Raw genomic sequence first — 57,671 nt, forward strand, 5'->3', positions numbered from 1 at the left:
CCCCGAGCGGAATCTGCAGGAAGGAGAATCCGATCCTGACCCCGTCCACCGTGGTGGGGACGTTCAGCACACCGCCCAGGCCGACCGCGTTGGTGGCCCAGTTGAACAGCGCGCCCGCCGTGGCGACATAGCGGTTCAGCAGCGGCGCCACATTCGCGGCCTCGGCGGCCGCGTACGCGGCCCCGGCCTCGCCCAGCGCCCGCTCGAACTGGCTCTGGAACTGTGTCGTCTGCGCGGTCAGCGCCTGCAGTTCTTGGCCGTAGCTGCCGAAGAAGCGTGCGATCGCATCCGAGACCTCATCGGCGGCAGCCGAGACGATCCCCGTCGTGGACGGCGCGGCTGCCGCTGCTGCCTCGTTGATCGCCGTCCTGATCTCGGTCAGTTCGGCCGCCGCCGCCGCGATAGCCTCAGGTGCTGCGATCACATACGACGACATCGGCGGCTCCCATCTCGGTACGCCGATGGTAGACGGGGCAGCACCCGCTTGGTTGCGGATAGGGCGGCTTTATCAGGTCACCGCGCTGAAACGGGCACGGTGAGGCCGAGGCGCAGTGCCTGCGCAGCTTCCGCGGCGGCTTCGGCGAATCGGCCGCCGAGCCCGACGAAATTCAGGTAGCCGTGCGGCAGGTCGGCCTGCCGGGACAGGGTCACCGGAACCGCTGCGGCACGGAGCTTTTCGGCGTATTCCTCGCCCTCGTCGCGCAATGGGTCGAAGCCGGCGGTGGCGACGTATGCCGGCGGCAGCCCGGTGACGTCGCCGTGCAGCGGGGACAGCCGCGGATCGCGCAGGTCGGTGCCCGGCGGCAGGTAGTGGGCCAGCGTCCACTGCAGGTTCTCCTCGGTGAAGGTGAAGCCGTGGGCGAACAGGTCGCGCGACGGGCGGCGGCTGCTGAGGTCCGTCGGCGGATACACCAGCAGCTGAAACGCCGGTACCGCACCGCCGTTGCGCACCGCCTGCTGCGCTGTCACCGCGGCCAGGTTGCCGCCCGCGCTGTCGCCGCCGACGGCGATGCGCTGGGGATCGGCGCCGAGCTGCTCGGCGTGACCGGCGGCGTATTCGAACGCGCACAGCGCATCCTGCGCCGCGGTGGGGAAGCGGTGCTCGGGCGCGCGCCGGTACTCGACCGACAGCACCAGCATTCCGGCGCGGTCGGCCAGGAAGCGGGCGACCGGGTCGTGGCTGGCCCGCGAACCGACCGTGAATCCGCCGCCGTGGAAGTACACCAGCAGCCCGGACGGATCGGGCAGGCCGGCGGGGGTGTACAGGCTGGCGGGTATGTCGGCGTCCCCGGCCGGAATGTTCACCTCCCGGACCGTCACCGGCACCCTCGAGCGGTACCCGACGAGCTGCGGCAGCTCCTCGTAGACCGCGCGGGCTGTTGCCACCGAGTCGGCGAAGACGTCCGAACCGGACAAGTTCTTCAGCCGGAGGGCCAACTGCGCGTCGAGCGCCTGCTGTTGGCCGTCGATGCGCACGGGCGGACCGGCCAGCAAGCGGCGTGCCGGCCGGGGTAGAGCGAACAGGGCGTGCACGATCGCGGATTTCGCGCGGACCGCTGGCGGTGTGGCAGGCATGGCAGACATCTCCTCAGTCGGTGATCGGTGATGCCTTCCAGCGTCATTCGGTCGCGGCGTGCGCGCTTGGACGGATCCGTCAGATCGCGGCCCGGATCGCCTGCGCGAAGTCGCGGGGAGCCGCCCCGGTCATCTCCCGGCACACCCGGGTGGCGTGCGATCCGTCGGCGAACCCGGCCCGGTGGGCGGCGTCGGTGACCGATACGCCGTCGGCCAACTGGGTCACTGCGGTGACGAGCCGCTGCCAGCGGATCGCCGCGGACAGCGACACACCGGCCTGTTGTCGGCACAACCGGCCGAGGTAGTCGGGCGACAACGCGACCGCACCCGCGACCGAGGCGACGTCGACGTGGTCGGGCACCCGATTCGCGACGACTTCGATCGCCTGCCGGAGTTGCGGATGCACCGACGGCATCCGCCCGTCCGGTTCCGCGCGGCGGCACAACTCCGCGACCAGGAAGTCCGTCGCTGCCCGCGGATCGGCGTGCGTCGCCAAACCGATTGTCGCCGTGGCGAGTTCGACCCCGTCCGGGACCAGCCAGATGCCGCGCGGCCGGCCGAGGGTGCGGCTCAACTCGTTCAACTCAGCGCCCTGCGGGGTCTGCAGTCCGAAGTACACCGTCACCGCCCCGGACCCTGCCTCCGAGCGCACCGCGTGCCGCGCGCCGCTGCCGACCACGGCCAACCGGCACCGGTGTGACGCGACGCCGTCCGTTGTGATGGTCAGCGGCCCGGTGCGGCCGAGGGTGACCTGAACCGCGGGGTGGTGGTGCACGGCGAGATCGGAGAACTCGCCGGAAACCATGAGCCGTCCGGTGCCCAGGTCCCTCACCTGCACTCCGACACCCTAACTCCCGGGGTCAGCCCCAGGGCACCCGGCAGGAGTCTCCGGAGCTGAAGCCCTGCTCGGTGATGCCCAGCGCCGAGTACATCCGGGCGCGCATGTTCTCGATGCCGATCTGGTAGGTCAGCTCGATCACACCGGCCTCGCCGAACCGGGCGCGCAGATCGTCGACCTGTTCGTCGGTCACCGAGTGCGGGTCGGTGGTCATGGCGTCGGCGTACGCGATGGCGGCGCGCTCGTCTGCGCTGAACAGGGACGACGTCGCGTAGTCGTCGATGTCTCGGAGTCGATCCACGTCCAGGCCGTCCAGGCGTTGCAACATCGATCCGAAATCCACACACCACGAGCAGCCGATGGTGCGTGCGGTCCAGAACACCGCCAGCTCCCGGACGCTGGGGGGGCAGTGTGCGCGACGCGCTCTGCAACAGGGTCTCGTGCACGGCGTTGGCGACCAGCAGCCGCGGGTGGTGCGCGGCCACCGTGAACGGTTCGGGGACCTCGCCGAAGCGTCGTTTGGCGATCCGGTACATGGTGCGCGCCAGCAGTCCGGCACGCTTGGGGGGCAGGGCCTCGATACGGGGTTTCTCAGTCATGACCATCAGACGAGACGGGCCGCCGGTTCGTGACAGCCGGGTAGACATTCAGGACCCCAAGAATTCGCCAAGAATCCTTACAGGAGCGCCCCGGACTCTGGATGGGTGGCACAGCCGACGTCGTCTTACTGGACTTACACCGCGATTCCGATGGTCAACGACCTCGAGGAGCAAGCGCACGAGGAGGTGCTGGTCGCCGACGCGCGGCTCGACCAGCCCGGCATCTGCGCCGCGGTGGAGGCGGTCTTCGAGGCCAACCCCACCCTGGGCGCGGTGTTCGAACCGAGCCACGACCACTGGCTGTCCAGGCCGGGCGGCGCCTGGAGCTGGGCAGTCGAGCCGCCGGGCACCACGGTGACCGAGGTGATCGCGCGCCAGCGCGCCGGCTACGACAAGCGCACCGGCCGGCTGTTCGCGGTGTCATTGCTGCCCGGCGCTCGCGACCGGTTGGTGCTGACCGCCAGCCGCCTGTGCGTGGACGACATCGTGTGGCGTGCCGTGGTCGACGGGTTGATGACGGCCTACCGCGGCGGAGCCCTGGCTCCCGACGCCACGTACCGGGCTAGAAATCGAGGCGGATGCTCATGGGCGTGGTGGCGGGCAGGTCGCCGCCGCCGATCACCTGTCGCGCCAGCGGTGTCAGCGCACTGAACAACACCTGCAGTTCGTCGTCGTCCAAACCGTCGAACACGTGCAAAGCCAAAGTGTCGGTGAGGTTTTCGATCTGGTCCTTGAAGCGGCGGCCGTCGGCTGTCAGGGTGCCGTCGTCGCCGAGCAGGCCGCGGGCCGCCAGGCTGCGCCGGCACGCTTCCCACTCTTCGTCGTCGTAGTGGCGGGCGCGTTTCATGTACTCCACCGGCACCGGACCGGCCGCGGTGTGCAGCACATTCGATTCGCGCCCCGAGATGCCGGCGGCCGCCAGCGCCGCGATGTGTCCGTCGCCGCGATGCTCCCGCAACAGCGTCGCCGCGTGCCACAATGCTGCGACCGGACCGGTGGGCACCCGCAGTGCCATGTTCGCCGCGAACAGCGGCCGGGCGCCCAATGGGGTGTGCCGCGCCGCGCGGATCGCCAATTGTGCGGCAGTGCGGACATTTTCGTTGTCGTCGGCCAGCCCGCAGCGGCGCAATGCCGCCACCGCGGAGTCCTGCCGGGCGCGCAGCACGACCTCCGGCGCGGCGAGCTCCCACGCCGCGGGCAGCGCCTTGGCGACCCGCGCGTGGGCGAAGTTGTAAAACACCGCGGTCACCACCTCCGGCGGTACCTGCCCCAGCGGAGCCGAGCGGGCGGCGAAGTAGCCGGAGAAGAAGCCGCGGAAGCCCAGGCCGTCCAGCGCTTCGCGCGCCTCGGGCGCGAAGTACGTCACGGCGTGGATGGGCTCGAATCTGTCGTAGAACTGCCGGGCGAGTTCCGGTGTGCGTTGCATGCTTGCAGCTAAGCACTTTCGAGGTTCACGCCGCTGCGGGTTGACCGCATCGAGGGACCGCCGCCTCGACATTGCGTGCACCATGGGTCGTCGAGCTGACGCCGCTAGGCGCACAGTCGGTTTCGGCTTTACGATAACTACTGAATAGGGTCACAAGATATACGGTGAGGACCATTGATATCTGTAGCCGCGCCATGCCGAGCAGGGATGGACGTGCGAGATGTTTGATTTCGAAACCACCGACCTACGATGTGCCGAAGCGTTTCTCAGCCGTGCCTACACGCGCGTTCGTCTCGAATGTCCCGGCAAACCGGCACCCACTCGTGCGCAGCGCCGTTGGTTGGGCGCCTTGAGTTTCAGCGACCTCGACATTCACACCGAGCTGCATTACGAGCTCGATCCGCTGAACAAGGTCTGTATAACTCGCGCGCATGCCGGTTTTATCGAGACACACACCACCGGCGACGCGACTACGTTCTTGACAGCCAAGGACTCAATCTGTATTTCCAGCGGGGAATTGCCGTCCTCGGGACGTATGTATGCCACCTTTGACGTGACCATGTTCGACACAGCCGAGTTGAGCAAGGTGGCCGCGACCGACCCCGTCAGTTCCGACGCCACCGTGCGGCTGACGGGACGACAGCTGGTATCTCGGCGCCGCGGGACGACGACTGAGTTCGCTGATCGATTATCTGCGAGGTGTGCTTATCGATGCCGAGGCCCGCGAATCAGAATTGGTCGCCGCCACCGCGATCTCGCATCTGGCCGCCACTGTGCTTGCCGCGTTCCCCAACAACGCTGTCGCCGAACCGAATTGCGCAGATCGCATCGACGCAGCCAAATCAACCCGGCTGCGTCGCGCGATGGCCTTTGTCGAGGAGAATGCTCAGCTCGATATCACGGTCAATGACATTGCGGCTGCCCTCTATGTCTCTCCGCGGTCTGTGCAATATATGTTTCGGCGGCACATGGACTGCACTCCGATGGACTACCTGCGCCGTGTGCGACTGCACCGTGCCCACCAGGATTTGCAGGACAGCGACCCCACGACTTCGTCCGTCGGGCAGATCGCTCACCGCTGGGGCTTTGCTCACGTGGGCAGGTTCGCTTCTCATTACCGAGCGCAATACGGCCAGGAGCCGCATCGCACGCTGCGCGGTTAGGCAGACTCGCGGGTCACGGCGAACCGTCTTGCCCGCTCAGGCCGTGGACGCCGAGCAGTGTGCCCGCCGTTCCGCCAGTGCCGCCGGAGCCACCGTTATAACCCAACAGGCCGTCTCCGCCGTTGCCGCCGTTGCCGCCGTTGCCGATCAGCTTGGCGTTGCCGCCCGGCCCGCCGTCGCCGCCGGAGGGGAGATTCAACCCGCCGCCGCCGCCGTTGCCGCCGTTGCCGATCAGGCCGGCATCGCCGCCGGCACCACCGTGGGCAGCCCCGCCGCCTGACCCGCCCGTGCCGCCGTCGCCGATCAACCACCCTCCGTTGCCGCCATTGCCGCCGTTACCACCGAGCCCCGGGCCGTATACGGCGCCGGCGCCTCCGGCCCCGCCGGTGCCCATCAGCCAGCCGCCGTTGCCGCCGTTGCCGCCGTTGTTAAGCGCGAACGAGCCGCCGGACCCGCCGGCCCCACCGGTGCCGAACATGCCGCCGTTGCCGCCTGCCCCACCGATACTGACGGCGGAGCCGAAGGGACTATCGCCGGCGCCGCCCCCGGCGCCGCCGGTCGCGCCGGAGAGCAGCCCGGCGTTGCCACCGGCGCCGCCATCGCCCCCGCCGCCGGTGCCACCACCGGCGTACGTGAACGCGCCGCCCGCGCCACCTGCGCCGCCATCGCCGGCAAGCAATCCGCCGGTGCCCCCATGTCCGCCGGCCCCACCGGAGCCGCTGCCATCAACCAAATTGTCTGCACCGTTGCCGCCGGCGCCGGCGCCGAAAAGCCCACCGTTACCACCGTTACCGCCGGCACCCGCGGCGAAACCGCCCGGGTTGGTACCGCCGTTGCCGCCGTGACCACCGGGGCCGAAGATCCCGCCGGCGCCGCCGACCCCGCCGGCTCCGCCACCGAAGCCGCCGGGGTCGGGCGCACCGTTGCCGCCGGCACCACCGGCGCCGAACACGCCGCCGGCGCCGCCAGTTCCGCCAGTTCCGCCGCCGGTGCCGCCGTAGGGATTTATCGCGCCGTTGCCGCCGGTTCCGCCGTTGCCGAACAGGCCGCCCGCGCCGCCGGTTCCGCCGTTGCCGGTCACGGTGAAGCCGGCCCCGCCGTCGCCGCCGGTGCCGCCGGTTCCCCAGATGAGCCCGCCGGCCCCGCCGGTTCCGCCGTTGCCGCCGGTTCCGCCCGCCCCGCCCGCCCCACCCGCCCCACCCGCGCCGAAAAGCCCTGCGGCGCCGCCGGCTCCGCCATTTTGGCCCGCGCCACCGGAGCCGCCGTTGCCGCCGTTGCCGAGCAGGATCCCACCGGCTTGCCCGGCTTGCCCGGTGCCGGGGGTACCGTTGGCGCCGTTGCCGATCAACGGCCGGTATAGCAATGCCTCGGTGGGGGCGTTGATCACGTTGAGCAAGCCTTGCACCGGATCGGCCGCGAAACTCTGCAGCGCTACCACCCCGGTCGCTTCGGCCGTGGCGTAGGACGCCGAGGCGGCCTGCAGCGCCGCGACGAACTGATCGTTGAAGGCCGCCACCTGCGAGCTGAGGGTCTGAAATTGCTGCCCATGGCCGGAGAAGAACGATGCGATCAACGCCGACACCTCGTCTTCGGCTGCGGCCAACACCCCTGTCGTGGGGTTGGCGGCCGCGGCACTGGCCGAACCGAGCGCATTGCCGATCGCGGCTACATCGCTGGTCGCGGTGTCCAACGCGGCCGCCGCCACTGTCACAAAAGCCATCTGTGCTTCCCGCCATCCCGACTATTGAGTGCGCAGCGCTAACCGCAGCTTCGCTACCGGCAACTAATCAGGCCGATTCCCAACACGATTGGCGACGACTCGCTTCGTTCGCTATCCGAACTATTGCTTTCGCTGGGCGGCTCAAACGAGGTCGCCGCGCCCGGCTAACGGGAGAACATCGTCGCGCGCTTGACCTCTTGGATCGCCTTGGTCACCTCGATGCCGCGCGGACAGGCGTCGGTGCAGTTGAACGTGGTGCGGCAGCGCCACACCCCGTCGACCTCGTTGAGAATGTCGAGGCGTTCGGCGGCCGCCTCATCGCGGCTGTCGAAGATGAAGCGGTGCGCGTTGACGATCGCCGCCGGGCCGAAGTAGCTGCCCTGGTTCCAGAACACCGGGCAGCTGGTGGTGCAGCACGCGCACAGGATGCACTTGGTGGTGTCGTCGTAGCGGGCACGATCGGTCGGGCTCTGAATCCGTTCGCGCGTCGGCGGGTTGCCGCTGGTGATCAGGTACGGCTTGATGGCCCGGTATGCGTCGAAGAACGGTTCCATGTCGACCACCAGGTCCTTCTCCACCGGCAGCCCGCGGATCGGTTCGACCGTGACGGTGAGTTTCTTGCCCGGCTTGTGGGGCAGCAGGTCGCGCATCAGCACCTTGCAGGCCAGCCGGTTTACCCCGTTGATCCGCATCGCGTCGGAGCCGCACACGCCGTGGGCGCAGGAGCGGCGGAAGGTCAGCGTCCCGTCCAGGTAGCCCTTCACGTAGAGCAGCAGGTTCAGCAGCCGGTCGCTCGGCAGGCACGGCACCCGGAAGCTCTGCCAGCCGCCGGTGGCCGCGAACTTGTCCGGGTCGTCGGGGTTGAAGCGGGCGATCTTCAGGGTCACCATCACCGCGCCGTCGGGAACCGGGGGCAGCGGCGGCTCGAGTGTCTGAACCTCGGTTTCGGCGGTGGTTTCCGAACTCATCAGTACTTCCGCTCTTTGGGCTCGTAGCGAGTCTGCACGACGGGTTTGAAGTCCAGCCGGATGTCACTGAGCAAATCGGTGCCCTCCTTGTCGACCCCAATTTCCTTATAGGCCATCGTGTGGCGCATGAAGTTGACGTCGTCGCGGTTGGGGTAGTCCTCGCGGGCGTGACCGCCGCGGGACTCCTTACGATTGAGCGCACCCACCACGGTGACCTCGGCCAGCTCCAGCAGGAAGCCCAGCTCGATGGCCTCCAGCAGATCGCTGTTGAAACGTTTCCCCTTGTCGTGCACGGTGATTCGGGAGTAGCGCTGTTTGAGGGCGTGGATGTCGGTGAGCGCCTGCTTGAGGGTCTCCTCGGTGCGGAACACCGCGGCGTTGTTGTCCATCGTCTGCTGCAGCGCGGTGCGGATGTCGGCGACGCGTTCGTTGCCGTGCTCGGAGAGGATGTCGGCGACCCAGCGCTGCACCATCGCCGCCGGCTCCGGTGGCATGTCGGAGAAGTCGTTGCCGCGCGCATAGGCGGCCGCGGCCAGGCCGGCGCGGCGGCCGAAGACGTTGATGTCCAGCAGCGAGTTGGTGCCCAACCGGTTGGCGCCGTGCACCGACACGCACGCGCACTCACCGGCCGCGAACAGGCCGGGCACGGTATTGGTGTTGTCCCGCAACACTTGTCCGGTGACCGTGGTCGGGATGCCGCCCATCACGTAGTGACAAGTCGGGTACACCGGGACCAGCTCGTGCACCGGATCCACGCCCAGGTAGGTGCGGGCGAACTCGGTGATGTCGGGCAGCTTGGCCTCCAGCACGTCCTCGCCGAGGTGCCGCACGTCGATGTAGACGTAGTCCTTGTTGGGGCCCGCGCCGCGGCCCTCCAATACCTCGAGAACCATCGAGCGCGCGACGATGTCGCGGGGTGCCAGGTCCACGATGGTCGGCGCGTAGCGCTCCATGAACCGTTCCCCGTCGGCGTTGAGCAACCGGCCGCCCTCGCCGCGCACCGCCTCGGAGATCAGGATGCCCAGGCCGGCCAACCCGGTCGGGTGGAACTGATGAAACTCCATGTCCTCCAACGGAAGTCCCTTACGAAACACGATGCCGATGCCGTCGCCGGTCAACGTGTGCGCGTTGGAGGTGGTCTTGTACATGCGGCCGGAGCCGCCGGTGGCCAGCACGATCGCCTTGGCGTGGAAGACGTGGATCACCCCGGTGGCCAACTCGTAGGCCACCACCCCGGTGGCTACCGGGCCGGTCGGGGTCTCGGTCAGCACCAGGTCCAGGGCATAGAACTCGTTGAAGAACTGCACGTCGTGCTTGACGCAGTTCTGGTAGAGCGTCTGCAGGATCATGTGGCCGGTGCGGTCGGCGGCGTAGCAGGCCCGGCGCACCGGGGCCTTGCCGTGATCGCGGGTGTGCCCGCCGAAGCGGCGCTGGTCGATGCGGCCCTCGGGGGGTGCGGTTGAACGGCATCCCCATCTTCTCCACAGATCGAGCACGGCGTCGATGGCCTCTTTGCACATGATCTCCACCGCGTCCTGGTCGGCGAGGTAGTCGCCGCCCTTGACGGTGTCGAAGGTGTGCCATTCCCAGTTGTCGTCCTCGACGTTGGCCAGCGCGGCGCACATGCCGCCCTGGGCCGCGCCGGTGTGGCTGCGCGTCGGGTACAGCTTGGTCAACACCGCGGTGCGGACGCGGGGACCCGCCTCGACCGCGGCGCGCATGCCGGCGCCGCCGGCGCCGACGATCACCACGTCGTATCGGTGTTGTTCGATCACGGATTCGCGCCTCTCACGAGATGTTCGGGTTGAAGGTCATCAACACGTACGTCCCGAGCATCAAGGTGAACACCATCGACGCCGTCAGCAGCGTGTTGAGCCAGAACCGGGTGATGTTCTTGCGGCTGTAGTCATCGATGATGTTGCGGATTCCGTTGCCGCCGTGCAGTTGTGCCAGCCACAGCAGCAACAGGTCCCAGACTTGCCAGAACGGTGAGGCCCAGCGTTGCGCGACGAAGTTGAAGTCGAGGCGGAAGACGCCGCCGTCCCACATCAGCATGATGAACAGGTGTCCGATCGCCAGGAACACCAGCACGATGCCGGAGAACCGCATGAACAGCCAGGCGAACTTCTCGAAGTTCGGGATGCCGGCGCGGCGGCGCGGGGAGCGGGGGTTGTCCAGGCTGGCCGGCCGGTCGTAGCTGCGTTGCCGGACCGGAGCTATCTGACCGGGGCCGAGCTGAAGGTCCGGAGCGCTCATCGCAGCTGCTCCGAAACGTGGATGCCGATCACCACTCCGGCCATCACCAGGGGTATCAGGAACGCCACCGCGACCACCCACAGCATCGTCCGCTGATGGCGCGGGCCTTCGGACCAGAAGTCGATCAGGATGATGCGGATCCCGTTGAGCGCGTGGAACAGCACGGCGGCCACCAGGCCGTACTCCATAAGGCTGACGATCGGAGTCTTGTACGTCGCCAGGACTTGGTTGTAGGCCTGCGGGCTGACCCGTAGCACCGCCGCATCCAGCACGTGGACGAACAGGAAGAAGAAGATCGTGGCCCCGCTGATGCGGTGCAGCAGCCACGCCCACATGCCGGGGTCGCCCCGGTACAGGGTGCGCGGCGGCCGCCGTTTGCGCGGGGATCCGGGGGTGACCGGTTCCGCGGCCTCGGTTTGCGTACTCACCTGGGTTCTCCCCCTTCTGCCGGGCACCCGAGCTTAGCTCGGCCGACGTTGCCGGCGGTAGGAAAGCGATGCGATGCAGCTGACGTGTTGCGGCGGAGGTTAGGGTGATTCCGGTTGATTCGGCGCGTGCGCGATCGGGGTGACAAGTTGGCAGAGCTTGATTGGAATGTGCTGCGGGACAATGCAATCAAAGCTTCTGCGCGGGCCTATGCGCCGTATTCCGGGTTTCGGGTAGGGGCTGCCGCGCTGGTGGACGACGGCCGCGTCGTGGCCGGATGCAATGTGGAGAATGTCTCATATGGCCTTGGTCTCTGCGCCGAATGCGCGGTGGTGTGTGCCCTGCACGCAGGCGGTGGCGGTCGGTTGCTGGCGCTGGCTTGTGTCGACGGCGACGGTGCGCCGCTGATGCCGTGCGGGCGCTGCCGCCAGGTGCTGTTCGAACACGGCGGACCCGAGATGCTGGTCGACCACGCCGACGGCCCGCGGCGACTGGGCGACCTGCTGCCCGAAGCGTTCCAACCCGACCTGCGCCGGAACTTGTCGTGAGCGGCAACGCGCTGGCAGCCGTTCTCGTCGTAACCGTCCTCGGTCTGGCCGGATGCGGCTCACCTTCGGCGACGGCACCGACCGCGTCGCCGGCGTGGTCGGAGGAGTCCGTCACATTCCAGGTGGGTGCGATGACGGTGTACGGCACCTTCCGTCACCCCGCCGGGCAGCAACCGGCGGCGCCGGCGGCGCTGCTGATCGCCGGCAGCGGGCCGACCGACCGGGACGGCAACTCCGCGGTCATACCCGGCCAGATCGACACGTTGCGAAACCTGGCTCGGGCACTCTCCGACAACGGCGTGGCCAGCCTGCGCTACGACAAACTCGGCACCGGCCAGACCGGCGTCGGCCCGTACGCGGCGGACCCCGGCAAACTCGACATGGCGGTGTTCCAGGATGAGGTGGCCGCCGCCCTGAGCTTTCTGGCCGGCCGGTCCGGCGTCGACAAGAACCGGCTCATGGTGATCGGCCACAGCGAAGGCGCCCTGTACGCCCTGTTGGCAGCGGCCGCGCCGGGCACGGTCACCCCGGTGCGGGCCGTGGGGCTGCTGGAGCCGCAGAGTCGTCGCGTCCTGGACCACGTACTCGAGCAACTGCATGCCCAGGCGGACGCGGCCGTCACGGCCGGAAAGCTGACCGCCCCCCAAGCCGCCGAGTACACCGCGGCTTTCGACAAGGCCATCCGGGATTTCCGGGCCACCGGTCAGGTCCCGCCGGACGAACCGGCGGCGCTGAAGCCGATCATCAACGCCGCCAACGCGCGGGTACTGCAGCAGGAAGATGCCGTCGATCCCGCCCAGGCCGCCGCCAAGCTGCCCCGCGGGATGCCGGTGCTGGTCAGTTGCAGCGACGCAGACACCCAAAGTGACCTGCGACGACGTCGACCGCCTGGTCGCCGGCCTGACCAGCGCCGGCACCAAAACCGACTTCGTGCACCTGACCGGGGTGAACCACGTCCTCAAGGAGGACGCCAGCAGATCACCGGAAAACTACATCCGACCGCTGCCGTTCTCCGCCCAGCTCACCGCCGCGCTGGCGTCCTTCGTCAAAGGCAACCTGTGACCGGCCCGGCTCTCGACGCTTTCGACGCGCCCACGGTGATCCGGACCAAGCGGGACGGCGGCCGGCTGTCCGACGCGGCGATCGACTGGGTGATCGCCGCCTACACCGACGGCCGGGTGGCCCCCCCGAGCAGATGTCGGCGTTGCTGATGGCGATCCTGCTGCGCGGCATGGACCGCGGCGAGATCGCCCGCTGGACGGCGGCGATGCTGGCGTCGGGGCCCCGGATGGACTTCACCGACCTGGGTCTGCCGACGGTGGACAAGCATTCCACCGGCGGGGTCGGCGACAAGATCACCCTGCCGCTGGTGCCAGTCGTGATGGCATGTGGGGGGTGTGGTGCCCCAGGCCTCCGGGCGCGGGCTGGGCCACACCGGCGGCACCCTGGACAAACTGGAATCGATCCCCGGATTCACTGCCGAGCTGTCCAACACGCGCGTACGTGAGCAGCTCCGGGACATCGGGGCCGCCATCTTCGCCGCCGGCGAACTCGCCCCCGCCGACGCCAAGCTCTACGCGCTGCGTGACGTCACCGGCACGGTCGAATCGCTGCCGCTGATCGCCAGTTCGATCATGAGCAAGAAGCTGGCCGAAGGGGCGGGCGCGCTGGTGCTGGACGTGAAGGTGGGGTCGGGGCCTTCCTGAAAACCGAAGACCAGGCCCGTTCGCTGGCCCACACCATGGTCGACCTGGGCACCGCGCACGGGGTGCCCACCCGCGCCCTGCTCACCGACATGGACTGCCCACTGGGGCGGGCCGTCGGCAACTCGCTGGAGGTGGCGGAGTCGCTGGAGGTGCTGGCCGGCGGCGGGCCGCCGGACGTGGTGGAACTGACGGTGCGGCTGGCCGCCGAGATGCTCGAGCTGGCCGGGCTCGCCGGCCGTGATCCCCGGCAGACGTTGCGGGACGGCACCGCGATGGACCGGTTCCGGCGGCTGGTCGCCGCCCAGGGCGGCGATTTGGCGAAACCTTTGCCAATTGGTGAGTGTTCGGAAACCGTGACGGCCACTTCAAGCGGCACAATGAGCGACATCGACGCGATGGCAGTGGGGCTGACGGCGTGGCGGCTCGGTGCGGGCAGATCCCGACCGGGTGCGCGGGTGCAGCACGGCGCCGGCGTGCGGATCCATCGCCGACCCGGCGAGCCGGTGGCCGCCGGTGAGACGCTGTTCACGCTCTACACCGACACCCCGGAACGCTTCGGCCCGGCACTGGCCGAGCTGGACGGTGCCTACCGGCTGGCCCCGGCCGACCAGCCGCCCGCGCCCCGGCCGCTGATCATCGATCGGATCACGCCATGACTCTGAGCCTGGAACAGATCAAGCAAGCGCCCAAGGCGTTGCTGCACGACCACCTCGACGGCGGGCTGCGCCCGGCCACGGTGCTCGAAATCGCCGCGGAAGTCGGCTACGACGAGCTGCCGGCCACCGACGTCGAGGCGCTGGCGACCTGGTTTCGCACCCGGTCGCACAGCGGGTCGCTGGAGCGCTATCTCGAACCGTTCTCGCACACCGTGGCCGTGATGCAGACGCCCGACGCGCTGTACCGGGTGGCGCACGAGTGTGTGGAGGACCTGGCCGCCGATTCGGTGGTGTACGCCGAAGTCCGGTTCGCCCCCGAGCTGCACATCAACCGCGGGCTGTCGTTCGACGAGGTGGTGGACGCGGTGCTCGCGGGGTTCGCCGCCGGTGAAAAGGCTTGTGCGGCAGACGGTCACGCGATCAAAGTGCGCTGCCTGGTGACCGCGATGCGACATGCCGCCATGTCGCGCGAGATCGCCGAACTGGCGATCCGGTTCCGGGACAAAGGCGTGGTCGGGTTCGACATCGCCGGCGCCGAGGCCGGCTACCCGCCGACCCGGCATCTCGACGCGTTCGAATACATGCGAGAGAACAACGCGCGCTTCACCATTCACGCCGGCGAGGCGTTCGGGTTGCCGTCCATCCACGAGGCGATCGCGTTCTGCGGCGCCGACCGGCTGGGTCACGGGGTGCGCATCGTCGACGATATCGAGGTCGCCGACGATGGGCGGGTCAAACTTGGCCGGCTGGCATCGCTGTTGCGGGACAAGCGAATTCCGTTCGAAATGTGCCCGAGCTCCAACGTGCAGACTGGCGCGGTGTCCAGCATCGCCGAGCACCCGTTCGATCTGTTGGCGCGCACGCGCTTCCGGGTCACCGTCAACACCGACAACCGGCTGATGAGCGACACCACGATGAGCATGGAGATGTACCGGCTGGTCGAGGCGTTCGGCTACGGGTGGAGCGACCTGGAGCGGTTCACCATCAACGCGATGAAGTCGGCGTTCATCGCGTTCGACGAGCGGCTGGCCATCATCGACGAGGTGATCAAGCCGCGGTACGCGGTGTTGATCGGGTAGCGCGTCTGCGCGTGTCGCCGCGATTGCTGGAGGCCTCCACAACGGAATTGGCGGCTATCGCGTCGGCGCTCGACGCGGCACATCTGGATGCAGCTATCCCCAGCTGCGCGATAGCACCCGCGGGGCCGTCCATCGCCGACGTGCTCGGTGGCCCGCTCACTGGCCCCTTCGGCAGCGTCTTTCGGGATCTTGTTCGACGCGTTTTTCCTGCTCTGGCTTGGCGGTACTTTTATTCTGGCTCCCGTGGCTTTGTCTGCATTGGCCTGCGTCACGGGCGGAGGTCCTGCTACTAGCGTGGACCCATGCAGCTGCCGGAGTGTGTTCGGGACGACGACGCCGGACTCTTCCAACTGCCCGACGGCCGCACGCTGGCTTACCAAGAATGGGGTGACCCCGGCGGCTATCCGGCCTTCTACTTCCACGGCACCCCGAGCTGCCGGTTGGAGGGTGTGTTCGCCGACGGGGCGGCGCGACGGCACGGGTTCCGGCTGATTGCGGTCGACCGGCCCGGGTTCGGACGCTCTACGTTTCAGCCGCGGCGCCGGTTCCTGGACTGGCCTGCCGATGTGTGTGCACTGGCCGACGCGCTGGGACTGACGGAGTTCGGCGCGGTCGGGCACTCGGGGGCCGGGCCGCATCTGTTCGCCTGCGGCGCACTTATCGCGGGGTTGCGGCTGAAATTCATTGGCGCACTCGGACCGTGGGGTCCATTGGTGACGCCGCAGATCATGCGTGGCCTCAGCGCCACCGACCGGCTCTACGAGCGGCTGGCGCGGCTCGGGTCGTGGCCGTTCCACGCGGCCTACGTTCCGCTGGGCTGGGGTGCCCGATTTGCGCCCGGGTGCTTCAGCCGCGCTGTGACGACGTCGTTGCCCGAAACCGACCCGCACCATGTAGGTGGCGAGGTTTTCCTGCGGCACTTCCGCGCCATCCAGCTCGAGGCGTTCCGGCAGGGCGGTCGCGGCGGTGCGCACGAAACATTCCTCGAATACCGCCCGTGGGGATTCGGGGTCGAGCAGGTCGCGGTGCCCACTCATATCTTTCAGGGCGACCGTGACACGTTCATCCCGCGCGTCATCGGCGAATACCTGGCGCGCAGCATTCCCGGCGTTGACTTCCAATGGGGAATTGGCAAGGGGCACTTTGCCATTGAAGCCTGGGACGACATCCTGGCGGCATGTAAGGGGATCCAGGCCGATAACATTTAAAGTTGGACGCAAGTCGGGAATCTACCCCCTGGCGGTTGTCTACCCTCCCGTCTTCGGCAGATCTAGAGCAGAGTGATCGCGACTGGTATACCGAGTTGATCAGTGGCACTGGCCAAGCGGCTGTCGACGGTGATCACGGCGGCGGAGCGTTCGGCGGCGACAGCGACGTACAGGGCGTCGTAGATCGAGATGTTGTGCCGCCAGGCCCAGGCGGTGCGCAGGAGCAGTGCATCAGGAAGCACGTATTCGATGGCGAGTGCGGTGATGGCGTCGGCGGCGGCCTCGGCGTCCTCGGGTTGCAATTGTTTGCGCAATACGGCTTTGTGCAGAGTGCGTAGTACCTCGCCCGGCATGTGGGCGGGCGCGAGCCAGCCGTCGTCGTCGTTCAAAGCTGTGCGTGCCGTGTCGCCTTGGGGAGCGCCGCTCGTGAGCGCCAACACCAGCACGCCTGCGTCCACCACGATCACAGGATCAAATTCACCCGTCGCGGTCGGCGCGGATGACGGTCGCCACTTCTTCGGCGGTCATCGTGAGGCTGCGATGACCAGCCAACGCCTCCAAGAGCTGCCGGTTGCGTTGAGCTTGGTACTCCCGCTCCAACAGTGATCGCAGATACGTTTGGGTGGATTGGCCGCGCGCTTCGGCACGGGCCGCCAGCGCGTCGCGAACTTCTTCGGGGACGTCTTTGATCTGAATCGCTACGGCCATGGCCCAACCTAACACATGTGCATGTCATGCGCATGCAGTGGCCTTCTCACCGGACCTTCTCCCCAGGCGATTGGCCGCGTCGGCCGCTGGCATGGCTGAGAATGGGCGGCGTGGGCCCAGCTGTGGACGTGCGGATACGGTAGCGCCCCCGCGGTGCGAGCTACTCCCGGCGCAGGCGGCTCTCGACGAACGCCTCCAGCTTCTCCCACGCCCGCACCGCGGCGGAATACGGACCGTTGGGCTTGCTGACGGAGTCGGGTTCCAGCACGTAGGCGATCAGCTTGCCCAGCGGCTTATTGGTTTCCAGTGCCTTGTCGACGGTGCTTTCCTCGGAGTAGTCGCCGATGTCGCGGAGTAGTTCGACGGCCAGGTCGAGCTGATCACGGTCCACCGCCTCGGGGCCGTCGGCGAAGTCGTCGGCCAGCCCGCTGAGCACATAGACGTTCTCGTCGGTGATGTCGACCTTCAGCGAGCCGTCGGTAGCGGCGGTGCGGATGTCGTCATAGGTGCTCAAATCCGACAGGTCGTGGTCGTGCTCGTCGGCGAGGTAACGGGCCAGCGCCCGCTCGGAGCTGAACACGCTGATCCGGCCGTTGCGGCCCAAGAAGATCGGACGATCATCGAAATAGCAGCGCAGCGTATAGAAGGTGCCCGAACTGGTCATGATCCGGATCGGATCGATGCCCACCTGCGCCCAGAAGTCCTCGTCGCTGCCCAACACCACCGTGTCGCCCTCGGCGCGGCCCTCGTCTTCCTCGTCTTCCTCGTCGTCCGAGTCGTCCGTGTCGTCCGTGTCTTCCGAGGCGTCCGTGTCGTCGGCTTCGTCGGCCTGTTCGTCCTCCTCGGCAGCCTCGCCCGCCGTCTCGTCGGCCGCCTCCTCCTCGGGTTCCTCGGGTTCCTCGATCTCCTCCTCGAGTTCCTCGGCGGCCTTCGCCGACAGCTCCTCGTCGACCTCGGGGGTGCTGACGACGTCGTCGAGGGCCTTGAGCACGTCGTCCCAGCTGCGCGCGATCACCTCGGCGATCGCCTCCCAGCGCTTGCGGCCCGCCTTGCCGGTGAAGTTGTCGATCCCGCCGGACACCGTGCCCAGCGTCGGGTTGCCGTTGAAGAATTTCGAGATCGCCGGCAGCTCACACACCGAGCCGATCGACGAGACGATCGCCAGCGCCCCGGCCAACGCCGCCACCGACTCCTCGGTCGGCTTGTCGGCAACCAACTCCTCGACGGCAACCAAGTCGAACCGCTTGTCCTCGGCCGGCTCGAACTTGCGGGCGTGCGCCTCGGTGATGCCCCGCCACGCCGGGTGATCGGTCAGGTCGTTGTCGTCGTTGCTGCGTACGAACGCAACCAGGTCCGCAACGTTCTCGAACGCATACAGGTCTTCGTCCTTGCCCAGGAACGCCTCCCACTCGTCCCCGGAGTCGCGCCAGCGCGGCGCCCACAGCGTGTAGAGGTCGCCCTCGGACAGGCTCAGGCGGATGGGCACGAGGTCAGCAGCCATGCGGCACAGAATAGCGACCCGCCCCGTCCGCGCTTATCCGCCCCAAATAGTTGCGATGGGCGGCGCGTTGGCCGCCAAACCGGTTTTGGGCAGCCCGTACATCTCCTCCAGCGTGGCCAGCACGTTGTAGTGGCTGATGGTCTCGTTGTAGCTGCCGGGCTGGATATGCGCGCCGTAGAACACCGTCGGGATCTGGTTGCGCTGGCCGCCGTCGTCCTCGTCCCACGTCAGGATCAGCAAACTGTTGTTGGCCTTGGCCCAGTTGGCGTACGCCGACATCCGGCTGTTCAGCCAGGCGTCGCCCTGGGCGATCGAGCCGTCGTGCATGTTGTTGTCGTTGTTCGGGATGACGAACGACACGGTCGGCAGCGACGCATAATTCGCCGGCTGCGGGAACGCCGAGAACGGCACCGACACCCCCGGCGGCACGTTGCTGAAGTTGACCCACGGCACATGCTTGCGCGCATATTTGCCCGCGCTGCATACCGTCGAACCGACCGCCGGCAGGTCCTCCGAGTAGCCGCCGAAGGTGTGGCCGGCGGTCAGCAGTTCGGAGGCCAGGTTCGGTTGGGCGCCGACCTCGACCGGGCAGCTGTCCTTCTTCAATCCGAACGTGCTGCCGGCGAACAGCGCCAGATAGTTGGGCTCACTCGGATGGGTCTCGGCGAATGATTGCGCCATCATCGCTCCGCCGGCGGCCAGCGCGTTGATGAACGGCGCCGCCTGATTGCCGATGATGTTGGCCTGCGAGCGGTTCTCCTCGATCACGATGACCACGTGGGCGTAGGTGGGCAAAGCGGCCGCCGCCAAGGCCGGCCGGGGGGTGGGCAACAGGACCGCGCCCACCGCGGCGATGGCACAAAATGCCCTGCTCAGAGGCCATTTCAGTCGCCGCATGCCGGGAGTATATGGCTCGGCCGGAGCGGCCGACGGGAAGCGATCACGCGTGTCAGCAGGCCTGAACCGGATTGTTATATAAGGTCACTGTCCGTGGAGGTGCATGTCGTTGACCACCCGCTGGCGGCGGTCCGGCTGACCGTATTGCGCGACGAACGCACCGACAACGCCACCTTCCGTGCCGCGCTGCGCGAGCTGACGCTGATGCTGGTCTACGAGGCCACCCGGGACGCGCCCACCGAGCCGATGTCGATCCGGACGCCCCTGGCCGAGACGACGGGTGCGCGGCTGGCCGAGCTGCCGCTGTTGGTTCCGGTGCTGCGCGCCGGGCTGGGCATGGTCGACGCGGCGCTGGCGGCATTGCCCGGGGCTGCGGTCGGTTTCGTCGGGGTGGCCCGCAACGAACAGACCCACCGGCCCAACCCGTATCTGGCGTCGCTGCCCGAGGACTTGTCCACGCAGCCGGTGCTGATCCTGGACCCGATGCTGGCGACCGGGGGATCGATGACGCACACCGTGCGCCTGCTGCAGGAGCGCGGCGCCACGCGCATCACCGCGGTGTGCGTGGTGTCGGCACCGGAAGGCATCGCGGCGTTGGGGGAGGCGGCGCCCGGCGCACGATTGTTCACCGCGGTCGTCGACGACGGGCTCAACGAGATCGCCTACATCGTGCCCGGACTCGGTGACGCCGGCGACCGCCAGTTCGGGCCGCGCTGACCCGTCACCACTGCTGGACCTCGCTTTTCAGCTGGTCGCGCAGCTGCCGGGCGCGCCGCCGGGCGGTATCCAGGTCCTCGGACGGTTGGCAGCGAATCTCCAAGTAGCACTTGAGTTTCGGTTCGGTACCCGACGGCCGCACCACGACCCGGACCCAGGTGTGCTGATCGCCGCCGGTGTAGATCAGGGCGTCGTCGGTGTCGGTGACGGTGGCATCGAAGCCGGCCAGCCGGGCCGGCGGCGCCTGCCGCAGCCGGCGCATCACCGCCGCGGCCTCCTCGGTGTCGGTGACTCGCCGCGACACCGCGGCGACCTCGTGCATGCCGAAACGACGGGCCAGGTCGTCGAGCGCGTCGCTCATGGTGCGGCCCCGCTGGCGTAGCGACGCCGCCAGGTCGCAGCACAACACCGCCGCGCTGATGCCGTCCTTGTCGCGCACCGAGGCCGGGTCGACGCAGTGCCCGATCGCCTCCTCGTAGGCGTAGACCAGGCTGCCCGGGTGCTGGGCGTCGGCGCGGGCCAGCCACTTGAACCCGGTCGGGGTCTCGACGTGCGTCGCGCCGTGCTGGCCGGCGATCGCGGCGAGCATGCGGGAGGACACCACGGTGCTGGCGACCGTGCGCTTGCCCGATGACGGCTGCGACAGGATGTAATCGCCCAGCAGCCAACCGGTTTCGTCGCCGGACAACATCCGCCAGCCAGTGCGGTCGGGGATGCCGACGGCGCACCGGTCGGCGTCGGGGTCCAGCGCGATCGCGATGTCGGCGCCGACGTCGGCCGCCAAACTGAGCAGCGCGTCGGTGGCCCCCGGTTCCTCCGGGTTCGGGAAGTCGACAGTCGGGAAGTCGGGGTCCGGCGCGAATTGCGTTGGGACCGTGCGCACGTCGCCGAATCCGGCCCGGCGCAGCGTCTGCACCGCCACCGTGCCACCAACCCCGTGCATCGGCGTCAACGCCACCCTTAGCGCGCCGGTGCCGCGGCGCACTGCGGCCGCGCGCTGGATGTAACGCTGCACCAGGTCTGTGTCGGCGGGTTGGACTGGGCTGCGCGGGATTTCGTCGGCCGCAGGAGCGGATTTCATCGCGGCCTCGATCTGTCGGTCGGTGGGGGAGACGATCTGCAGGCCGCCGTCCAGATACACCTTGTAACCGTTGTCGGTCGCCGGATTGTGCGACGCCGTGATCTGAATCCCGGCGGCCGCCCCGGTGGCGCGCACCGCGAAGGCGACCACCGGCGTCGGCACCGGATCGGGGAACATGGACACCGAAAACCCATGGGCAGCAAGCACTTCTGCTGCCGCGACGGCAAACGCCGCCGAACCGTGCCGGGCATCGCGGCCCACGATCACCGTCTTGGATCCTTCGGCGCCCGCACCGACCACCTGCGCCAGCGCCCAGGTGGCCCGCAACACCACCGCGATGTTCATCGCATCCGGGCCGCCACGCACCGGACCGCGCAGCCCCGCGGTACCAAAGGTCAGCGGCCGGGCGAACCGGGCGGCAAGCTCGTCGGGACCCAGCGCGGCCAACTCCGCGGCCGTTGCGGGGTCGGGGTCGTGGGCGATCCAGTCTTCGGGCGTCACTGGAACCGGGCGATCACGTCAGCCAGCAGCGAGCCCATCGCGGCGGCCGACGCGGCGCCGGCGGCCAGCACCTCGGCGTGGCTCAGCGGCTGCCCGGTGATACCGGCGGCCAGGTTCGTCACCAGCGACACCGCCAGCACCTCCGCACCGGCCGCGCGGGCGGCGATGGTCTCGTGCACCGTCGACATGCCGACCAGGTCGGCGCCCAGCGTCCGCAGCATCCGGATCTCGGCCGGCGTCTCGTAATGCGGCCCCGGCAGCGCGGCGTACACGCCCTCGACCAGCTCCGGGTCGATCTCGCGGGCCAGCGCACGCAGCCGCGGCGCGTACGCGTCGGTCAGATCGACGAACTGCGCGCCGACCAGCGGCGAGCGCGCGGTCAGGTTCAAGTGGTCGCTGATCAGCACCGGCTGACCCACCCGCAAGTCCGCCCGCAGCCCGCCGGCGGCGTTGGTCAGCACCACGATCCGCGCCCCCGCCGCGCACGCCGCCCGGACCGGGTGCACCACATGCTGCAAGTCGTGCCCCTCGTAGGCGTGGATACGGCCGGCCAGCACCAGGACGCGGTGCGCGCCGATCGGCACCGACAGCAGCTCACCGGAGTGCCCGGCCGCAGCGGGCGGCGCGAACCCGGGGACGTCGGCCTGCGCCAACACGGCGGTCGGGGACCCCAGCGCGACCACGGCAGGTGCCCATCCCGACCCCAGCACCACGGCGACGTCGTGCCTACCGGTGCTGGTGCGTTCGGCGATCACGCGGGCCGCGCGCGCCGCCATCGCGTCGGGGTCGGGCGCCACGCTGGTCACATCGCGCGAGCCTAGCTCGTCGCGCCCCCGAAACCGGGGGTGTGTGATGATCGGCCCTGTGAGACTTCGCAAATCGCCTCGTCCCGCGGTGTCCGCCGCGGTTTCAGCTGTTGTTTTCGCCGCCCTGGCCGCTTTCGTGGTCGTTCCGCTGCCCAGAGCGTCCGCCGACGATTGCCCCGCCGTCGAGCTCGTCTTCGCCCGCGGAACTGCCGAGCCCCCCGGGCTGGGACGAGTCGGCGACGCGCTGGTGGCTGCGCTGGGGCCCGCCCTGGGCTCCCGCAGCCTGGGCGTCTACCCGGTGAACTACGCGGCCAGCTACAACTTTCTGACCACCGGCGACGCGGCCAACGACGCCAGCGACCACATCGCCTGGATGGCCGAGCAATGCCCCAACACCCATATCGCGCTCGGCGGCTTCTCCCAAGGCGCCGCCGCCATATCGATGATGGCCGGCGTGCCCCCGCTGGGCGAGCGGATCGGCAACTTCGGCTCGGCGCCACCCCTGGACCCCGCGCTGGTCGGCCGCGTCACCGCCGTCGCGGTGTTCGGCAATCCCGGCAACCGGTTCGGCACCCCGCTGTCCACGGCCGGAGCGTTCGCCGGCCGCGCCATCGACCTGTGCAGCGAGGGTGATCCGGTCTGCGTCGTCGGTGGGCGCGACCGCGAGGCGCATCACGCCTACGAGGATCCGCCGTGGCCCGTACAGGCCGCGCAATTCATCGCCGCACGGGTGTAACCGGCCGCCCGACCGGCGGTGAGATACTGCGAAGATGCCCGTAGCACCCGACCGCGTCGAAGATCTGGTGCGGCAGCGCGGCAGTGACCTGATCGAGCTGTCCCACGCCATCCACGCCGAGCCAGAACTGGCGTTCGCCGAGCACCGCAGCTGCGCCAAGGCCAAAGAGCTGGTCGCCCAGCGCGGTTTCGCGATCGGCCCGGTCGCGGGGCTGGACACGGCGTTTCGCGCCGACTTCGGTAGCGGCCCGCTGGTCGTCGGGGTGTGCGCGGAGTACGACGCGCTGCCCGAGATCGGCCACGCCTGCGGGCACAACATCATCGCGTCCGCCGGGGTGGGGGCCGCGCTGGCGCTGGCCGAAGTCGCCGACGACCTCGGCCTGACGGTGGCCCTGCTGGGCACCCCCGCCGAAGAGTCCGGCGGCGGCAAGGCGCTGATGCTGCAGGCCGGGGCGTTCGACGACGTCGCGGTGTCGGTGATGGTGCACCCGGGTCCCACCGACATCGCCGGTACGCGGTCGCTGGCCCTGTCCGAGTGCACCGTCCACTATCGAGGCAAGGAATCGCACGCAGCCGTCGCACCGCATCTCGGGATCAACGCCGCCGACGCGGTGACCGTTGCGCAGGTGGCGATCGGGGTGCTGCGCCAGCAGCTGGCGCCCGGGCAGCTGTTGCACGGCATCGTCACCGACGGTGGCCAGGCGGTCAATGTGATACCCGGGCAGGCGGCGCTGCAGTACGCGATGCGGGCGACCGAATCCGATTCGCTGCGCCAGCTGGAGGGTCGGGCGTACGCCTGCTTCGCGGCCGGGGCGCTGGCCGCCGGATGCGAATACGAGATCGAACCGGCCGGACCCGGATATGCGGAGCTGAAGCCTGACCAGTGGATGGTCGACGTTTTCCGCGAGGAAATGCGCCGGCTGGGCCGCGAGCCGGTGCCCGCCGCCGTGGAAGTGGGGCTGCCAATGGGCAGCACCGACATGGGCAACGTGACGCACGTGATGCCGGGCATACATCCGGTGATCGGCGTCGACGCCGGCGGGGCCACGGTGCACCAGCGTGCTTTCGCGGCCGCTGCCGTCGGACCCAGCGCCGACCAGGCGGTGGTGGACGGCGCGATCATGCTGGCGCGTACGGTTGTCGCGCTGGCGTCGGACCCCGGCCAACGGGATCGGGTACTGGCTGCGCTGGAGCGTCGAAGGGCCGCCGGATGAGCCTCGTCGACAGCGCCGAATCCTGGCTGGCCGCCCACTTCGACGACCTGGTCGCCTGGCGCCGGCACATCCACCGCTACCCGGAGCTGGGCCGCCAGGAGTTCGCCACCACGCAGTTCGTCGCCGAGCGGTTGGCCGACGCCGGGCTCAACCCCAAAGTGCTGCCCGGGGGAACCGGCCTGACCTGTGACTTCGGGCCCGAGCACCAGCCGCGGATCGCGCTGCGCGCCGATATGGACGCCCTGCCGATGAGCGAGCGCACCGGTGCCCCGTACGCCTCGACGATGCCCAACATCGCGCACGCCTGCGGGCACGACGCGCACACCGCGATATTGCTGGGCACCGCGCTGGCGCTGGCGTCGGTGCCTGAACTGCCGGTCGGGGTGCGGCTAATCTTCCAGGCCGCCGAGGAGCTGATGCCCGGCGGCGCGATCGACGCCATCGCCGCCGGCGCGCTGACCGGGGTGTCGCGCATCTTCGCGCTGCACTGCGATCCGCGGCTGGAGGTCGGCAAGGTGGCGGTGCGGCTGGGCCCCATCACCTCGGCTGCCGACCAGGTCGAGATCACTTTGCATTCCCCTGGCGGGCACACCTCGCGCCCGCACCTGACCGCCGACCTGGTCTACGGGCTGGGCACGCTCATCACCGGGCTGCCCGGGGTGCTGTCACGCCGCATCGACCCGCGCAACAGCACCGTGCTGGTGTGGGGTGCGGTCAATGCCGGTAATGCGCCCAACGCGATTCCCCAGTCCGGCGTGCTGGCCGGCACCGTGCGCACCGCGAGCCGCCAGACCTGGGTCGACCTGGAGGGAATCATCCGGGAAAGCGTCACCGGCCTGCTGTCGCCGCTGGCCATCGAACACACGCTGCAGTATCGCCGCGGCGTTCCGCCGGTGGTCAACGAGGACGTCTCCACCCGCATTCTCTCCCACGCGATCGAGGCCGTCGGCCCCGACGTGCTGGCCGACACCCGGCAGTCCGGCGGCGGCGAGGACTTCTCCTGGTACCTCGAAGAAATTCCCGGCGCGATGGCCCGACTTGGGGTCTGGTCGGGGGTGGGCCCGCAACTGGACCTGCACCAGCCGACGTTCGATCTCGACGAGCGGGCGCTGGCCATCGGTGTGCGGGTGATGGTGAACATCATCGAGCAGTCGGCCGCGTTCTAGCGTCGGTCCTTGATCTCTTCTCCCGAGCGCCCCCCATATGTACGGCAAAATCCGCTTTTGAACGGCATTTTGGGGCCGCTCAGCGGGTGAATTGTGGGCGCGTTGCGTGTTTTCGAAGATGGGCCGCGTGCACGCCGAACTGTGTCAGCTGCTCAACCTGCAGGGTGGCGTGATCACCGCCGCCCAGGCTTTCGAATTCCTGAGCCGCCGCAACTTGGAGACCTGCATACAACGCGGCGAGCTGCGCAGGATCTGGCACGGCGTATACGGCAGCGGCCGAGACACTGTCGTACTGCGACTACGTGGCCTCGACCTATTGGCCGGCACGACGGTCGCCAGTTGCCTGCACACCGCGGCGGCCATTTACGGATTCGACACCGAACACGACACCAACCTGCACGTGCTCAATCCCGATAACGGCCGCCTGCACTCGACGCAGGGGTTGGTGGTGCATCGGCGGGAGGGTGCGCCGCTGTCGTCGGTGCGCGGCCGGCCGGCCACGACGCCCGCTTGGACAGCGATCGAGGTGGCGCGCGGCCTGCGGCGGCCGCGGGCGCTGGCCACGCTGGATGCGGCCCTGGGCAGCGGTTCCTGCGGCCGCGACGAGCTAGCCGAGGCTGTCGGGCTGCAGGCCGGGCGTCGAGGCATCTGCGCGTCGCGGGAGCTGCTCGCGCTGGCCTCGCCGCTGGCCGAGTCGCCGATGGAGAGTGAGGCCCGGCTGGTCATGATCGACGGCGGACTGCCGCAACCAACGCTGCAGTACAAGATCGTCGACCTGACCGGACGCCTATGGCGAGTCGACTTCGCCTGGCCCGAGTGTCGCGTTGTCGCTGAGTACGACGGCGTCGACGCGCACAGCAGTCGTGAGGCGTTCAAATACGATCGCCTCCGCATGTCGGCTCTGCAGGATGTGGGCTGGGTGGTAGTGGCGATGGTCGCCGAGGACGTCAGACGTGAACCCTGGCATCTGGTGAGCAGACTCCGGACGCGGTTGGAGCAGGGTCGAGCCGCGGGGCCGTCGCGAGCGTCCTGAAAATGTCGTCAAAACGGCCGTTTCACCGTACATATGGGGACGCTCGGCAAAGGAGAAGAAAAGGGGGCGACCAGGCGCCGGAATAGGATCAGGCGCTGGGGCCCGGACCGATATTGCGGGCCGGACGGGTGCGCAGGTCGTGCACGTAATCGGCGGGGGCGCCGGCAATTTCGGCGGCATCGGCCATCACCCCGAGGTAGCGCGCCGACGGCAGACCGCCCTCCCAGGCGTCCAGCACATACAGCCACGCCAGCACCGGGTCGATGTCGGTGTCCGACGACTCCCGCTCCACCCGGCAGCGGATCTTCTTGTGCACGCCGAACTCGGAGCCCTCCCAGCGGTCCAGATTCATCTCGTCGGCCGGGGTCATGTCGTAGAGCACTACGAACACCCGCGAATCCGGGTCTTCGACGACGGTGGCCAGCGCGCCTTCCCAGCCGATGTCCTCGCCGCCGAAGGTCAACCGCCAACCCGGCAACCAGCCAGTTCCGGCCATCGGGGGAGTGCGGCGCACGCTGGAGCATCTGCTCGGGATGCATGTTCGAGCCGTACGCGGCGTAGAGCGGCACGGGGAAAGCTTAAACGCCTCGCGCCCGGGCGGCGTCAGCCGTCACGTCAAGCGGGTTTGGAGTCCTCGGTTCGCGCTGCGAACCGCATCGTCGCCAAGCGGGGTCTGATGGCCTGGCTCCTCCTCGGTTCGCGCTGCGAACCGCATCGTCGCCAAGCTAGGTTTGAGCCCGTGGTGACGCGCATCGTGATCCTGGGCGGAGGTCCGGCCGGCTACGAGGCAGCCCTGGTGGCCGCCAACGCACACCCCGACTCGGCGGAAGTCACTGTGATCGACTCCGAAGGCATCGGCGGTGCCGCAGTCCTGGACGACTGCGTCCCCCCTCCAAGACGTTCATCGCGTCCACCTGGCTGCGCACCGAGCTGCGCCGGGCGCCAAGGCTGGGCTTCGAGATCGACATCGACGACGCCAAGATCTCGCTGCCGCAGATCCACGCCAGGGTCCGCAAACTGGCCGCCGAGCAGTCGGCCGACATCGCCGCCCAGCTGCGCAAAGTGGGGGTTCGGCTGATCGCGGCCCGCGGCGAGCTCATCGATCCGGCCCCCGGCCTGGCCCGCCACCGCATCAAAGCCACCGCCGCGGACGGCACCATCACCGAGCACGACGCCGACGTGGTGCTGATCGCCACCGGTGCCAGCCCGCGGGTGCTGGCGTCGGCCCAGCCGGACGGCGAGCGCATCCTGACCTGGCGGCAGCTGTTACGACCTCGAGGAGCTGCCCGAGCACCTGATCGTGGTGGGTTCCGGCGTCACCGGCGCCGAATTCGTGCACGCCTACACCGAACTGGGGGTGCCGGTCACGGTGGCGGCCAGCCGCGACCGGGTGCTGCCCTACGAGGACGCCGACGCCGCCGCGGTGCTCGAAGAGTCGTTCGCCGAACGCGGCGTCCAGTTGTTCAAGAACGCGCGCGCCGAGTCGGTCACCCGCACCGACACCGGGGTCCTGGTCACCATGACCGACGGCCGCACGGTCGAAGGCAGCCACGCCCTGATGACCATCGGTTCGGTGCCCAACACCAGCGGCCTGGGCCTGGAGCGGGTCGGCATCGAACTCGGGCCCGGCGACTACCTCAAGGTGGACCGGGTGTCGCGAACCTCCGTACCGGGCATCTACGCCGCCGGCGACTGCACCGGCCTGCTGCTGCTGGCCTCGGTCGCGGCGATGCAGGGCCGCATCGCGATGTACCACGCGCTCGGCGAGGGCGTCAGCCCGATCCGGCTGCGTACGGTCGCGGCGACGGTGTTCACCCGACCCGAGATCGCCGCCGTGGGCGTGCCGCAATCGGCGATCGACGACGGCCAGTTCAGCGCCCGCACCATCATGTTGCCGCTGCACACCAACGCCCGCGCCAAGATGTCGGGACTGCGGCAGGGTTTCGTCAAGATCTTCTGCCGCAAATCCACCGGCGTGGTGATCGGCGGCGTGGTGGTGGCCCCGATCGCCTCCGAGCTCATTTTGCCCATCGCGGTGGCCGTCACCAACCGCATCACCGTCAACGAGCTGGCCCAGACACTGGCCGTTTACCCGTCGTTGTCCGGATCGATCACCGAGGCCGCCCGCCGCCTGATGGCGCACGACGATCTGGACTGAACGATCTGGACTGAACCCCGCCGGAATCCGGAACGCCAACTAGCCTTACTGGGAGATATCTACCGACGAGTAACCGACAGGAGTCCTTTGTCGTGAGCAATCCGAGCAACGCAGCGGAGAGCGAGCAGACCTGGTCCGACGGGGTGCTGGGGCCGCAGCAGCGTGCGCTGGCCTGGGAGCGCCTCGGCTCCGAGCAGTTCGACGTGGTGGTGATCGGCGGCGGCGTGGTGGGCTCCGGTTGCGCGCTGGACGCGGCCACCCGGGGACTGAAGGTGGCCCTGGTCGAGGCGCGGGATCTGGCGGCGGGCACCTCCAGCCGCTCGTCGAAGATGTTCCACGGCGGACTGCGCTACCTCGAACAGCTGGAATTCGGGCTGGTGCGCGAGGCGCTCTACGAGCGCGAGCTGTCGCTGACCAAGCTGGCGCCGCACCTGGTCAAGCCGCTGCCGTTCCTGTTCCCGCTGACCAACCGGTGGTGGGAACGGCCCTACATGGCCGCCGGCATCTTCCTGTACGACACCCTCGGCGGCGCGAAATCGGTGCCCGCGCAAAAGCACATGACCCGGGCCGGAGCTCTGCGCCTGAGTCCGGGCCTCAAGCGCAGCTCGCTGATCGGCGGTATCCGCTACTACGACACCGTCGTCGACGACGCCCGGCACACCATGACGGTGGCGCGTACCGCCGCCCACTACGGCGCCGTGGTGCGCAGCTCCACCCAGGTGGTCGCGCTGCTGCGGGAGGGCGACCGGGTCACCGGGGTGCGGGTGCGCGACTCCGAGGACGGCTCGGTCACCGAGGTCCGCGGGCATGTGGTGGTCAACGCCACCGGCGTATGGACCGACGAGATCCAGGCGCTGTCCAAGCAGCGCGGCCGATTCCAGGTGCGTGCGTCCAAGGGCGTGCACGTGGTGGTGCCACGCGACCGCATCGTCAGCGACGTCGCGATCATCCTGCGCACCGAGAAGTCGGTGATGTTCGTCATCCCGTGGGGCAGCCACTGGATCATCGGCACCACCGACACCGACTGGAACCTGGACCTGGCCCACCCGGCGGCCACCAAGGCCGACATCGACTACATCCTGGGCACGGTCAACGAGGTGCTGGCCACCCCGCTGACCCACGCCGACATCGACGGCGTGTACGCCGGGCTGCGCCCGCTGCTGGCCGGGGAGAGCGACGAAACCTCCAAGCTGTCCCGCGAGCACGCCGTGGCGGTGCCCGCGGCCGGCCTGGTCGCCATCGCCGGCGGCAAGTACACCACCTACCGGGTGATGGCCGCCGACGCGATCGACGCCGCGGTGCAGTTCGTGCCGGCCCGGGTGGCGCCGTCGATCACCGAGAAGGTCAGCCTGCTGGGCGCCGACGGCTACTTCGCGCTGATCAACCAGGTCGAGCACGTCGGCGAGCGGGTCGGCCTGCATCCCTACCGGGTGCGCCACCTGCTGGACCGCTACGGATCCCTGATGGACGACGTGCTGGCCCTGGCCGCCGACCGGCCCGAGCTGCTCGGGCCGATCACCGAGGCCCCCGGATACCTGAAGGTGGAAGCCGTCTACGCCGTCGTCGCCGAGGGCGCCCTGCACCTGGAGGACATCCTGGCCCGGCGCATGCGGATTTCCATCGAGTACTCGCACCGCGGCGTCGACTGTGCCCGCGAGGTAGCCGAACTGGTCGCGCCGGCGCTGGGGTGGAGCGCCGCGGACGTCGACCGCGAAGTCGACAACTACCGAGCCCGGGTGGACGCCGAGATCCTGTCCCAAGCCCAGCCCGACGACGTCTCCGCCGACGAGTTGCGCGCCAGCGCACCCGAGGCCCGCGCCGAGATCCTGGAACCGGTGCCGCTCAATTGAGGCCCGCCCCGCTTCCGGTCCGAGACGGCCTGGGGCCGGCACGGGTCCGGTTGTACGGCGGGCCGGTGCTGGCCGAGCTGACCGAACGGTTCGGCGAACCCGCCCGCGCCAAAGTGCTGGCCGGCGAAGTCGTCGACGCCGACGGCGTGGTGGTCGACGAGGCGCGGGTGCTGCCCGCCGGTGCGCACGTGTATCTCTACCGGGACCTGCCCGACGAGGTGGCGGTTCCGTTCGAGATTCCGGTGCTGTACCGCGACGACGATATCGTTGTGGTGGACAAGCCGCACTTCCTGGCCACCATGCCGCGCGGGCGCCACGTCGCCCAGACCGCGCTGGTACGGCTGCGCCGCGAGCTCGGGCTGCCCGAACTCAGCCCGGCCCACCGGCTGGACCGGCTCACCGCCGGGGTGCTGCTGTTCACCGCCCGGCGGGAGGTACGGGGCACATTCCAGACGCTGTTCGCCCGCGGCGAGGTAAGCAAGACCTACCTGGCGCGCGCGGCCGTCGACCCGGCGCTGCGGCTACCCCGGGTGGTACGCAGCCGGATCGTCAAACACCGGGGCCGGCTGCAGGCGGTCAGCGAGCCGGGTGAGCCCAACGCCGAGACGCTGATCGAACTCATTGCGCGGAAGGACGGCCTCTACCGGCTGACACCGCGCACCGGGCGCACCCATCAGCTGCGCGTGCAGATGGCCGCGCTGGGGTTGCCGATCACCGGGGACCCGTTGTACCCCGACATCATCGACGTCGCACCGGACGACTTCAGCGCGCCGCTGCAGCTGCTGGCGCAGCGCATCGAGTTCGACGACCCGCGCACCAGTGCCCGCCACGAATTCGTCAGCCGGCGCACTTTGGTCACCTCGCACTGAGGACCGAGGTCACTAGCACCGCCGGCCACCGACGGGGCAGCATGATCGCGTGACTGTGAAGCTGCGAGCTGTGGCCGCCATGGCCGGGGGCGCTCTGGCCGGGTTGACCGGCTGGGACCTGGTGCAACGCCGGCACACCATCCTGCGCAACTACCCGGTGGTGGGCCACCTGCGCTTCCTGCTGGAAGCGGTGGGGCCCGAGCTGCGCCAGTACATCGTCACCGACAACGACGCGGAGCGGCCGTTCAGCCGTGACCAGCGACGCTGGGTGTACACGTCGGCGAAGGCGGGCAACCGGTACTTCGGCTTCGGCACCGACAACGACCTCGAACGCGTGCACAACTACCCGATCATCAAGCACGCCGCGTTCCCGGTGCCGGCGCCGGCCGGCGAACCCAATCATCCCGACCCGTCGGTCCCACTGCCGGCGGCGAAGGTGCTCGGCGGCGCCCGCGGCCGTGCCCGGGCGTTCCGGCCGTCGTCGCTGATCAACATCTCGGCCATGAGCTTCGGGTCGCTCAGCGGCGCGGCCGTCACCGCACTGAACCGGGGCGCTGCCCTGGCCGGTGCCCTGCACACGACCGGCGAGGGCGGTGTCTCGCCGTATCACCTCAACGGCGGCGACCTGGTCTGGCAGATCGGCACCGGCTACTTCGGCTGCCGCAACGAGGACGGCACCTTCAGCCTGCCCAAGCTGGTCGACCGGGTCGCGGCCACGCCGTCCATCCGGGCTATCGAGATCAAGCTCAGCCAAGGCGCCAAACCCGGTCTGGGCGGCATGCTGCCCGGCGCCAAGGTGACCCCCGAGATCGCTGCCATCCGCGGCATCCCGGTCGGCGTGGACTGCAAGAGCCCCGCCGGGCACTCCGCGTTCGGCGATGTCGACGGACTGCTCGAGCTGGTGGAGACGATCGCCGCCGAGACGGGCCTGCCGGTGGGTATCAAGTCCGCAGTCGGGGAGGGCGAATTCTGGGTCGACCTGGCCGCCCGCATGGCCCGCACCGGCCGCGGCGTCGACTTCGTGACGGTCGACGGCGGCGAAGGCGGGACCGGCGCCGCGCCGCTGGTGTTCAGCGACCACGTCGCGCTGCCCTTCAAATGGGCGTTCCCGCGCGTCTACCGCGCCTTCGCCGAGGAGGGCCTGCAGCACGACGTGATGTTCATCGGCTCGGGCAAGTTGGGCATCCCGGAGAACGCGCTGCTGGGGGTGGCGATGGGCTGCGACATGATCAACGTCGCCCGGACCGCCATGTTCTCCGTGGGCTGCATCCAGGCGCAGCGCTGCCACACCGGCCGCTGCCCCTCCGGCGTGGCCACCCAGTCGCCCTGGCTGCAGCACGGCCTGGACCCGGCATCGAAATCGGTGCGTTGCGCCAACTACCTGGCCACCCTGCGTTTCGAGCTGGTGGGCCTGGCCCGGGCCTGCGGCTACGTGCATCCGGCCCTGGTGCCGCTGGCCGCGATCGAGTTACTCGACGTCGACCTCAGGTCTGTGCGGGCCGACGAGCTGTGCGACTATCCGCCGGACTGGGGTGTGCCCGGACCCGCCGACGTCGACGCCATCACTGCGCTGATGGCGACCCGCTGCGGCTGACCGGGCCTATGCGCTCAACCGGGACTGCCGCATCCGGTTGCGGACGATGTGCTCGACCAACACCGGCACGAACGTCTGGATCGGCGCGTCGGCGAACTGCTGCGCCGCCTGCTCGCACCATCGCGCGATCTCGGCGGTGCGCTGCTGGTCCTCGCGCCCCTCGTGTTTGGCCAACGTGGCCGCCACGTCGGCCACCGACCGCGCGACCTGGGTCTGCCCGGCCGGCTCGGCCTCGGCCGGGACGCGTGCCGCCTCCAGCGCCTGGCGGGCCTCCTCCGGGCCGGTCTCCGGCCGGATCACGTGCAGGGACAGGTGGTGGCCGTCCTCGCCGACCAGCATCACACTGGCGGGTTCGTCGCTGCTGAAGCCCAGCAATTCGATGGTGTGCCCGGCGACCTGGGTACGCGGCGGGACTTCCTCCCAGCCGTGCAGGTGATAGCCCACCATCACCACCCGCCCCAGCCGGTCGGACACCGAGTTCACCAACGCCGGCAGCTCGTCGACCAGGCGCCGCGAACGCGGCCACCAGGCCCCGTCCACATGCTCTGACGCGGAGCGATACGGCTTGAGCTGCACACGCTTGTCGCGTTCCATCGTCGACCACCTGCCTGTTGAAGCCGGAGAGTTCCGGCGCGATCCGTCCATTGAGACCGAGCCGTGTGATCCGCGAGTTGCCGATGGTTGAACAACGGGTTTTGCCCGCGCGAACGGGCGGCGCAACTGGCATTGTGGTGCACGGCGGGGCGCTGCGCGCGAAACCTAGCGAGGACCACAGCGAGGAGAAGCCGGAGATGTCATCGGCGCCGGAAACGGTCGTTCCGCACTTTCCGGTGGGGACCGCGCAGCAGGTTGCCGCCGCCCCCGCCGAGGAGGTGCTACGCCGGCTGGATAGTTCGACGGCCGGCCTGTCCGCCGCCGAGGCGTCGGCCCGGCTGGATCGTTACGGGCCGAATGCCGTTGCGACGCACCGGGTCAGCGCGGCGGCGGTATTGGGTCGTCAACTGCGCAACGCGGTGCTCATCCTGCTGGCCGGGACCGCTGTCGTCTCGTACTTCCTGGGCGACGGCGTGCAGGCGGTCATCATCGGCGTGATCTTGGTGGCCAGTGTGGGGCTGGGGTTTTTCAACGAGTTCCGGGCCGAGCTGGCCGCCGCCGAGCTGCACGCCGGGATGCAGCACCAGGCGGTGGTGCGCCGGGACGGACGGTACGTCAAGATCAGCGTCGTCGACCTGGTGCCCGGTGACGTGGTCCGATTATCGCTGGGTGAGGCCGTGCCCGCCGATCTGCGGCTGATCGACGTCAACGGCTTGGAATGCAACGAGAGCATCCTGACCGGCGAGTCCGCCGCGGCGGAGAAGACCGCAAACCCGGTATCCACCGGCGCCGAACTGGCCGAGGCGTCCGACCTGGCCTTCATGGGCACCATCGTCAGCGCCGGTGAGGGCGTCGGGGTGGTGTTCGCCACCGGTCGGGACGCCGAATTCGGGCGCATCGCAGCGGGTTTGGACGAGCGGGTGCCCGAAACAGGTTTCCAGCTCGGACTGCGCCGGTTCTCCTACCTGCTGCTGCAGGTCGCGATCGCGCTGATGCTGATCATCCTGATCAGCAATCTGTTGCTGGGCAAGCCGATCATCGACTCGGTGTTGTTCTCGCTGGCCATCGCGGTGGGCATCACCCCGCAGCTGCTGCCGGCGGTGGTCAGCGCCGCCTTAGCGACCGGGTCCCGACAGCTGGCCAAGGCCAAGGTGCTGGTCAAGCGGCTGGTATGCATCGAAGACCTGGGCGACATGGACATTCTGATCACCGACAAGACCGGCACCCTGACCGAAGGCCGACTGCGGCTGGTCGGCACCGTCGACCCCGCCGGCAACCCCAGCGACGCGGTGTGCCGGCTGGGGTTGCTGGCCACCGACGTGGACCCGCAAGCCGGCGGCGTGAGCGCCAACGCGCTCGACGAAGCGCTGTGGGAAGGCCCGCTGGCGGGCCGGCTGGTGGGGACCGACGTGCGGCGGGTGGCATTGCTGCCGTTCGACCATGAACGCCGGGCCACCTCGGTGCTGATCGACGACGACGGCGAACGCGTGCTGGTGGTCAAGGGCGCGCCCGAACAGTTGCTGCCGCTGTGCCGGGCGACACCGGCAGCGGCCGACGAGACGCTGGCGGCGTTGTTCGCCGCTGGGCGCCGTGTGGTGGCGGTGGCTGCCAGGCCCGCGGCCGGGCTCGCCACGATCACCCGTGACGACGAACGCGATCTGCGGTTGGCCGGGTTCCTGGTTTTCGCCGACGAACCCAAACCCGCTGCACGGCAATCACTTTCACAGCTCGCCGAGCTCGGCATCGAGCTCAAGATCGCCACCGGCGACAACCCGCGGGTCGCCGAAAAAGTTTGTGCCGACATCGGTTTGGAGTCCAAGGGTACGGTCACCGGTGCGCGGCTGCAGTCGTTCGACGACGACGAGTTCGCCGACGCCGCGGTGAATCACACTATCTTCGCCCGGATCTCACCCGAGCAGAAGGCGCGGCTGATCGCCTCCCTGCGTGGGCACGGCAGGTCGGTCGGATTTCTCGGCGACGGGGTGAACGACGCGCTGGCCCTGCATTCGGCCGACGTGGGCATCTCCGTCGACAGCGCCACCGACGTCGCCAAGGACGCCGCCGACGTGGTGCTGCTGGAGAAAGACCTGGGGGTGCTGGCCACCGGGGTGGCGCAGGGCCGGCGGATCTTCGCCAACACCATCAAGTACGTGCTGATGGGCACGTCGAGCAACTTCGGCAACATGTTCAGCGCCGCAGCCGCCTCGGCGCTGCTGTCGTTCCTGCCGATGCTGCCCAGTCAGATCCTGCTGAACAACCTGCTGTACGACAGCTCGCAGCTGGCGATCCCGACCGACCGCGTCGACGAGGAGCAACTCCGGGCGCCGTCGCACTGGGACGTCGCATTCATCCGGCGCTTCATGTTGACCTTCGGGCCGATCAGTTCGCTGTTCGACTTCCTCACCTTCGGGCTGATGCTCGGTGTGTTGCACGCCGGCCCGGTCGAGTTCCGCACCGGGTGGTTCGTGGAATCGCTTGCCACACAAACGTTGATCATCTTCGTCATCCGCACCCGCAAGGTGCCGTTCCTACGCAGCCGACCCAGTGCGGCGCTGGTAATCGCCACCCTGTCCGTGGTCACCGTCGGCGTCGTGCTGACCATCTCGTGGCCGGCCCGCACGCTGGGGTTCACGCCGTTGCCGTGGCAGTTCTTCGGGGTGCTGGGTGGTTTCGTGATCGTCTACCTGGTCCTGGTGGAGCTGGCCAAGATCATGTTCTACGCCGAACCGGTGCGCTTGGGCGGAAAGCCGATTCGCACCCGGGGCCGCGCACATCGCATCCGGCGCCGCGCCGCGCGCTTCCACCATGTGGGCGGCAGGGCCGGCTAGGAGTACGGCAGATCCTGCGGGTTCGCCGGACCCCCGAAGTCCTGCAATTCGGCCAGGCCCAGCGCGATCCCGTGGTTCACTTGCTGCGAGAAGGCTTCCGCGCCGGGTGCGGGCGTTTCGGCTTCGGCGGAACAGCTACAGCTCAGAACGCTGTACACGCTCGGATCGGCACCCGCCGCAATCCCCGTCGTCGCCACAGCGCAGAGCGCGATCGCGATGCCCGACAACACTCTCGTGACCACTTTTGCTCCCCGTGATGCTGGTGCCGAAAGTGTAAGGGCTGGCCGCCGTGATCGCGCGGTGTGACAACTGCGAATTGGCTGTCAAGGCGACGCGTGATGCCGCGGACAATATGCGCTGATGCTCAGTCCGACGAAGTAGCCGGCGTGATATCCGTCCAAATTGCTGCTTCCAGCTACCTCGTTGGCGACGTCGGCCTTGGCTCTGCCGTTGTCGAGTTCGTCGCAGACCTGGTGTGCGGCCAAGATCGCGGCTTGCGGGGTCGCGAAGTTAATCCCGTGCGACTGCAACGCATTCAGGAACTGCCCGTCGATGCCGTCGGCGTGCGCGGTCGGGGCCGCGGCCACCGCCATCGGGACGACCAACGCGGCCACCAGCGCGGTGCCTGGCAACCACGTGCGCCGCGCGCTGCGCGTGCGCATCCGATTGATGGTCATCGCTTCAGCCTCCTCGCGGCACGGTTACGACGTAACGAAATGCTTACATCGCGATCATTGCACGTAACGCTCGGATGAGCGAACGGGTTCGATCGCAGCCCCACCGTCGCGCAACACAATTGCGTGACGTGTCGGCCCCGTGAACCGCCGGCTAATTGCGGCTGAATTTGTGAATGCGGATGTGCTCAGCGGGTTCGCGGGGCAGCTGCTCAATCGCGGAACTTGTTAGCATGCCGAAGGACGGCCGGGAAATGGACGTTCGTGGTGTGGGTCGAGGAAATGAATTGGATCACTTTCGATTTGGTGCCGCGCTGACCGTTGCGGTCGTCCTGACCGCGACGGCATGTGACGGCACTCACGACGCCGCGAAGTCGGGCACCGCCACCACCGCGACATCGGCCCACGCGGGCTGCGGCGGCAAGCCGTCGCTGAGGGCGAGTGGCTCCACCGCCCAGGAGAACGCGATAACCCGGTTCATCCGGGCCTACGAACACGACTGCCCCGGCCAGACGCTGAACTACACCGCCAACGGCTCCGGCGCCGGAATCAGCGAATTCCTGGGCGGGCAAACCGATTTCGCCGGTTCGGACTCGCCATTGAGCAAGGACGAGTACGGCGCGGCGCAGCAGCAGCGCTGCGGCTCGCCGGTGTGGAACCTGCCGACGGTGTTCGGCCCCATCGCCATCGCCTACCATGTCGACGGCCTGGCGGCGCTGAACCTTTGACGCACCGGCGGCGGCCAAGATCTTCACCGGCGCCATCAACACCTGGAACGACCCGGCGATCGGCGCACTGAACCCGGGTGTGGCGCTACCCGCCACGCCGATCCGGGTGGTGTTCCGCAGCGACGACTCCGGCACCTCGGACAACTTCCAGCGCTACCTGGACACCGCCGCCGGTGATGCCTGGGGCAAGGGCGCCGGCAAGCAGTTCCGCGGTGGCGTGGGGGAAGGCGCCCGCGGCAGCGACGGGGTCGCCGCGGCCGTGCAGGGTGCCGAGGGCTCGATCACCTACGTGGAATGGTCGTTCGCCCAGGCCCAGCACCTGAGCACCGCCAAAGTCGTGACCTCGGCGGGGCCGGAGCCGGTGGGGATCACCCCCGACGCGGTGGGCAGGACGATTTCGGCTGCCTGGTTCATCAGGGACGGCAACGACCTGGCGCTGGACACCATCTCCTTCTACCGGCCGAATCAGCCGGCCTCGTATCCGGTCGTGTTGGCGACCTACGAAATCGTCTGTTCGAAATACCCCGATGCGCAGGTCGGGGCGGCGGTCAAGGCGTTTCTGCGCAGCGCCCTCGGCGCCGGGCAGGAGGGCCTGGCCGAACACGGTTACATCCCGGTTCCCGACGAATTCAAAACCAGGCTGTCCGCTGCGTTGAACGCGATCACTTGAGCAGGTCATTGCGTCGAACCGGCGACCTTTGACGCGCAATGTTCTAGGCTTTTTTCCGGGGTGTTTAACCGAATGTTCCAAGAGTTTTCCCACGGTGGTCATTGTGAGGTGCTATGGAGTTCATTACGTTGCCGCCGGAGGTCAGTTCGGCGCTGATCCACTCGGGACCCGGCGCCGCCTCGCTGACCGAAGCGGCGTACGCCTGGCAGCAGCTCGGCGTCGAACTGGACGAGACCGCCAGCGCTTACACTCCGGCGCTGGCCGCGCTGACCGGAGTCTGGAACGGGCCGGCTGCGGCCACCATGGTCGACGCGGCTGCACCGTATCTGACCTGGATACGTACCACCGCGCAGCAGTGCCGCCAGCTCGGCTTGGCGGCACAGACCGTCGTCTCGGAGTTCAACTCCACACTGTCGTCGGTGGTGCACCCGTCGGTGGTCGCCGCCAATCGGCAGCAACTGGCACAGCTGCTGGCCACCAACGGGCTCGGTAAGAACTTGACCGCCATCGCCGAGACCGAAGCGCAGTACGAGCGGATGTGGGTCAACAACGCGGCCGCGATGTACCGGTACCAGGCGTCGACGGCGCAGGCCCTGTTGGTCGACACGTTCACCACCCCGCCGATGATCACCGACGCGCAAGGGGAGAGCGCGCAGGCCGCGGCCGTACAGACGGCGTCGGCCACCTCAGCAGGCACCGCCGTCCAGTCCATCCAATCCGCGGTGCAGTCCGCCCAATCCGCGGTGGCCGGCGCGGCCGCCGCGCTGCCCGCCGACGCGGTGGCTCCGCCGGTGTCTCCGATCGATGCGCTGGCGCAGGCGTTCGGCGTGGTCTTCGACCCCAATCAAGGCTGGTTCGGGCTGGCCAACACCTACGCCAACCAGTTCGTCTCGTCGGGATTCCCGATCAACCTGCTGTCCTACCTGGCGCAGAACACCTCGGCCCAGGCGCTGCAATCGGTGGCCCCCGACATCGCCCAGGGGCTGTCGGAAGGCGAATCGGCGCTGGGTGACGCGGCCGCCGGGCTCACCAATGCGGCCGGTGCCCTCGGTGCCATGGAACCGGCCGCGGCGATGGGCGTCGCGGTGCCGATGGGCACCCTGTCCGCCCCGCCCGCGGCCACCGCCGTGCTGACCAGTGCGCACCTGCCGGTGCAGCTCGCCTCGGCGGCGTCACCGCTCTCGGCGGCTTCACCGCTCCCGGCGGCCGACGCCGGCGGCGGATTCCCGATGCTGCCGCCGCTGATGCCGCCACCGGTCAGCGCCGGCAGCGGGTGGAAGAAGCGCAAAGAGCCCAAGTACGAGGACCTCGCGATGGGTCTGGAGCTGAAGGGGACGTTCATGACTCGCCCGCCGTCGGCGGGCTGAGGACCGGGTCAGCGCTATCGGTATTTTTAACGGCATGCCCTGGGCGCGCCTGCTCTCGCTGGCGGTACTCCTGATCAGCCTGACCGCGTGCAGCGAACGGCAGGTTCAGGCTGCCCGTGCCCGGGACCAGGCGGGGATGATGCAGTACGGCGGGCTGAACCGGACTTATCTGGTGCATGTGCCGCCCGGGCCCCCCGTCGGCCTGGTGCTGAACCTGCACGGCGGCGGCGGCACCGGTGCCGGGCAGCGGGGTCTGACCGACTTCGACTCCGTCGCCGACGTGAACGGCCTGCTGGTGGTCTACCCGGACGGCTACGACAAGAGCTGGGCCGACGGGCGGGGGGCCGCCCCGGCCGACCGGCGCCGGCTCGACGACGTCGGCTTCCTGGTCGCGCTGGTCAACAAGCTGCGCAACGACTTCAATGTCCCCGAAGGCCACGTCTTCGCCACCGGCATGTCCAACGGCGGCTTCATGTCCAACCGGCTGGCCTGCGACCACGCCGAGGTGTTCGCCGCGATCGCGCCGATCGCCGGCACCCTGGGCGTGGGGGTGTCGTGCAATCCGTCGCGGCCGGTGTCGGTGCTGGACGCGCACGGCACCTCCGATGCGGTGGTGCCCTACAACGGCGGCGACGTCCGGGGGCGGGGCGGGGTGAGCCACGCCATCTCGGCCAACAGCCTGATGGACCGGTGGCGGACCATCAATCAGTGCCCGGGCAGCCCTACCGTGTGGGAACTGCCCAACGTCGGCGACGGAACCATCGTGCGCCGGTTCGATTCCCAGGACTGCGCCGACAACACCGAGGTGGTCCACTACCAGATCGAGAAGGGTGGGCACACCTGGCCGGGCGGCAAGCAGTATCTGCCGAGATCGGTGATCGGGGCCACCACCCGCGCGTTCGACGGCTCACAGGTGGTCGCCCAGTTCTTCATGACCCACGGCCGCGACTGACACCGCTCAGCGCTGACAGTTCGGACACCAGTACCGCACCCGTTCGGCGCTGCCCGGCGGTGGGTCCTGGGCGCAGATGGGCGTGCCGCAGCGTCGGCAGCCCTGCCCGGCCCGCCCGTACACCCACATCAGCCGACCACCCCGGGTGTCGCCGGTGGTGCAGCGATTCCAGCGAAAGCGGTTGGCCCATAACATGTCCCGGGCCCGCGATACCAGCCGCAGCGGATCGGCGACGGCGCTGACCGGTGCGGTCGGCAGCCGCCCGCTGACGAAACACAGTTCGTTGGCGAAGACGTTGCCGATCCCGGCCATGACCCGCTGGTCCAACAGCGCCTCGGCGAGGGGACGGTCCGGGTCGGCGACCAGGTTGGCCGCGGCCAGCTGCGGATCCCAGTCCTCGCCGAGCAGGTCGGGCCCGAGATGGGCGACGGCGGCGTCCTCGCTGTCACGCTCCAGGATCTCCAGCACACCCAGATCGACTCCGACGGCCCGAACGTCGTCCGTTTCCAGGATGATTCGTGCTCGGTGGTCTATCCGCGGCTTCGGCCGGCTGCCGACCCGCCAGCTGCCGTCCATCTTCAGGTGTGAGTGGATGCTGGCCCACCCGGCCCTGATGAAGAGGTGCTTGCCGCGACTGAGCACTTCGTCCACCACAGCTCCGGTGAGGTCGATGGTGGCGAACCGCGGTACCCGGATGTCGCAGCGCGTCAGCGTCCGACCCACCAGTTGGCGGCGCAGCGTGTCCGCGGTGTGAAAGACCGTGTCACCTTCGGGCATGGTCGCCTACCGCAGCCGCAGACCGCGTGGCGTGCGGGCGAAGCCCGCTTCGACCAAGGCCGACGCCGCGACCGTCCCGGGTCCGTCGGGCGCCAGCACGGACACCCCGTCGACCCGTTCGACCAGCAGCGACGCCACCCGGCGGGTCGCGACCAGATCCGCCAGGGCCCCCGCGGCCGCCTGCGCCGCGCCGGCATCCGCGCCGAACGTGAGCAGCGACCGCCCGCCCCTTTCCAGGAACCAGCACAACTCGCCGTCGACCAACACCACCAGCGCCCCGGCCTTGCGGCCCGGTCGGGCGCCCTCGCCGGCGGCGCCCGGCCAGGGCAGCGCCGCGCCGAACGGGTTGGCCGGATCGGTCGCGGCCAGCACCACCGCGTGATACTCGGGCCGCTGCGGGTCGACCCCGTCGAGATAGCCGCGCAACCGGTCAACCGTCGAAGCGACCGCGAACTGGGCGCCGCCCAATGACTCGACGAAGTAGCCGCGCTGGCAGCGGCCGGCATCCTCGAACCCGCTGAGCACCTTGTACAGCGTGGCGAAACCGCCCGTCACCCCTTCGGCGGCCACCGCGCCCTTGGTCAGCACGCCGTGGCGGTTCAACAGCAACTCGGCCTGAAAGTGTGCGCGCAGGGTCGAGTCCGGCTCGGGAGGCGACAGCGCCGACCAGCGGCCGGCCACGGTGGGATCGGCGCTGCGGGCCTGCGCGTGCGCGACGCTGTAGCGGCTCAGCCGCGGTGGCCGCTGGCTACGGTGCGCGGGTGCCGATCGCTTGCGGGGACTGCCGCCCAGCAGGGCCCGCACCGGCGCGAAGGTGTCGCCGGTGACCCGGCCGGCCCAGATGAGCTCCCACAGCGCGGCCTTGAGGTCGGCCTCGGGCTGCCCGCCTTGCGCGAGCTGGCGGAAGAAGTACGCGCCGCCGCCGGCCAGGGTGTCCAGGATCGCGTGATGCGCCTCGGTCAATTCGATGTCGGCCGGCGCGGTGAGGGTCATGGCGGCCGAGTCGGCCATGTGCAGCGCGATCCAGCCGTCGGTGCCCGAGATCGACCCGGCGCCCGACCACGTGACCTCGCCACTGGCCAGCAACTCGTCGAGCAGCGCGGGCGCGTAGTCACGCACCCGCGGGGACAGCACCAGCGGCTCCAGCGCCGACGCCGGTATGCGCACCCCGGCCAGCTGCTCGACGACGGTGGCCAGTCCGTCCAGACCGGCATGCCTCGACGACTTGTCGCCCACGTGATGCCAGGCCGGCAGGAACCGGCCGTAGGCGGCGGTGCTGACCGGTTCGACCTGCGCACGCAGCGCGGCCAGCGAGCGCCGTCGCAGAATGCGCAGTACGTCGGCGTCGCACCACTGCTCGGCGCCGGGGCCACCATTGCTCTCCACGAACTCCCCGCGCACCAGCCGTCCGTCGCTGGCCAGCCGGCCCAGGACATCGGCGGTCACCCGCAGCCCGAGCCCGAACCGGGCCGCGGCCTGGGCCGTGTCGAACGGTGTGTGGGTGCGCGCGTAGCGCCCCAGCAGCTCGCCCAGCGGGTCGGTCACCGACTCGGTGAAAGCCGCGGGCAGCCCCACCGGGACCGCGGCGCCCACCCCGTCGCGCAACCGGCCGATGTCCTCGACCGCCACCCACCAGCTGCGCCCGGCGAACGACACCGTCAGCGCCCGCCGGGCGGCGCGCAGGCCTTCCAGCCAGCCGCCCACCTCGTCGGCGGCGGCCCGGGCCGCCACTTCTTCCTCGGTCAGCGGACCGAGCAGCCGCAGCAGGTCCGCGACGCCCTCGGCGTCGCGGGCGGCGCGGTCCTGCGACAGATGCTGCAACTGGCGACCGGTGCCGGCGATGACCTCCGGGTCGAGCAGCTCGCGCAGTTCGACCCGGCCCAACAGCTGGGCCAGTAGCGTGCTGTCCAGCGAAAGGGCCGCGGCGCGCCGCTCAGCCAGCGGCACATCGCCCTCGTACATGAATGCGCCCACGTACCCGAACAGCAACGACGCCGCGAACGGCGACGGTTTGGCGGTTTCGACCTCGAGCACCCGAACCTCGCGCGCGGCGATGCGCGCCATCAGGCCGGTCAGCGTGGGCACGTCGTAGACGTCCTGCAGGCATTCCCGGACCGTCTCCAGCACGATCGGGAAATCGGGGTACTTGCGCGCCACTTCCAGCAGTTGCGCGGCCCGCTGCCGTTGCTGCCACAGCGGGGACCGCTTGCCGGGATGGCGGCGCGGCAGCAGTAGGGCGCGCGCCGCCGCCTCCCGAAACCGGGAGGCGAACAGCGCCGACTCGCCGACCTCGGCGGTGACGATCGGGTCTATCTCGTCGGCGTCGAACACGAACAGCTCGGCGCCGGGCGGGGTGTCCTCGCCGGTGGACATCCCGGAGAAGCCGGTGTCGGGCAGGCGCACCACGATGCCGTCGTCGGAGGGGGTCGGTTTCTCGTCCAGGCCGTAACGTTCACGCAGCCGCCGGCCGACCGCCAGCGCGAGCGGACCGTGCACCTGCAGCCCGTAGGGCGAGTGCAGCACCACCCGCCAATCGCCGAGCTCGTCGCGGAAGCGCTCGATCAGCAGCGTGGTGTCGGTGGGCACCACCGTGGTGGCCGCGCACTGCTCGTCCAGTAGCCGCCATAGGTTGTCGATCGCATAGTCGTTGAAACCCCATGTTGCACAACGCTTTCCGAACGCATCCCGGGTCATCCCGGCCAGCTCCCCGGTCAGCGCGCCCAGCGCGGCGCCCAGCTCGGCGGGCCGGCCGACATCGTCGCCGCGCCAGAACGGCAACCGGGCCGGCTGGCCCGGCGCCGGGACCACCAGCACCCGGTCGTGGGTGATCTCCACGATGCGCCAGCTGGTTGCGCCCAGCGCGATCACGTCGCCGGGGCGCGACTCGTAGACCATCTCCTCGTCCAGCTCGCCCACCCGCGACGGCTTCTCGGAGTCGGTTGCCAGATAAACGGTGAACAGCCCACGGTCGGGGATGGCGCCGCCGGAGGTGACGGCCAGCCGCTGGGCGCCGGGCCGTGCGGTGAGCGTGCCGTGATCGCGGTCGTAGACCAGCCGCGGCCGCAGCTCGGCGAATTCGGTAGACGGGTACTTGCCGGACAGCAGATCCAGGGTGGCCTCGAACACGCCGCGGGGCAGCGTCGCGAATGGGGCGCTGCGCCGCACGGTGTCGAACCAGCGGTCGGCGTCGAGAGGCTCCAGGGCCGCTGCCGCGACCGTGTGCTGGGCCAGGATGTCCAGCGGATTGGCGGGCACCCGCATGGTCTCGATCTGGCCGGTGAGCATCCGCTGCACGCTGACCGCGCAGCCCAGCAGATCGGTGCGGTGCTTGGGGAACAGCACGCCGCGGGAGGTCTCACCGACCTGGTGGCCGGCCCGCCCGATGCGCTGCAATCCGCTGGCCACCGACGGCGGTGCTTCGACCTGGATGACCAGATCCACCGCGCCCATGTCGATGCCGAGCTCCAGACTGGAGGTGGCCACCACCGCCTTGAGCTGTCCGCTCTTGAGGTCCTCTTCGACGATGGCGCGTTGCTCCTCGCTGACCGAGCCGTGGTGGGCGCGGGCCAGCAGGGTGGGCGCGCCGAAACTCTGTCCGCTGCCCATCACGTGCGCCGGCGCGCCGCCGGGCACCTGGGTGTTGGTACCCCCGGGAACGTCGACGCCGCAGCGTTCGGCATGGATCTCGTTGAGTCGCGCGGTCAGCCGCTCCGCCAGCCGCCGCGAGTTGGCGAACACGATCGTCGAGTTGTGCGACTCGATCAGGTCGACCAGCCGCGCCTCGACATCGGGCCAGATGGAGTTGTCGGCCAGATTGGCCATATCGGGCACCGGCACCTGCACGGACAGCTCGACCGTCTTGGCCGAGGGCGGGGCCACGATGGTGGTTCTGGCCTGACCGGACAGGAACCGGGCCAGCTCCTCGGGCGGCCGCACGGTTGCCGACAAGCCGATGCGCTGGGCGGCCCGATCGGACAACTCGTCGAGGCGTTCCAGCGACAGCGCCAGGTGGGCGCCGCGTTTGGTGGCGGCGATGGCGTGGATCTCATCGACGATGACCGTCTGCACCCCGGCCAAAGTGTCCCGCGCGGCCGACGTCAGCATCAGAAAGAGCGACTCGGGAGTGGTGATCAGCACGTCGGGCGGCCGGCTGATCAGCTGACGGCGCGCCGCGGGCGGGGTGTCGCCGGAGCGGACGCCCACGCTGATCTCGGGGGCGGGCAGGCCGCGCGCCTGCGCTAAGCGGGTCAGGCCCGCCAGCGGGGTGCGCAGGTTGCGTTCCACGTCCACCGCCAGCGCCTTGAGCGGAGAGACGTAGAGCACCCGGGTGCCCGGCGCCCGCTCGGGGGCACGCGCCAGACTGTCCAGCGCCCACAGGAATGCAGCCAGCGTCTTGCCCGAGCCGGTCGGCGCGACGACCAGGGTGTTGTCGCCGTCGGCGATGGCCGTCCACGCTGCGGCCTGCGCTTCGGTGGGCGCGGCGAAAGTAGTGGTGAACCAGTCGCGGGTGACCGCGCTGAACCTGGCCAGCGCGGCAGGCGACGAAGCTTCGGATTCGGCCGGCGCGGTGCTCACCCAACCATCGTGCCTGCGGGCACCGACAACTCGTCCGGCTCGCCTCAGGCCTGCGGCTTGAACCGCGCGGTTGCCATCGCCTCGGCCAGCTTCTCGGGGATCGCCGGGACCCGGACGATCGCGTCAAGCAGCGTGTGCGCGCAGGCGTCGGCCAGCCGGTCGGCCTCCAGAGTCTGGTCCATGATCCGCTGCCGGCAGATCTCGAACGTGAACGCCAGCCAGCCGTGGATGATGACGCGCAGGTCGCGCTCGACCTCCGGTTCCAGCACTTGGGTACCGGGCATGTCGCTGACGATCTCGCCGATCCGGGTCATGACGTGTTCCATCTGCCGGTTCTTGGCCTCGTCATCGATTCCCAGCAGGACCGGGTCGGACCGGCCCAAACCGACGTAAGCCGCCCACGCCGCCTCGGGGTTCTGTTCGTGGTAGGCCATGTAGGCCAGCACACCGGTGCGGATCTCCTCGAACATCGTCATGCCCGGTGCCGGGCTGATGTTGGTGGCCGCGTACAGCCGATCCGCCTCGTCCTTGACCACCGCGGCGAAGAACGCCCGCTTGTCCGGGAAGTAGTGGTACATCAGGGCACGCGAAACCCCGGCGCGTTCCGCGATCTCGTCGATCCGCACCTCGTCGTAGGGTCGCTTGCCGAATACTTCCGCCCCCAGAGCGAGCAGTTCAGCGCGTCGATCCTCGGGGGATAACCGCCTTCTGGCTGTCGCCATAAGTTCAGATAGTACTCACGCGAGGTATGCGCTCCGCTAGAGCCGATCCTTTTGCGACCGCTTCGCGGCAGGGGGCCGGATACCCGGTTTGCGGCCCGTGCGCCCAGCCCCGAGCGGCGGCGGTTTGCCGAAAGTTGGCGCTGGGTATTGAAGGAAAACGGCGTCCAGCGGGCGCGAGCGCGATCCGCCGTGCGGGCGTCCAGCACGAGAAAAGCCAGATAGAGGTGCTCCGATGCATACGGCAGACGAGAAATTGCGCGGTGACCGCCTGGGTCAGGACGACAACGAGGTGCACGCCGCCATAAAGTTTGCGGCGCTGGCCACGGCGGCCGGGGTGAGCTTCGTGGTCATTGCTGCGCTGTGGGTTTCCACCTGCGGCGGGGGCAGCGTCGACACCGTCGCCTGCGGCCCGCCGGAACGGACGATGCTGGCGTTCGGAGGTCCGCTGATCCTGATGCTCGCCGGAGTGTGGGCGTTCTTCCGCACCTACCGCGTCTGGCGCGCGCAGGGCGTCTGGTGGGGCTGGCACGGCGCCGGCTGGTTCCTGCTGACGCTGATGCTGGTGACGCTGGCCATGAGCGTTGCGCCGATCGCCGGCCCGGTGATGGCGCTGTAACTGGTCCGCCGGTCCGCCGAGTCGCTGAGCGCTGGTACACCGAACACCCGCCGTGAGCCGCCGCCTGCCGGCCGAGCCGGGGCGAAGGCCCGGTCGGGCGGGGTTGTTTTTATAGTTTTGCCAGCGCCTGCGACGGGGTATCAGGAGAGGACCATGATGAGTACCGGCAAAAATGCGTTGGCGTGGTTACCCCATCATGGGGAGCGAGATCACGACGAACACGACAACCGACACCACCCTGGCCAGCTGCGAGACGTGCCTCCCGGATCGACACCGAAACGCGAAACGAGAGTCGGATACGTCCACCCCGCCGACGACTGGTTGAATACCCGGTGGCGATCATGACCAACCGGCTCGACCCGTTGGTCCACGGCGGGCCGCAACCCGGCGCCTCAGCCGGAGACCAGACCCAGGGTAGTGTCAGTCGAATATTGCCGGGAGGCCAAATGAGCGATGCGGATCTACGCGCTGACGGGCGTCAACGCGGTTACCGCGCCGTCGAATTGACCGTGGCTGCGCGCCTGGAGAACCTGGCGATGCTACGAACCCTGGTCGGCGCCATCGGCACCTTCGAGGACCTGGATTTCGACGCCGTCGCCGACCTGCGGCTGGCGGTCGACGAAGTGTGCACCCGGTTGATCCGCTCGGCGACCGCCGGCGCCTCGCTGACGCTGGTGGTGGATCCGCGAGACGAGGAACTGGTGGTCGAGGCGTCCGCGGCGTGCGACACCCACGACGTGGTGGCGCCGGGCAGCTTCAGTTGGCATGTACTGACCTCGCTGGCCGACGACGTCCAGACGTTCCACGACGGCCGCAAGCCGGATGCAACGGGCAGTGTCTTCGGCATCTCGTTGACCGCGCGGCGGGCGGCCCCCGGTAAGTGACGGCCAGTTGACAGAGCAACCTGCCGGCGGTTCCACTTCGCGACCTAACGAATACGCCGATGTTCCGGACATGTTCCGCGAGCTCGCCAGCTTCGCTGCCGGCTCGGCGGAGTTTCAGCGGCGGCAGGACAAGATCGTGGAGCGCTGTCTGCCGCTGGCCGACCACATCGCACGGCGCTTCGAGGGCCGCGGCGAACCACGCGACGACCTGATCCAGGTCGCCCGGGTGGGGTTGGTCAACGCCGTGGTGCGCTTCGACGTCGAAACCGGTTCGGACTTCGTCTCTTTCGCGGTACCCACCATCATGGGTGAGGTCCGGCGGCACTTCCGCGACAACAGCTGGTCGGTCAAGGTGCCGCGCCGGCTCAAGGAACTGCACCTGCGGCTGGGCACCGCTACCGCCGAGTTGTCGCAACGGCTCGGTCGGGCGCCCACCGCAACCGAGCTCGCCGCCGAACTGGGCATGGACCGCGCCGAAGTGGTGGAGGGTCTGGTCGCCGGCAGCTCCTACAACACCCTGTCGATCGACAGCGGCGGCGGCAACGAGGACGACGACGCCCGCGCGATCGCGGACACCTTGGGCGACGTCGACTCCGGTCTGGACCGCATCGAGAACCGCGAGGCCCTGCGGCCGCTGCTGGAGGCGTTGCCGGAGCGCGAACGAATGGTGTTGGTACTGCGGTTCTTCGAGTCCATGACGCAGACTCAGATCGCCGAGCGGGTCGGCATCTCACAGATGCACGTGTCGCGTCTGCTGGCGAAATCCCTAGCGCGGCTGCGGGACCAGCTGGAGTAGTCGCGCCGGTTCGGGTCCCCGCGGCGCGGTCCACTCTTTGATGGGCAGCGTGCCGTCCGGATCGCAGATCCGCAGTAGCCGCGAAACCGCCCGGCTGGGCACCATCGCCCACGTGGTGTCGTTTGCCGAGCACTCCACGTTGATCCGGTGCAACGCCGAAAACGCTGCTGTGCCAAGGAAATCCAGGTCGGTGAGGTCGACCACCAGCCACCGGCAGTGCCGGGCGCAGCGCGCGACGTACTGGGCGAACTGATCGGAGTTGGCGGCATCGAGTTCACCGCGAGCGGTGACGACGCCGCTGGACGCCTCCCATCGCGCGGTGAATTCGGCGTTGGGGCATTTCAGCCACATCTGGGTTACGGACATGGTGGCTCCGTCCAGTCGACGATGATGTGCGGCGCAGGATCCCCGCGAATCGTGCTGCACCAGCAAGTCGTTCCGAACGGCTGTGAACTCAACCAGTCCCGACCCTACCCGCGACGGGCAGGGCCGACAACGCAATGGCGAACCGCGTCGCCTACTTGATCTCGGCGAGCACTGTGCCCTGGGTGATGGCCGCGCCCGGTTCGACCGCCAGACCGGTGATCACCCCGTCCTTGTGCGCGGTGACCGGATTCTCCATCTTCATCGCCTCCAGCACCACCACCAGGTCACCGACGGAAACCTCCTGGCCTTCCTCGACGGCAACCTTGACCACGGTGCCCTGCATGGGTGCGGTCACGGCGTCACCGGAGGCCGCGGCGCCGCCGTGGCCGCCGCGCTTACGGGGCTTGGGCTTGCGTCGCACTACGCCGACGGCGTCCGGGGCGCCGCTGGCCAGCGCCAGGTCACCCGGTAGCGACACCTCGACCCGGCGGCCGTCGACCTCGACGACCACCTTCTGCCGCGGCCGGGACTCCTCCTCGTCGAGCGGCTCACCACCGGTGAACGGCTCGATGGTGTTGTCCCACTCGGTCTCAATCCAGCGGGTGTGCACGCTGAAGCCGTTCTCGTCGCCGATGAACGCCGGGTCGGACACCACCGCCCGGTGGAACGGAATCACGGTGGCCAGACCCTCGACGTGGAACTCGTCCAGGGCACGCCGGGAGCGAGCCAGCGCCTCTTCGCGGCTGGCGCCGTAGACGATCAGCTTGGCCAGCATGGAGTCGAACTGTCCGCCGATCACCGAACCCGCGTGCACGCCGGAGTCCAGCCGGACACCGGGTCCGCTCGGGGTGTCATACCGGGTCACCGGGCCGGGGGCGGGCAGGAAGCCACGGCCGGCGTCCTCGCCGTTGATCCGGAACTCGATGGCGTGCCCGCGGGGCGTCGGATCCTCGGTGATGTCCAGCTTCTCGCCGTTGGCGATCTTGAACTGCTGGCGCACCAGGTCGATGCCGGCGGTCTCCTCGGTGACCGGGTGCTCCACCTGCAGGCGGGTGTTGACCTCCAGGAACGAGATCAGGCCGTCCTGGCCGACCAGGTATTCGACGGTGCCGGCGCCGTAGTAGTGCGCCTCCTTGCAGATGCGCTTGGCCGACTCGTGGATCTCCTTGCGCTGCGCGTCGGTGAGGAAAGGTGCCGGCGCTTCCTCTACCAGCTTCTGGAAGCGCCGCTGCAGCGAGCAGTCCCGGGTGCCGGCGACGACGACGTTGCCGTGCTGGTCGGCGATCACCTGCGCCTCGACGTGGCGGGGCTTGTCCAGGTAGCGCTCGACGAAGCACTCGCCGCGGCCGAACGCGGCGACCGCCTCACGGGTGGCCGACTCGAACAGCTCGGGGATCTCCTCGATGCTGCGTGCCACCTTCATGCCGCGACCGCCGCCGCCGAAGGCGGCCTTGATCGCGATCGGCACGCCGTACTCCTTGGCGAAGGCCACCACCTCGTCGGCGTCCTTGACCGGATCGGGGGTGCCGGGCACCAGCGGGGCCTGCGCGCGGGCGGCGATGTGACGCGCGGTGACCTTGTCGCCGAGGTCGCGGATCGACTGCGGGCTGGGCCCGATCCAGATCAGGCCGGCGTCGATCACGGCCTGGGCGAAGTCGGCGTTCTCGGACAGGAAGCCGTACCCGGGGTGGATCGCGTTGGCGCCCGACTTCGCCGCGGCGTCCAGGAGCTTGCCGAAGTCCAGGTAGGACTCGGCCGAGGTCTGCCCGCCGAGGGCGAACGCCTCGTCAGCCAGGCTGACGTGCGGGGCGTCGGCGTCGGGTTCGGCGTACACCGCCACGCTGGCCAGACCCTCGTCCTTGGCGGCCCGGATCACCCGGACTGCGATCTCGCCGCGGTTTGCGACCAGAACCTTGGCGATTCGCGAGCTGGCGTGACTGGGCACTGCGCCTCCTGTTTTAGCGTTTTCTTCGTCTCTAAGAGAATTTCTTACAAGTCCTGTGCTGGGAAGTTTATGCGGCGCGCCGAAGGCGGTGAAACCCGGTCTACCGTCAGGCGGATTCGCGCAGTCGCCGCTTGATCCTGGCCAGCATCGCCGACATGCCGCGCAGCCGCAGCGGGCTGATCAGTTCGGCCAGACCGAGGTCGGTGTAGAAGTCCTCCGGCACCGCCAGGATGTCGGCCGCGGGCTGTTCGTCCAGACCGGTCGCCAGGATCGAGGCGAACCCGCGGGTGGTCGGCGCCTCGGCCGGGGCGCTGAAATACAACCGCACCCGGTCGGCGTCACTGGCGTCGACGTGCAGGAACAGCGGCGACTGACACTCGGGAACCGGTTCCATCGCCGACTCGACCAGATCGGCGGGCAGCGGCGGCAGTTCGTTCGCGAACTCCAGCAGTAGCTGCAGCTTCTCCTGGCCCTGGACTTCGGCGAAGTCGGACACCACTTCGGCCAGCGCCGGGGGCATGCTCATCAGCTGGGCGCTGTCCCGGGGTCTGCACCGGCCACGATCGGCACCCGCACGGTGTTGCCCCACTCGGTCCAGGAACCGTCGTAGTTGCGCACCCCCGGCTTGCCCAGCAGGTGGGTCAGCACGAACCAGGTGTGGCTGGACCGTTCGCCGATGCGGCAGTACACGATGGTCTTGTCCTCGGGTTGTACGAACCCGTACAGCTCCTCGAGTTCGGCACGGCTGCGGAACCGGCCGCTCTCGTCGGCCGCCTTGCCCCACGGGATGGACCGCGCGGTGGGGATGTGGCCGGCGCGCAGCGCCCCCTCTTCGGGGTAGTCGGGCATGTGGGTGCGCTTGCCGGTGTACTCGTCGGGGGAGCGCACGTCGATCAGCGGCTGGCTGCCCAGGGCGGCGAGTACGTCGTCCTTGAAAGCGCGGATGGGCGCGTCGTTGCGCTGCACGACGGGATAGCCGGCCGAGGTCTTGCTGGGCACCTCCAAGGTGGTGTCGCGGCGTTCGGACAGCCACAGGTCGCGTCCGCCGTTGAGGAGCCGCACATCGGGATGGCCGAACAGGGTGAACACCCACAGCGCGTAGGCCGCCCACCAGTTGCTCTTGTCGCCGTAGATCACCACGGTGTCGTCGCGGGCGATGCCCTTGCTGTCCATCAGGGCGGCGAACTGCTCGCCGTTGATGTAGTCGCGTACCCGCGGGTCGTTGAGGTCGGTGTGCCAGTCGATCTTGACGGCACCGGGGATATGACCGACGTCGTAGAGCAGCACGTCCTCGTCGGACTCGACGATCGCCAGGCCGGGCGAGCCGATGTGGGCGGACAGCCAGTCGGCGGTGACGAGCCGTTCGGGGTGGGCGTAAGCCTGCAGGGTGGGGCTGGGATCTGGGGAAGTGGCACGCCGTCGAGCCTACTCAGAGCGGCGCCGGGGTTTTCAGCGACTTATGGCCCAGGCCTGGCTAGTTCGGTGCCGGTGGTGGTTGCGGTTGGGGTTGGAACGGCTGGTGTCAGCGAGGCTGCCCCGCCCACAGGTCGGCGACCGTCACTTCGCAACGGGCCAGCAGGGTGCGCAGCAGCGGCAGGCTCAGTCCGATCACGGTCGACGGGTCGCCGTCCACGCCGTCGACGAACCAGCCGCCGAGGCCGTCCAGAGTGAATCCCCCTGCTACGCCCAAAGATTCGCCGCTGGCCAGGTACGCTTCCAGGTCGGCTTCTGCAGGGGATCCGAAATGCACTGTGGTGGTTGATGTTTCGGCTTCGGCCTGCACGACTGCGCCGTTGCGCAGCCGGACCAGGCAATGCCCGGTGTGCAATTCGCCGGATCGCCCGGCCATCGTCTGCCACTGCCGGCGGGCGTCGTCGATCGACTCCGGCTTGCCGCACAGCCGGCCGTCCAGGTAAAGCATCGAATCACAGCCGACGACAACGCAATTCGCGGTGACGGCGGGATCGTCGAGCACGGCGCACACCTGCTCGGCCTTGGCACGGGCCAGTTCGCGCACCACCTCGTCGGGGGCAACCGCCGGACCGAGCCCGGCGAGCAACGCGTCCTCGTCGACCCCGGAGACCACCACCACCGGTTCGACACCGGCCTGGCGCAGCACTTTGAGCCGGCCCGAGGAGGCCGACCCGAGCACCAGCCGCGTCATCGACGCATGTGCTTCATTTCCTGCAGGGTGATGCGCTGCCAGCTGAAGACCGGGTACCGCAACTTGTCCACCGGCAGGCCCCAGCGGGTGGGTTCGGGCTGCGGTGGCGGAGCGCCGCCGCCGATGCTGCCCAGCACCGCCACGAGCGCCGCCAGCTCCTGATCCGTCGGGTGCCCCTTGGTGATCTGGATGTGCGGTTCGTGCGGGTGCGGCTCGTCGGTCACGGCGCTCACCTCGCTCACAGCGCTCACCTCGCTCACAGCGGAATGTTCCCGTGCTTCTTCGGCGGCAACTGCGCGATCTTGCGTTCCAGCAGCCGCAGCGCCGTCCCGATGTACCCGCGAGTGTGCGACGGCGGGATCACCGCGTCGACGTAGCCGCGCTCGGCCGCGATGTATGGATTCACCAGCGTGTCCTCGTACTCCTGCTGCAACTGCAGGCGCAGCGCGTCGACATCCTCGCCGGCCTGGGCGGCCTCCTTGAGCTTGCCGCGGTAGACGAAACCGACCGCGCCGGAGGCGCCCCATCACCGCGATCTGCGCCGTCGGCCAGGCCAGGTTGACGTCGCAGCCCATGTCCTTGGAGCCCATCACGCAGTAGGCGCCGCCGTAGGCCTTGCGGGTGATGACGGTGATCTTGGGGACGGTCGCTTCGCCGTAGGCGTAGAGCAGCTTGGCGCCGCGCCGGATGATGCCGTTGTACTCCTGGCCGGTGCCGGGCAGGAAGCCGGGGCACGTCGACCAGCATCACGATGGGGATGTTGAAGCAGTCGCAGGTCCGCACGAAGCGGGCGGCCTTCTCCGAGGCGTTGATGTCCAGGCAGCCGGCGAACTGGGTGGGCTGATTGGCCACGATGCCCACCGGGCGGCCGTCCACCCGGCCGAACCCGACGATGATGTTCTGCGCGTAGCCGGCCTGGACCTCGAGGAACTCGTCGTCGTCGAGGATGCGGACGATCACCTCGTGCATGTCGTAGGGCTGGTTCGGCGAATCCGGGATCAGCGTGTCCAGCTCCAGGTCCTCGTCGGTGAGGTTCTCCTCGATGGGCCCGACGGGCAGCGGCGCCGGCTCGCGCGGCGCGTCGGTGGCGTTGTTGGGCGGCAGGTAGCTCAGCAGGTCGCGCACGTAGTCGAAGGCGTCCTGCTCGCCGGAGGCGACGTAATGCAGGGTGCCCGACTTGGCCATGTGGGTGTGGGCGCCGCCGAGTTCCTCCATGGTGACGTCTTCGCCGGTGACGGTCTTGATGACGTCGGGGCCGGTGATGAACATCTGGCTGGTCTGGTCGACCATGATGACGAAGTCGGTTAGAGCGGGGGAGTAGACGTGCCCGCCCGCGGCGGCGCCCATGATCAGCGAGATCTGCGGGATCACGCCGGAGGCCAGGATGTTGTTGCGGAAGATCCGGCTGTACAGGCCGAGCGAGACCACCCCCTCCTGGATGCGCGCGCCGGCGCCGTCGTTGATGCCGATCAGCGGGCGGCCGGTCTTGATGGCCAGCTCCTGGACCTTGACGATCTTCTCGCCGTAGACCTCGCCCAGGCTGCCGCCGAACACGGTGGCGTCCTGGCTGAAGATGCACACGTCGCGGCCGTCGATAGTGCCGTAGCCGGTGACCACACCGTCACCCACCGGGCGGATGGCGTCCAGACCGAAATTCTTGCTGCGGTGCTTGGCCAGCGCGTCGAGCTCGACGAACGAGTCCTCGTCCAGCAACGCGGTAATGCGTTCGCGTGCGGTGAGTTTGCCCTTGGCGTGCACCTTGTCGACGGCGGCTTCACCGACCGGGTGCAGCGACTCTTCGCGGCGCTTGTGCAGTTCGGCCAGCTTGCCGGCAGTGGTGTGGATGTCGATGACGTGCTCGGCCGCGGGCTCAGCCGTATGGGAAGAGTGGTCGGTAACGCTTGTCATGGGAGTTGATGTTATCGGCAGGGCCGGCCGATCCGTTGTAGGCCCTTAGTAACTCCTTAATCGGCGCTCTGATACCCGGTCAGCGGGACGCGGCCCGGCGCGCCGGACGGGCGTCGTCAATGCTGGTCGATGCGGGGCATACCGGCAGAGCAGGAGGAGCAGCGGTGGTCGACTGGGCGCAGGAGTGCGACGTACTGGTAGCGGGTTCCGGCGGCGGAGGCGTGACCGGCGCCTACACCGCCGCCCGCGAGGGCCTCGAGGTGCTGCTGATCGAGTCCACCGACAAGTTCGGCGGCACCACCGCCTACTCCGGCGGCGGCGGGGTGTGGTTCCCGTGCAACCCGGTGCTGCAGCGGGCCGGCGGCTGGGACGGTGTCGAGGACACCATCGACGACGCGCTGACCTACTACCACGCGGTGGTCGGCGACCGCACCCCGTTCGAACTGCAGGAGACGTTCGTGCGCGGCGGCGCGCCGCTGATCGAATACCTGGAACAGGACCCCGACATCAAGTTCGTGCCGCTGCCGTGGCCCGACTACTACGGCAAGGCGCCCAAGGCGCGGCTGGACGGCCGGCGCCACATCGCGGCCAAGCCGCTGAAAGTGGCCGCCGCGCCGGAACTGCGCGACGCCATCCGCGGGCCGCTGGACACCGAACGACTCGGCGCCCCGACCCCCGCCGACTACTACGTCGGGGGCCGCGCGCTGATCGCCCGGTTCCTCAAAGCCATCGGCCAGTACCCCAACGCGTCGCTGCGGCGCGACACCGCGCTGGTCGAGCTCGTCGTCGTCGACGGCTCGGTGCAAGGTGCCGTCGTCGAGCACCACGGCGAACGCACCGCCATCCGCACCCGGCGCGGCGTCCTGCTGGCCGCCGGCGGGTTCGAGAACAACGACGAACTGCGCCGCCGCTACGGGGTGCCCGGCGTCGCCCGCGACACCATGGGCGGCCCGGGCAGTCTGGGCCAGGCATTGCAGGCCGGCATCGCCGCCGGCGCCGACACCGACCTGCTCGACCAGGCCTGGTGGTCGCCCGGCATGACGCACCCCGACGGGCGCTGCGCGTTCGCGCTCTGGTTCACCGGCGGGATCTTCGTCAACCAGGACGGCAACCGGTTCGTCAACGAGTCCCGGGCCTACGACCGGGCCGGCCGCGAGATCATCGCCCGGCTGCAGGACGGCTCGGTCACGCTGCCGTACTGGATGATCTACGACGACCGGGAAGGCGAGGTGCCCCCGGTCAAGGCCGCCAACGTGCCCATCGTCGAGACGCAGAAGTACGTCGACGCCGGGCTGTGGCACACCGCCGACACGCTGCCGGAGCTGGCCGCCGAGATCGGGGTGCCCGCCGATGCGCTGGTAGCCACCGTTGCGCGCTTCAACGAATTCGCCGCCACCGGCGTCGACGAGGACTTCGGCCGCGGTGACGAAGCGTTCGACCGCGCCTTCTCCGGCGGCGCGTCCCCGCTGGTTCCCATCGACAAACCGCCGTATCACGCTGCCGCATTCGGCATCTCGGATCTTGGCACCAAGGGCGGGTTGCGCACCGATGCCGCCGCGCGGGTGCTCGACACGGCCGGTCGGCCCATCCCCGGCCTCTATGCCGCCGGCAACACCATGGCCGCGCCCAGCGGCCTGGCCTACCCGGGCGGCGGCAACCCGATCGGCACCAGCATGCTGTTCAGCCACCTGGCGGTGCGGGACATGCTCAGCCGGGAGCCCGGCGCCTCTTAAGCTGAGCCGATGACAGACCGCGACCAGCCCACGCCGCTCGACGAAGCCGCGCTGCGCGTCGAGGTGCTCGGCGAGCCGTCCTACTGGCGCCGACTCGACGTCGTCGCGCAAACCGGATCCACCAACGCCGACCTGTTGGCTCGCGCCGGCGCGGGCGAGGACATCGACGGCCACGTGCTGATCGCCGAGCACCAGACGGCCGGGCGGGGGCGCCACGGTCGCACCTGGTCGACCCCCGGCGGCGCGCAGCTCACCCTGTCGGTCGGGGTGCGGGTGGACGACGTCGCGACCGCCGGCTGGGGCTGGCTGTCGCTGGCCACCGGCCTGGCGGTGGTCGACGCGGTGGCCGGCGAAACACCCGTCGAACCGTGCCT

General features: G+C 69.2%; 46 protein-coding genes and 8 pseudogenes (2 of these 54 cut by a window edge). 24 read left to right on the forward strand and 30 right to left on the reverse strand.

The window, feature by feature from the left end; all coding sequences use genetic code 11:
* The 4 genes and pseudogenes from L6444_RS05995 to L6444_RS06010 form a co-directional block, all read right to left on the reverse strand.
* On the reverse strand, positions 1-436 hold the 5' portion of the coding sequence (locus tag L6444_RS05995) for a PE domain-containing protein (RefSeq protein ID WP_236981321.1). It extends 893 nt beyond the left edge of the window; only the first 436 of its 1,329 coding nucleotides appear in the window; it begins with the start codon at positions 434-436; its stop codon lies beyond the left edge, outside the window.
* Positions 437-513: 77 nt separating this feature from the next.
* Entirely contained in the window at positions 514-1,575 is a 1,062-nt protein-coding gene (locus L6444_RS06000) for an alpha/beta hydrolase (RefSeq protein WP_236981322.1), read from the reverse strand.
* A gap of 79 nt (positions 1,576-1,654) precedes the next feature.
* Positions 1,655-2,413: a helix-turn-helix transcriptional regulator gene (locus L6444_RS06005; protein WP_236981323.1), complete on the reverse strand. Its 759-nt coding sequence runs from the start codon at positions 2,411-2,413 to the stop codon at positions 1,655-1,657.
* A 22-nt stretch (positions 2,414-2,435) separates the two neighbouring features.
* A pseudogene (locus L6444_RS06010) lies at positions 2,436-3,045 on the reverse strand (carboxymuconolactone decarboxylase family protein); the annotation flags it as partial.
* A 72-nt stretch (positions 3,046-3,117) separates the two neighbouring features.
* Between L6444_RS06010 and L6444_RS06015 the strand changes: the two are divergent.
* Positions 3,118-3,663, forward strand: coding sequence for a condensation domain-containing protein (locus tag L6444_RS06015; protein ID WP_236981324.1), 546 nt, complete (start codon positions 3,118-3,120; stop codon positions 3,661-3,663).
* On the opposite strand, the gene L6444_RS06020 is transcribed toward L6444_RS06015, so the two are convergent.
* A complete protein-coding gene (locus L6444_RS06020) occupies positions 3,575-4,438 on the reverse strand; it encodes an SCO6745 family protein (RefSeq protein ID WP_236981325.1) in 864 nt (287 codons plus the stop codon). The genes L6444_RS06015 and L6444_RS06020 overlap by 89 nt on opposite strands.
* Positions 4,439-5,139: 701 nt before the next feature.
* Here L6444_RS06020 and L6444_RS06025 point away from each other — a divergent pair.
* Positions 5,140-5,601, forward strand: coding sequence for a helix-turn-helix transcriptional regulator (locus tag L6444_RS06025; protein ID WP_236981326.1), 462 nt, complete (start codon positions 5,140-5,142; stop codon positions 5,599-5,601).
* A 13-nt stretch (positions 5,602-5,614) separates the two neighbouring features.
* Here the strand turns inward: L6444_RS06025 and L6444_RS06030 are convergent, their stop codons facing one another.
* From L6444_RS06030 to sdhC, 5 genes are all read right to left on the reverse strand, one after another.
* Positions 5,615-7,321, reverse strand: coding sequence for a PE family protein (locus L6444_RS06030; RefSeq protein ID WP_236981327.1), 1,707 nt, complete (start codon positions 7,319-7,321; stop codon positions 5,615-5,617).
* A 164-nt stretch (positions 7,322-7,485) separates the two neighbouring features.
* Positions 7,486-8,289, reverse strand: coding sequence for a succinate dehydrogenase iron-sulfur subunit (locus tag L6444_RS06035; protein WP_236981328.1), 804 nt, complete (start codon positions 8,287-8,289; stop codon positions 7,486-7,488).
* Positions 8,289-10,064: a succinate dehydrogenase flavoprotein subunit gene (gene sdhA / locus L6444_RS06040; protein ID WP_236981329.1), complete on the reverse strand. Its 1,776-nt coding sequence runs from the start codon at positions 10,062-10,064 to the stop codon at positions 8,289-8,291. The genes L6444_RS06035 and sdhA overlap by 1 nt, the downstream gene beginning before the upstream one ends.
* 13 nt (positions 10,065-10,077) lie before the next feature.
* Positions 10,078-10,545 carry a succinate dehydrogenase hydrophobic membrane anchor subunit gene (locus L6444_RS06045; RefSeq protein WP_236981330.1) on the reverse strand — a complete coding sequence of 156 codons (468 nt, stop codon included), beginning with the start codon at positions 10,543-10,545 and terminating at the stop codon, positions 10,078-10,080.
* A complete protein-coding gene (gene sdhC, locus L6444_RS06050) occupies positions 10,542-10,973 on the reverse strand; it encodes a succinate dehydrogenase, cytochrome b556 subunit (RefSeq protein ID WP_255731143.1) in 432 nt (143 codons plus the stop codon). The genes L6444_RS06045 and sdhC overlap by 4 nt, the downstream gene beginning before the upstream one ends.
* A gap of 147 nt (positions 10,974-11,120) precedes the next feature.
* On the opposite strand from sdhC, the gene L6444_RS06055 reads away from it, so the two are divergent.
* The 4 genes and pseudogenes from L6444_RS06055 to L6444_RS06070 all read left to right on the forward strand — a co-directional run bounded on the left by L6444_RS06055 (position 11,121) and on the right by L6444_RS06070 (position 16,168).
* Positions 11,121-11,519: a cytidine deaminase gene (locus L6444_RS06055; protein WP_236981331.1), complete on the forward strand. Its 399-nt coding sequence runs from the start codon at positions 11,121-11,123 to the stop codon at positions 11,517-11,519.
* A 1,058-nt stretch (positions 11,520-12,577) separates the two neighbouring features.
* Positions 12,578-13,881: pseudogene (locus L6444_RS06060) on the forward strand (thymidine phosphorylase).
* Complete coding sequence (locus L6444_RS06065) at positions 13,878-14,960, forward strand: adenosine deaminase (RefSeq protein ID WP_236981332.1); 1,083 nt, start codon at positions 13,878-13,880, stop codon at positions 14,958-14,960. Before L6444_RS06060 ends, L6444_RS06065 begins: the two are co-directional and overlap by 4 nt.
* Before the next feature lie 302 nt (positions 14,961-15,262).
* The gene (locus L6444_RS06070; protein WP_236981333.1) at positions 15,263-16,168 is read left to right on the forward strand and encodes an alpha/beta fold hydrolase; all 906 of its coding nucleotides are present in this window, start codon (positions 15,263-15,265) and stop codon (positions 16,166-16,168) included.
* Positions 16,169-16,230: 62 nt separating this feature from the next.
* Here the strand turns inward: L6444_RS06070 and L6444_RS06075 are convergent, their stop codons facing one another.
* From L6444_RS06075 to L6444_RS06090, 4 genes are all read right to left on the reverse strand, one after another.
* Positions 16,231-16,629, reverse strand: coding sequence for a type II toxin-antitoxin system VapC family toxin (locus L6444_RS06075; RefSeq protein WP_236981334.1), 399 nt, complete (start codon positions 16,627-16,629; stop codon positions 16,231-16,233).
* A 16-nt stretch (positions 16,630-16,645) separates the two neighbouring features.
* Entirely contained in the window at positions 16,646-16,876 is a 231-nt protein-coding gene (locus tag L6444_RS06080) for a FitA-like ribbon-helix-helix domain-containing protein (RefSeq protein WP_236981335.1), read from the reverse strand.
* Between the two features lie 160 nt (positions 16,877-17,036).
* The gene (gene satS, locus L6444_RS06085; protein ID WP_236981336.1) at positions 17,037-18,377 is read right to left on the reverse strand and encodes a protein export chaperone SatS; all 1,341 of its coding nucleotides are present in this window, start codon (positions 18,375-18,377) and stop codon (positions 17,037-17,039) included.
* A 33-nt stretch (positions 18,378-18,410) separates the two neighbouring features.
* A complete protein-coding gene (locus L6444_RS06090) occupies positions 18,411-19,274 on the reverse strand; it encodes an alkaline phosphatase family protein (protein WP_236981337.1) in 864 nt (287 codons plus the stop codon).
* Between the two features lie 93 nt (positions 19,275-19,367).
* On the opposite strand from L6444_RS06090, the gene upp reads away from it, so the two are divergent.
* Positions 19,368-19,991 carry a uracil phosphoribosyltransferase gene (gene upp, locus L6444_RS06095; RefSeq protein WP_236981338.1) on the forward strand — a complete coding sequence of 208 codons (624 nt, stop codon included), beginning with the start codon at positions 19,368-19,370 and terminating at the stop codon, positions 19,989-19,991.
* Between the two features lie 4 nt (positions 19,992-19,995).
* Here the strand turns inward: upp and L6444_RS06100 are convergent, their stop codons facing one another.
* Positions 19,996-21,573, reverse strand: coding sequence for a phospho-sugar mutase (locus L6444_RS06100; RefSeq protein ID WP_236981339.1), 1,578 nt, complete (start codon positions 21,571-21,573; stop codon positions 19,996-19,998).
* Positions 21,570-22,349: a purine-nucleoside phosphorylase gene (locus L6444_RS06105; protein WP_236983856.1), complete on the reverse strand. Its 780-nt coding sequence runs from the start codon at positions 22,347-22,349 to the stop codon at positions 21,570-21,572. The genes L6444_RS06100 and L6444_RS06105 overlap by 4 nt, the downstream gene beginning before the upstream one ends.
* A gap of 76 nt (positions 22,350-22,425) precedes the next feature.
* Here L6444_RS06105 and L6444_RS06110 point away from each other — a divergent pair, with 76 nt between their 5' ends.
* The 4 genes from L6444_RS06110 to L6444_RS06125 all read left to right on the forward strand — a co-directional run bounded on the left by L6444_RS06110 (position 22,426) and on the right by L6444_RS06125 (position 26,527).
* The gene (locus L6444_RS06110) at positions 22,426-23,115 is read left to right on the forward strand and encodes a cutinase family protein (protein WP_236981340.1); all 690 of its coding nucleotides are present in this window, start codon (positions 22,426-22,428) and stop codon (positions 23,113-23,115) included.
* A gap of 34 nt (positions 23,116-23,149) precedes the next feature.
* Positions 23,150-24,328, forward strand: coding sequence for an amidohydrolase (locus tag L6444_RS06115; protein ID WP_236981341.1), 1,179 nt, complete (start codon positions 23,150-23,152; stop codon positions 24,326-24,328).
* On the forward strand, positions 24,325-25,494 hold the full coding sequence (locus L6444_RS06120) for a M20 family metallopeptidase (protein ID WP_236981342.1): 1,170 nt from the start codon (positions 24,325-24,327) through the stop codon (positions 25,492-25,494). The genes L6444_RS06115 and L6444_RS06120 overlap by 4 nt, the downstream gene beginning before the upstream one ends.
* Before the next feature lie 127 nt (positions 25,495-25,621).
* Positions 25,622-26,527 (forward strand): DUF559 domain-containing protein, encoded by a 906-nt coding sequence (locus tag L6444_RS06125; protein WP_236981343.1) that lies wholly within the window; start codon positions 25,622-25,624, stop codon positions 26,525-26,527.
* An 88-nt stretch (positions 26,528-26,615) separates the two neighbouring features.
* Here the strand turns inward: L6444_RS06125 and L6444_RS06130 are convergent.
* Positions 26,616-27,096: pseudogene (locus L6444_RS06130) on the reverse strand (gamma-glutamylcyclotransferase).
* A gap of 170 nt (positions 27,097-27,266) precedes the next feature.
* Between L6444_RS06130 and L6444_RS06135 the strand changes: the two are divergent.
* The 4 genes and pseudogenes from L6444_RS06135 (at position 27,267) to L6444_RS06150 (ending at position 32,998) form a co-directional block, all read left to right on the forward strand.
* A pseudogene (locus L6444_RS06135) lies at positions 27,267-28,685 on the forward strand (NAD(P)H-quinone dehydrogenase).
* Between the two features lie 92 nt (positions 28,686-28,777).
* Entirely contained in the window at positions 28,778-30,535 is a 1,758-nt protein-coding gene (locus L6444_RS06140; protein ID WP_236983858.1) for a glycerol-3-phosphate dehydrogenase/oxidase, read from the forward strand.
* On the forward strand, positions 30,532-31,404 hold the full coding sequence (locus L6444_RS06145) for a pseudouridine synthase (protein ID WP_236981344.1): 873 nt from the start codon (positions 30,532-30,534) through the stop codon (positions 31,402-31,404). Before L6444_RS06140 ends, L6444_RS06145 begins: the two co-directional genes overlap by 4 nt.
* Positions 31,405-31,459: 55 nt before the next feature.
* Complete coding sequence (locus tag L6444_RS06150; RefSeq protein ID WP_236983860.1) at positions 31,460-32,998, forward strand: FMN-binding glutamate synthase family protein; 1,539 nt, start codon at positions 31,460-31,462, stop codon at positions 32,996-32,998.
* A gap of 6 nt (positions 32,999-33,004) precedes the next feature.
* On the opposite strand, the gene L6444_RS06155 is transcribed toward L6444_RS06150, so the two are convergent.
* Entirely contained in the window at positions 33,005-33,592 is a 588-nt protein-coding gene (locus tag L6444_RS06155; RefSeq protein ID WP_236981345.1) for a DUF5994 family protein, read from the reverse strand.
* Between the two features lie 197 nt (positions 33,593-33,789).
* On the opposite strand from L6444_RS06155, the gene mgtA reads away from it, so the two are divergent.
* A complete protein-coding gene (gene mgtA / locus L6444_RS06160; protein ID WP_236981346.1) occupies positions 33,790-36,420 on the forward strand; it encodes a magnesium-translocating P-type ATPase in 2,631 nt (876 codons plus the stop codon).
* Here mgtA and L6444_RS06165 read toward each other — a convergent pair.
* Both L6444_RS06165 and L6444_RS06170 read right to left on the reverse strand, forming a co-directional pair.
* On the reverse strand, positions 36,417-36,662 hold the full coding sequence (locus tag L6444_RS06165; protein WP_236981347.1) for a hypothetical protein: 246 nt from the start codon (positions 36,660-36,662) through the stop codon (positions 36,417-36,419). The genes mgtA and L6444_RS06165 overlap by 4 nt on opposite strands.
* Positions 36,663-36,743: 81 nt before the next feature.
* Positions 36,744-37,097: a DUF732 domain-containing protein gene (locus tag L6444_RS06170; protein WP_236981348.1), complete on the reverse strand. Its 354-nt coding sequence runs from the start codon at positions 37,095-37,097 to the stop codon at positions 36,744-36,746.
* 251 nt (positions 37,098-37,348) lie between these two features.
* On the opposite strand from L6444_RS06170, the pseudogene pstS reads away from it, so the two are divergent.
* From pstS to L6444_RS06185, 3 genes and pseudogenes are all read left to right on the forward strand, one after another.
* Positions 37,349-38,492 (forward strand): annotated as a pseudogene (gene pstS, locus L6444_RS06175) (phosphate ABC transporter substrate-binding protein PstS).
* A 113-nt stretch (positions 38,493-38,605) separates the two neighbouring features.
* Complete coding sequence (locus L6444_RS06180; protein ID WP_236981349.1) at positions 38,606-39,859, forward strand: PPE family protein; 1,254 nt, start codon at positions 38,606-38,608, stop codon at positions 39,857-39,859.
* A gap of 34 nt (positions 39,860-39,893) precedes the next feature.
* A complete protein-coding gene (locus tag L6444_RS06185) occupies positions 39,894-40,811 on the forward strand; it encodes a CE1 family esterase (RefSeq protein WP_236981350.1) in 918 nt (305 codons plus the stop codon).
* 6 nt (positions 40,812-40,817) lie between these two features.
* On the opposite strand, the gene nei2 is transcribed toward L6444_RS06185, so the two are convergent.
* Genes nei2 through L6444_RS06200 form a run of 3 tightly spaced genes read right to left on the reverse strand, consistent with a single transcriptional unit; the run spans position 40,818 to position 46,885 of the window.
* Complete coding sequence (nei2, locus tag L6444_RS06190) at positions 40,818-41,588, reverse strand: endonuclease VIII Nei2 (protein ID WP_236981351.1); 771 nt, start codon at positions 41,586-41,588, stop codon at positions 40,818-40,820.
* Positions 41,589-41,594: 6 nt separating this feature from the next.
* Positions 41,595-46,163 (reverse strand): ATP-dependent helicase, encoded by a 4,569-nt coding sequence (locus L6444_RS06195; protein ID WP_236981352.1) that lies wholly within the window; start codon positions 46,161-46,163, stop codon positions 41,595-41,597.
* Between the two features lie 44 nt (positions 46,164-46,207).
* Positions 46,208-46,885 (reverse strand): TetR/AcrR family transcriptional regulator, encoded by a 678-nt coding sequence (locus L6444_RS06200; protein ID WP_236981353.1) that lies wholly within the window; start codon positions 46,883-46,885, stop codon positions 46,208-46,210.
* A gap of 232 nt (positions 46,886-47,117) precedes the next feature.
* On the opposite strand from L6444_RS06200, the gene L6444_RS06205 reads away from it, so the two are divergent.
* The 3 genes from L6444_RS06205 (at position 47,118) to L6444_RS06215 (ending at position 49,181) form a co-directional block, all read left to right on the forward strand.
* Positions 47,118-47,501 (forward strand): hypothetical protein, encoded by a 384-nt coding sequence (locus tag L6444_RS06205; protein WP_236981354.1) that lies wholly within the window; start codon positions 47,118-47,120, stop codon positions 47,499-47,501.
* A 446-nt stretch (positions 47,502-47,947) separates the two neighbouring features.
* A complete protein-coding gene (locus L6444_RS06210; RefSeq protein ID WP_236981355.1) occupies positions 47,948-48,385 on the forward strand; it encodes an anti-sigma factor in 438 nt (145 codons plus the stop codon).
* A gap of 7 nt (positions 48,386-48,392) precedes the next feature.
* Positions 48,393-49,181, forward strand: a complete 789-nt coding sequence (locus L6444_RS06215; RefSeq protein ID WP_236981356.1) for an RNA polymerase sigma factor SigF — start codon at positions 48,393-48,395, stop codon at positions 49,179-49,181.
* Here the strand turns inward: L6444_RS06215 and L6444_RS06220 are convergent.
* The 7 genes and pseudogenes from L6444_RS06220 to L6444_RS06250 form a co-directional block, all read right to left on the reverse strand.
* Positions 49,152-49,547, reverse strand: coding sequence for an STAS domain-containing protein (locus L6444_RS06220; RefSeq protein WP_236981357.1), 396 nt, complete (start codon positions 49,545-49,547; stop codon positions 49,152-49,154). The two genes, L6444_RS06215 and L6444_RS06220, sit on opposite strands and share 30 nt — an antisense overlap.
* 151 nt (positions 49,548-49,698) lie before the next feature.
* The gene (locus L6444_RS06225) at positions 49,699-51,492 is read right to left on the reverse strand and encodes an acetyl-CoA carboxylase biotin carboxylase subunit (RefSeq protein WP_236981358.1); all 1,794 of its coding nucleotides are present in this window, start codon (positions 51,490-51,492) and stop codon (positions 49,699-49,701) included.
* Between the two features lie 106 nt (positions 51,493-51,598).
* Positions 51,599-52,018, reverse strand: a complete 420-nt coding sequence (locus tag L6444_RS06230; RefSeq protein WP_236981359.1) for a SufE family protein — start codon at positions 52,016-52,018, stop codon at positions 51,599-51,601.
* Positions 52,018-52,907, reverse strand: a pseudogene (locus tag L6444_RS06235) (sulfurtransferase). Before L6444_RS06235 ends, L6444_RS06230 begins: the two are co-directional and overlap by 1 nt.
* Positions 52,908-53,014: 107 nt before the next feature.
* Positions 53,015-53,656 (reverse strand): Maf family protein, encoded by a 642-nt coding sequence (locus L6444_RS06240; RefSeq protein ID WP_236981360.1) that lies wholly within the window; start codon positions 53,654-53,656, stop codon positions 53,015-53,017.
* Positions 53,653-53,937: pseudogene (locus L6444_RS06245) on the reverse strand (acyl-CoA carboxylase subunit epsilon); the annotation flags it as partial. The gene L6444_RS06240 and the pseudogene L6444_RS06245, both read right to left, overlap by 4 nt.
* Positions 53,913-55,564: pseudogene (locus tag L6444_RS06250) on the reverse strand (acyl-CoA carboxylase subunit beta). The pseudogenes L6444_RS06245 and L6444_RS06250, both read right to left, overlap by 25 nt.
* Before the next feature lie 119 nt (positions 55,565-55,683).
* Between L6444_RS06250 and L6444_RS06255 the strand changes: the two are divergent.
* Positions 55,684-57,297: an FAD-binding protein gene (locus L6444_RS06255; RefSeq protein WP_236981361.1), complete on the forward strand. Its 1,614-nt coding sequence runs from the start codon at positions 55,684-55,686 to the stop codon at positions 57,295-57,297.
* A gap of 9 nt (positions 57,298-57,306) precedes the next feature.
* Positions 57,307-57,671, forward strand: the 5' end (the start) of a protein-coding gene (locus tag L6444_RS06260) for a biotin--[acetyl-CoA-carboxylase] ligase (protein ID WP_236981362.1). The gene runs 469 nt beyond the window's last position; 365 of the gene's 834 nt are visible here — the first part of the coding sequence; it begins with the start codon at positions 57,307-57,309; the stop codon falls past the right edge of the window.

The organism is Mycobacterium kiyosense (genome assembly GCA_021654635.1).
Taxonomy (GTDB): Bacteria; Actinomycetota; Actinomycetes; order Mycobacteriales; family Mycobacteriaceae; genus Mycobacterium; species Mycobacterium kiyosense.

What these genes read in the sequence shown, in the direction of transcription:
- L6444_RS06000 (WP_236981322.1), bottom strand. Translation starts at nt 1,575, where the DNA reads ATGCCTGCCACACCGCCAGCGGTCCGCGCGAAATCCGCGATCGTGCAC.
- L6444_RS06020 (WP_236981325.1), bottom strand. Translation starts at nt 4,438, where the DNA reads ATGCAACGCACACCGGAACTCGCCCGGCAGTTCTACGACAGATTCGAG.
- L6444_RS06030 (WP_236981327.1), bottom strand. Translation starts at nt 7,321, where the DNA reads ATGGCTTTTGTGACAGTGGCGGCGGCCGCGTTGGACACCGCGACCAGC.
- L6444_RS06035 (WP_236981328.1), bottom strand. Translation starts at nt 8,289, where the DNA reads ATGAGTTCGGAAACCACCGCCGAAACCGAGGTTCAGACACTCGAGCCG.
- L6444_RS06045 (WP_236981330.1), bottom strand. Translation starts at nt 10,545, where the DNA reads ATGAGCGCTCCGGACCTTCAGCTCGGCCCCGGTCAGATAGCTCCGGTC.
- L6444_RS06065 (WP_236981332.1), top strand. Translation starts at nt 13,878, where the DNA reads ATGACTCTGAGCCTGGAACAGATCAAGCAAGCGCCCAAGGCGTTGCTG.
- L6444_RS06070 (WP_236981333.1), top strand. Translation starts at nt 15,263, where the DNA reads ATGCAGCTGCCGGAGTGTGTTCGGGACGACGACGCCGGACTCTTCCAA.
- L6444_RS06080 (WP_236981335.1), bottom strand. Translation starts at nt 16,876, where the DNA reads ATGGCCGTAGCGATTCAGATCAAAGACGTCCCCGAAGAAGTTCGCGAC.
- satS (WP_236981336.1), bottom strand. Translation starts at nt 18,377, where the DNA reads ATGGCTGCTGACCTCGTGCCCATCCGCCTGAGCCTGTCCGAGGGCGAC.
- L6444_RS06090 (WP_236981337.1), bottom strand. Translation starts at nt 19,274, where the DNA reads ATGCGGCGACTGAAATGGCCTCTGAGCAGGGCATTTTGTGCCATCGCC.
- L6444_RS06105 (WP_236983856.1), bottom strand. Translation starts at nt 22,349, where the DNA reads ATGGCGGCGCGCGCGGCCCGCGTGATCGCCGAACGCACCAGCACCGGT.
- L6444_RS06110 (WP_236981340.1), top strand. Translation starts at nt 22,426, where the DNA reads ATGATCGGCCCTGTGAGACTTCGCAAATCGCCTCGTCCCGCGGTGTCC.
- L6444_RS06115 (WP_236981341.1), top strand. Translation starts at nt 23,150, where the DNA reads ATGCCCGTAGCACCCGACCGCGTCGAAGATCTGGTGCGGCAGCGCGGC.
- L6444_RS06120 (WP_236981342.1), top strand. Translation starts at nt 24,325, where the DNA reads ATGAGCCTCGTCGACAGCGCCGAATCCTGGCTGGCCGCCCACTTCGAC.
- L6444_RS06155 (WP_236981345.1), bottom strand. Translation starts at nt 33,592, where the DNA reads ATGGAACGCGACAAGCGTGTGCAGCTCAAGCCGTATCGCTCCGCGTCA.
- mgtA (WP_236981346.1), top strand. Translation starts at nt 33,790, where the DNA reads ATGTCATCGGCGCCGGAAACGGTCGTTCCGCACTTTCCGGTGGGGACC.
- L6444_RS06170 (WP_236981348.1), bottom strand. Translation starts at nt 37,097, where the DNA reads ATGACCATCAATCGGATGCGCACGCGCAGCGCGCGGCGCACGTGGTTG.
- L6444_RS06180 (WP_236981349.1), top strand. Translation starts at nt 38,606, where the DNA reads ATGGAGTTCATTACGTTGCCGCCGGAGGTCAGTTCGGCGCTGATCCAC.
- L6444_RS06185 (WP_236981350.1), top strand. Translation starts at nt 39,894, where the DNA reads ATGCCCTGGGCGCGCCTGCTCTCGCTGGCGGTACTCCTGATCAGCCTG.
- nei2 (WP_236981351.1), bottom strand. Translation starts at nt 41,588, where the DNA reads ATGCCCGAAGGTGACACGGTCTTTCACACCGCGGACACGCTGCGCCGC.
- L6444_RS06200 (WP_236981353.1), bottom strand. Translation starts at nt 46,885, where the DNA reads ATGGCGACAGCCAGAAGGCGGTTATCCCCCGAGGATCGACGCGCTGAA.
- L6444_RS06205 (WP_236981354.1), top strand. Translation starts at nt 47,118, where the DNA reads ATGCATACGGCAGACGAGAAATTGCGCGGTGACCGCCTGGGTCAGGAC.
- L6444_RS06210 (WP_236981355.1), top strand. Translation starts at nt 47,948, where the DNA reads ATGAGCGATGCGGATCTACGCGCTGACGGGCGTCAACGCGGTTACCGC.
- L6444_RS06220 (WP_236981357.1), bottom strand. Translation starts at nt 49,547, where the DNA reads ATGTCCGTAACCCAGATGTGGCTGAAATGCCCCAACGCCGAATTCACC.
- L6444_RS06230 (WP_236981359.1), bottom strand. Translation starts at nt 52,018, where the DNA reads ATGAGCATGCCCCCGGCGCTGGCCGAAGTGGTGTCCGACTTCGCCGAA.
- L6444_RS06240 (WP_236981360.1), bottom strand. Translation starts at nt 53,656, where the DNA reads ATGACGCGGCTGGTGCTCGGGTCGGCCTCCTCGGGCCGGCTCAAAGTG.
- L6444_RS06255 (WP_236981361.1), top strand. Translation starts at nt 55,684, where the DNA reads ATGCTGGTCGATGCGGGGCATACCGGCAGAGCAGGAGGAGCAGCGGTG.